This window comes from Parviterribacter multiflagellatus (assembly GCF_056863265.1).
Genome location: NZ_JBXPIZ010000007.1, coordinates 280,176 through 333,269 on the forward strand (window position 1 = coordinate 280,176; position 53,094 = coordinate 333,269).

Consider the following 53,094-nt stretch of genomic DNA (forward strand, 5'->3'; position numbering starts at 1 on the left):
GCAGCGCGTCAAGAGCAACCGCTCCAAGGCCAAGGCCGCCCGGCAGGCCCGCAAGCGCAACCGGTGACCGACGCCGATCTCGCCGAGGGCCCCGACGGGCGTCCGCGCTGCCGCTGGGGCGCGTCGAGCCCCGAGTACGTCGCCTACCACGACACCGAGTGGGGCCGCCCGGTGCGCGAGGAGAACGCGCTGTACGAGCGGCTCGTGCTGGAGGGCTTCCAGTCGGGCCTGAGCTGGATCACGATCCTCCGCAAGCGCGAGAACTTCCGCGCCGCGTTCGCGGGGTTCGAGATCGAGCGGGTGGCGGAGTTCGGCGAGCGGGACGTGGAGCGGCTCCTGCAGGACGCCGGCATCGTCCGCCACCGGGGCAAGATCGAGGCCGCGATCAGCAACGCCAAGGCCGCGCGGGCGCTGCACGAGCAGGGCGAGAGCCTCGTGGACCTCGTCTGGGGCGCGCGGACGGAGGGGGACCGACCGGCTCCGCGGACGATGGCCGAGGTGCCCGCCACGACCCCGGAGAGCACCGCGCTCTCCAAGGCCTTGAAGGCCCGCGGCTTCCGCTTCGTGGGCCCGACGACGCTCTACGCGGCGATGCAGGCGTGCGGCGTGGTGAACGACCATCTGGCCGGCTGCTGGGTCCGTGACGCGCCACATCTGTCCGCCGAAGATGCGTGACGACCGCTCAGTGCGGTAGACCTTCCGTCAATGGCCCGCCCGAGGATGCTCGTCTGCGAGGACGCGATCGGCTACCGCATGCTCATCCGGCGGTGGCTCGAGGACGCCGACGTGGACGTCGTGGGGGAGGCCTCGTCGTGGACCGAGGCGGTGGAGCTCGCGGCTGAGCTCCTGCCCGACGCCGTGGTCGCCGACCTCTGGATGCCCACGTTGGACATGGACGCCCTGCAGGCGCTCCGCACCGCCGCTCCCGAGGCGGCGATCGTCTCGCTCAGCGGCCTCAGCGCCGCCGATGCGGAGAACCTCGTCGGTGGCGCCGGCGTGATCGACCTCTTCCTCTCCAAGCGGCAGCCGCCCGCGGAGATCGTGGAGGCGCTGCGCACGTTCGTGCGCGAGCGCCTGCCGGCCAACGGCTCCTAGCGCGGACGCGCCAGCGCAACGCCCGGTCACAACCGGGTCACACGCGTCCCCGATGTCCGGGCGTACGTTGCCCGCGCTTCGCGGCCGGTAGGGGCCACCGCGGCGCGAAGCGCGATCCCAACGACCGAAGGAGCGGTTCCCATCACCGATCGTCCGCGCCCGGTGCTCACGCGCCGAGGTGCCCGTCTCGCCCTGCTTGCGTCCGTCGCCGCGGCCGCGCTGTCGTTGACGACGAGCGGGGCGCCCGCCGGCCCGGAGCGCGCCGTGGCCGCCGACCAGCAGGTGTCGAGCTTCACGTTCGCCGTCCTGCCGGACACGCAGTTCTACTCGCGCTACGCCCCGGCGAGCGCGGGGGCGATGTTCAGCCGCTACGGCAGCGAGCCGTTCTCGACCCAGACCGCGTGGCTCGCCGCCAACGCCGACGAGCTCGAGATCCCGTTCGTCTCGCACGTCGGCGACGTGGTCGACCGGGTGGGCCGGCCCGACGAGTGGACCGTCGCCGACGCGGCGATGAAGAAGCTCGAGGACGCCGACGTCCCGTACTCGATCCTCGCCGGCAACCACGACGTCCGCGACGAGAGCCAGTTCGACGACCAGGCCGACCTCGCCAGCGAGCCGTACCTGCAGACGTTCACGCCGGCCCGCGCGGCGGCGCAGGGCGCGACGTTCGGCGGCCGCGACAGCACCGGCTTCAACGAGTGGCACACGTTCACCGCCCAGGGCCGCACGTTCCTCGTGCTCGCGCTGCACTGGAAGGCGTCGCAGCAGACGCTGACGTGGGCCAAGCAGGTCATCGCGGACCACCCGACGCTGCCGGTCATCCTCACGACCCACCAGCTGCTCAACATCGCCGACGACGGCGAGTCGCCGCGCGAGACCGACTACGGCCAGTACCTGTGGGACAACCTGATCCAGGACACCGATCAGATCTTCCTCACGTTCAACGGGCACTACCACGGCGCGTCGCGGATCCGCAAGACGAACAGCTTCGGCCACTCGGTCGACCAGGTCGTCATCGACTACCAGATGGCCTACCTGGGCGGCAACGGCTACCTGGGCCTCTACGAGTTCGACTTCACCAACGACCGCATCCGCGCCCGGACGGTGTCGCCGTGGGTCGTGTCCAAGCCCAAGGACACGCTCACCCAGTTCGACCGCGCGGTGCTCACCGGCAAGCACCAGGAGTACGAGCTGCCGATCGACTTCGAGGAGCGCTTCGCGGGCTTCGCTCCGGCGTTCGGCGCGGGCGCGCCGGGGCCCAGCCACACGTCGCGGGCCGACGCCGCACGTGAGCTGATCCTGCGTGACTACACCGAGCCGGAGGAGCTCGAGTCGCGTCTGCCCACCGGCCCTGACGACTACCCGAAGGTCGACGGGACGCTCGTCCACTGGCGCTACGGCGATGCGGCGGACGGCACGGTCGTGAAGGTCGGCGACGCGGTGCGCGACATCACCGGCAACGGGAACACGCTCACGCGCGCGCCGCTGAACGAGGCGCCGGTCGAGAACGCGCAGGAGAGCGACGTCGTGCTGACGACGAGCAAGCCGCCCTACTCGGCGGACGGCAGCGCGATCTGCTTCCGCAACGCCGACCGCAACGCCCCGCGGCGGCTCAGCTACCTGCGGACGGCACCGGACGCGCCGCTCAACGACGAGACGTTCCCCAACGGCTACACGATCGAGACGTTCATGAAGATCGACGCCGGATGGACCGCGGCGAAGAACATGTGGATGACCGGCATCGCCCACGGCGGGCAGCGCCGCGACATCCCGGGCGTGCGGCAGACCGGCGTCGAGATGGGCGCGACGCCGTTCAACATGACGTTCTCCAACCTCAAGGAGATCCAGTGGAGCGTCCTGCCCGCGACGACCGGCGCGGCCGAGACGACGAACTGGTCCGGTGAGATCCCGCTCGACAAGTGGCTGCACGTCGCGGCCGTGCACGACCCTGGGGCGCGGACGACGACGCTGTACGTCGACGGGGCACCGGTGCTGCGCAACGTCGCCAACGGCGACGCGGGCATCGCGACGCTGGCCGACGCGCCGTGGATCGTCGGCGCCGGGCAGTACGACCGGGCGCCCAACGGCGGCTTCAACGGCTGCCTGGGCGAGATCCGGATGGTCGACCGCCCGCTGCCCGCCTCGCAGTGGCTGACGGCGCGCGTGGCGACGCCCGACCAGCCGGGTCCCGAGCAGCCCGGGCCGCAGACCCCGAAGCCGGAGGAGCCCGAGCCCGAGACGCCCAAGGCGGACGCGGGGCCGAGCCCGCAGCCGCCGGCCATCGGGTCGCTCGCGGCGGCGACGCCCCTGGCGGCCGTCACACACCCGCGTCTGACCGGCACCGTCCGCGTGGGGCGCGTGCTGCGTGCGGTCGCCGGCCGGTTCTCGCTGCCCGGCGTCGGCGTCGGGTACCAGTGGATCCGCGACGGACAGCCGATCACGGGCGCCACCGGCGCGACCTACCGCGTGCGGCTGGCCGACATCGGCCACCGCCTGTCGGTCCGCGTCACCGGCCGGTCCGGTGACCAGCACCAGGTGACCGTGACGCCCGCCGTGCGCATCCCGAAGCTGCGGCCGGTGCTGCGGCTGCGGGCGGACGCCGGAGCGCGGGGGCGCACGACGCTGACGCTGACGGTGCGCGCCGAAGGGCTCCGGCGCGTGAGCGGGCGCGCGCGGTTCCGCATCGGTGGCCGCACGGTGACGGCGCCGGTGCGCGCCGGCGTGGCGCGCGTGCGCGTCCGCCTGGCGGGCGGGCGTCACACGGTGACGGCGTCGTTCGGTGCGACCGCGCACGTCGCGGCCGGCGCGCCGGCGCGCCGCACGGTCCGGGTCGGGTAGGCCGGGCGACGTCGGAGCGGGCGGGGGCCGGTGCCCTCGCCCGCGGACCCGGCCGGCGGCGTCAGCCCTAGTCGACCTCGACGGACTCCGCGTCGCGCCGTTCGGACGCGATGAACAGGCCGGGCGTGGCGTGCGAGCTCGCGTCCGGGAGGAGCCGGTCGCCGTCGCGTTCGACGTGGCCGGCGGCGATCAGCGACGCGACCGCGGCGTCGATCGTGCGCACGGGCAGGCCCAGCGCGGCGGCGATGTCGTCCGTCCGCGTCGCCGGGTTGGCGTGCAGGTGCGTGAGGACGTCGTACTCGACTTCGGTCACGCCGCGAGCGTAGCGGCGGATGCCCGCGCCCGATCGGCCAGCGCGCCCTCGAGCGCCGCGACCGCCTCGGCGGTGAACTGCTGCCCGACCAGCGCCTGGCACTCGGTCAGCGCGTCGGCGGGGTCCTTCGGGGTCGAGTACGGCCGCTCGGCGGTCATGACGTCGTACGCGTCGGCGAGCGCGAGCAGCGCGGCGCCCTCGCTCAGCTCCTCCGCGACGAGCCCGTCGGGGTAGCCGCGGCCGTCGGGCCGCTCGTGGTGCCCGCGGATCCACGCGACCTGCTCGGCGGTCAGCACGTCCTCGACGATCTGCGCGCCGAGCGCGGCGTGGCGCTTGACGACCTCGTACTCCTCGCGCGTCAGGCGCGACGGCTTGAGCAGCACGGCGTCCGGGATGCCGATCTTGCCGACGTCGTGCACCAGCGCGGCCTCCTCCAGCGAGGCGACGCGGTCGGCCGGCCATCCGCGCTCGCGAGCCAGGGCGGTCGCCAGCTCGGCCACACGCGTCGAGTGCTCCAGCGTCGTGGTGTCCTTCGCGTCGATCGCGCGCGCCAGCGCGCGGATGCCGAGCAGCGCTTGGTGGTGGGCGAGCTGGTCGGCGCGCTCCTGCGCGGACAGCTCGCGGACGGTGTCGGGGTCGTAGACGCTCGCGCGGTCGCGGCCGTGCGCCTTGGACCAGTACAGCGCGCCGTCGGCCAGGCGGAACAGCGCGTCCGCGTCGCCGGCCTCGGCCAGGTCGCAGATGCCGGCGGAGATCGTGACCGCCGCGCTCCCGCCGATCGGGACCGACGCGACCGCCGCCCGCGCCCGCTCGACCGCCTGCAGCGCCTCGGCGGCGGTGGTGTCGGGGAGCAGCCAGCCGAACTCGTCGCCGCCGATGCGGGCGAGCAGGTCGCCGCCGCGGGCCACGCCGCGCAGCCGCTCGGCGAGGTCGGCCAGCACCTGGTCGCCCGCCTCGTGGCCGGCGCCGTCGTTGACCGCCTTGAACGCGTCCACGTCGAGCAGCACGAGGCTCAGCGCGCGACCGGTGCGCTGCGCGCGCTCCAGCTCGAACCGCAGGCGCTCGTGGAACGCGCGGTGGTTGGCCAGGCCGGTGAGCGGGTCGGAGAACGCCTGGTCGGCCAGCTGCTCGCGGGCGTCGGCGTTCTCCACCGCGGTCGCGATCAGCGCGCCGAAGTCGACGAGCCGCGCACCGACGTCGTCGCCGAGCGCGCCCTCCTCGAGCATCGCGACGGAGATGCCGCCCCAGACCTCGTGCCCGATCACGATCGGCGCGACGATCGTCTCGCGGTAGCCGAGCGTGCTGATGACGGACGTCAGCTCGCCGGTCGACCAGCGCACGCGCACCGGCTGCTCCTCCGTGATCGCGCGGGCCAGCGCGCTCCCCGGGGTGAGCGGGAGCCGGGTGCCCGGCGCATGGTTCGGGGCGCTGGCGCTCCACGAGCCCACGACGAGCCCGCGGCCGTCCGCGACCCGCAGCGTCGCGCTCGCGTCGGCGCCGAACAGCAGCCCGATCTCGGTTGCCACGAGCCGGTGCAGCTCGTCGGCGGGGACGCCGTCCGCGACCGCGGTGGCCACGCGCAGCAGCGCCCGCTGCTCGTCGGCGGCCTCCGAGTGGCGCTGGCGGGCCCGGTCGAGCGCGCGGCGCAGCAGGTGGATGGTGAGCGCGATCGCGCCGAGCCCGAAGACGACGACGACCTGCTCGCGCACGAACGGCGCGAGCGGGACGGCCTCGCCGTAGAAGTACGGCGCGGTGAAGGTGAGCGAGGAGAGCGCCGTGTAGCCGACGATCGCCGGCGGGCGGCAGAAGCACGCGGCCCAGACGACGACGAACGCCACGAGCAGCCGCATCGGCGACGCCTGGCCGCCGGTCCACGCCGCGACGAGCATGACCGTCGGCAGCGCGACGAGCGCGGGCAGGTGCGGCGCGGCCGCGGGCAGGCGCTCCCACGGGATGCGGAGCGAGACGAGCGCGTAGACGAACACGAGCGCGGCGACGGCGAGCGCGCGGCCCTCGTGGATCGCGTCGCCCGGGAAGGTGCCGGGGACCGCGACCATGAGTGCGACGGCGATGGCGCTGGCGACGAGGAGCAGGCTCTGGAGGGCACCGGCGAGCCGGCGGTCGTCGGTGACCGCGGCACGCGCGAGCTGGCGGATGCCCGTCCACATACCCGCGTCGATCGGCACAAGCGCCCCGAGCTTGACCGCGCCGCGAATCCGGGTAGAGGCGCCGGTGTGGACCTCAACGCCGCCGAGTTCAAGCAGATCGTGGAGAGCCTGCGCACCGCCGTCGCGGCGCTGCGCGACACCGACGTCCGCTACTGCCTGAGCGGGAGCGTCGCCTCGTGGGCCCGCGGTGGGCCCGAGACGGTCAACGACGTCGACCTGATCGTCGACCCCGAGGACGTGCCTGAGGCCGTCAAGGCGCTGGAGGGGTGCGGCATGCGCTCCGAGACGCCGCCCGAGGGCTGGCTCGTGAAGCTGTGGGACGGCGACGTGCTCATCGACGTGATCCACACCGTCACCGGCTACGAGAGCGTCCGCGAGATCCTCGAACGCGCCGAGGTCATGCGGGTCGCGTCGCTCGACGTCCCGGTCGCCCAGATGGAGGACGTGCTGACGCCCAAGCTGCTCGCGTTCGACGAGCACTACCTCGACTACACGGGCGCGCTGCGGGTCTCCCGGGCGCTGCGGGAGCAGATCGACTGGGCGCTGCTGCGCGAGAAGACGTGCCACTCGCCGTACGCCCAGGGCTTCTTCGGGCTGCTGGAAGCCCTCGACATCATCCAGGCAACACGAACCGCGTCGTGAGTCCGGTACGCTCGGCCCCGGTGAGCACGGTGTCCTGGTACGACCGCCGAACGTTCCACCACAGCGCGTTCCCGCTGGAGGAGCTGGCGCGCTCGCGGCGCCGCACGGCGTCGGTCCTCCTTCCCGCCCGCAACGAGGCGCCGACCATCGGCCCCATCATCGAGGCGCTGCTCCCGCTGCGGGAGGCGGGCGTCATCGACCAGGTCGCGGTGCTGGACGACTCGACCGACGGCACCGGCGACATCGCCGCGCGCCTGGGCGCCGAGGTGTACGACCAGTCGTCGCTGCGGCCCGAGTTCGGGCCGGTGCGCGGCAAGGGCGACGCGATGTGGCGCGGGCTGCAGATCGCCCGCGGCGACGTCGTCTGCTACCTCGACGCGGACTCCGAGCAGTTCGGCGCGCACTTCGCGCTCGGCCTCCTCGGGCCGGTGCTGATGCGCGACGACATCCAGTTCGTCAAGGCGTTCTACCGCCGGCCGCTGCGGCTCGAGGGCATGCGCCTGCCCGAGGGCGGCGGGCGCGTGACCGAGCTGACGGCGCGGCCGCTGCTGAACCGGTTCTTCCCCGAGCTGGCCGGGTTCCTCCAGCCGCTGGCGGGGGAGATCGCGGCGCGGCGCGACCTGCTGGAGCAGGTGCCCTTCGCGTGCGGCTACGCGGTCGAGATCGCGATGCTGATCGACGTGTGGCGGCGGGTCGGGCGCGATGGGCTCGCGCAGGTCGACCTCGACGTGCGGCAGAACCAGCACCAACCGCTGATGGAGCTCGGCGTGATGGCCGCGTCCGTGATGGGCGGGGTGCTGCGGAAGCTGGAGGAGGACGGGCGGCTCGCGGCGGACGAGGGCTCGGGCGGCTTCTGGGCGCCGCTGCCCGGCGGCGGGTTCGAGCACCGCGAGGTGCCGTTCATCGAGCGGCCGCCGTACGCGACCCTCGCGACGACGCCGGCGTAGCGGGCCGGCGCTTACGCGGCCAGGGCGCGGAGGACGAGCGTGGAGGTCGCGCTCGCGTACTCGTCCTGGCCGAAGAGGACCTTGGCCTTCATGGAGCGGTCGAGCACGTCGCGCAGCACGAACGCGGTCATCTCGGGGTCGAGCGACGCGGCGACCTCCCCGGTGGCCTGGAAGCGCAGGAGCAGCGCCTCGAGCGGCTCGCGCCACGCAACGGTCAGCTGGCGGAACTCGTCCCAGCTGCCGGCCAGCTCGAAGCCGCGGTTGGCGATGAGGAGGACGTCGTGGAACTCGGCCGCGGCCTTCCACGTCTCCTCGACGAGCGCCTCGACCGCCTCCTCCAGCGTGGCGCTGCGGAGCGACGCGCGGTTGGCGGCCTCGCCCAGCGCGACCGCGAGCTGCTCGGCCAGGGCGCCCGGCAGCGCCTCCTTGGAGGGGAAGTACAGGTAGAACGTGCCCTGGGCGACCTGGGCGCGGCCGGCGATGCTGGACACCGTCGTGCGCTCGTAGCCCCGCGCCGCGAGGACCTCGCGTGCAGCAGCCAGCAGCTGGTCCCTCCGCCCCGGACCCGTCGACTGCACGCCTTCACCCGTACCAGTCATGGTTCGGACGGTAGTGCATGTATCGGAGCGATGCCGGTGACAACAGGTCACATGGCCGTCGAGATGCAGGCACGCCTGGACGCGTTGATCGAACGCGCCGAGGAGCAGGGGTGCGTGAACCTGTCCGAACTGAACGACGTCGCGCGCGAGCTGGAGCTCGACGACGACGAGATCGGCGAGATGCACGCGCGGCTCGAGAGCGCGGGCATCGACGTCACCGACGACTGCGCGCGGGAGACCCTTGGGACGATCCGCGTGCAGCCGACCGCCGTCGCCGGGCAGACGACCGACGCGCTGCAGCTGTTCCTCAACGAGCTCGGTCGCTACCCGCTGCTGACCGCGGCGGAGGAGATCGACCTCGCCAAGCGGATCGAGCGCGGCGACCTGGCCGCGAAGGAGCGGATGATCCTCTCCAACCTGCGGCTCGTGGTGTCGATCGCGAAGAAGTACCAGGGCGCCGACCTGCCGCTGCTCGACCTCATCCAGGAGGGCATCTTCGGCCTCGTGCGCGCGGCCGAGAAGTTCGACTGGCGCAAGGGCTACAAGTTCTCCACGTACGCGACGTTCTGGGTCCGCCAGGCGATCCAGCGGGGGATCGAGACGAAGGCGCGCACGATCCGCATCCCGATCCACGTCGGCCAGCGCGAGCGCAAGATCGCCAAGGCCGAGCGGGAGCTGGCGACGCGCCTGGGGCGCGCGCCGACCGACGAGGAGATCGCGGCGCACGCCGAGCTGACGCTGGACCACGTGCGCGACGCGCGCGAGGCCGCCCGGACGATCACGTCGCTGGACCGGCCGGTGGGCGAGGAGGGCGAGACCGCGTTCGGCGACCTCCTGCCGTCCGAGGGTCCGCTCCCCGACGAGGAGGTCACGGTGACCCTCGCCGAGGAGGCCCTGCACCGCGCCCTGGACCGCCTGCCCGCCATCGAGCAGGAGGTCGTGCGCCTGCGCTACGGCATCAACGGCGCCGGCGCCCCGACCCCGCTGCGCGAGACCGCCGAACGCGTCGGCATGACCCCGGCGGAGGTCCGCCGCGTCGAGTCCTCCGCGCTCCAGCGCCTCGCGCTCGAACGCGAGATCGAAGCGCTGCGCGACGCGGCCTGACCGCCGTGAGCGGTCGTAGAATGTGAGGTATGAGACGAGGCCACGGCGAGCTGCTTGCGGGAGACGCGGGTGAGCTGGTCGGGGTCTCGGGGACGACGATCGGGCAGTGGGCCCGGCGCGGGTACATCCGGGCGTCGCAGTCGGCGGAGCTGCCGCACGTCTACGCGGTCGAGGACGTGGGGGAGGCCGCGATCGTCGCGTCGCTGCTGCGGCGCGGAGTGCGGCACGCGGACATCCGCGCGGCGATCGCGCGGCTGGAGACGTACGGCGAGTGGCCGCTGAGCGAGGCCCGGCTGGCCACCACGCCGGACGCGCGGATCGTGCTGCGCGAGAACGGGTCGTCGTTCGTCCTCACCCGGCGCGGCTGGCAGACCGTCGCGGTGCCGGAGGAGACCGAGGACGTCCGGCTCAGGCTGCGGCACCGCGGAGCTCCCAGCACGCCGCGGTGAAGCGCACCGTGTCGCCGTCGACGAACGGCGCCATCGCATCGCGCGCCGCCGTCAGCACGTCCGCCCGCAGCCGCTCGTCGTCGACGCCGGTCAGCGCGCGGCCCACCGGGCCCATGCGCAGCAGGTAGCCGTCGAGCTCGGCGGCGGGGAACGCGCACGCCACGTCGAGCGGGCGGACCTCCACCTCGCTCCAGCTGGAGGTCGTCAGGATGGTCCGGATCCGGTCGGGGTCGGCGAGGCCGAACTGGCCGGGCGCGTCGGGCACGGGGAGCTCGAGCCGGGGGAGAAGCGGCCGCGCGGCCGTGCTGGCCGCCGTCATGAACGGGTTCTCCTCCGGCGCGCGCCAGGTGATCGCGCACAGCCTCCCGCCGGCCCGCGCGGCCGTGCGCAGGTTCGTGAACGCGGCGACCGGGTCCGCGAAGAACATCACCCCGAACCGCGAGGCGATCAGGTCGAAGCTCGCGGGCGCGAAGCGGTGCGCCGCCGCGTCGGCGCAGACGAAGTCGACGGCCAGGCCCGAGCCCGCGGCGCGGGCCCGCGCGGCCGTGACCATCGGCTCCGCGACGTCGATGCCGGTCGCGACCCCCGCGGTGCGCGCGAGGGCCAGCGTCGTCGCGCCCGTGCCGCAACCGACGTCGAGCACGTGCCCGCCGTACGCGTGCTCGCGCGCGGCGTCGACCAGCACGTCCTCGATCGGCCGCAGCGTGCGGTCCAGCAGCTCCTGCGCTTCGACCCAGGCGCGGGCCGCGTCGTTCCAGGTGGTGGCGTCCATGGTGTGCGACCCTTGCACCTCAAGCCGGCTTGAGGTCAACCCCGAGATGAGCGATCTGGACATCGGCGAGGTCATCGCGCGCACGGGCGTGCCGGCCTCGACGCTGCGCTACTACGAGGAGCGTGGGCTCATCGCGCCGACCGGGCGCGTGGGGCTGCGGCGCCAGTTCCCGCCCGACGTCGTCGAGCGGCTCGGGCTGATCGCCGTCGGCCGCACGGCCGGGTTCTCGCTCGACGAGATCGCCGCGATGTTCGGGCCCGACGGCGCCCCGGACATCGACCGAGCGATGCTCACCGCGCGGGCCGACGCGATCGACGCGCAGATCCGGCGGCTGGAGGCGCTGCGCGAGGGCCTGCGTCACGCGGCCGGGTGCCCGGCCCCGCGCCACATGGAGTGCCCGACGTTCCGCCGCATCGTCGCGGACGCCGCCTCGCCTCAGGGGCGCGCGGCCGTGCGAGACTCGGCCGCGTGACCGATCTCGTCTGGGAGTCCGTCGGCGGCACCGACCGCGACCGCACGTTCCTGCTCATCCACTGCGGCCTCGGCGACCGCTCGTTCTGGGACCTCGCGGTTCCCGGGCTGAGCGCGCTGGGGCGCGTCCTGACGTACGACCAGCGCGGCTTCGGGCAGTCGCCGGACCCGGCGGGCTCGTGGGCGCCCGCGGAGGACGCGGTCGGCGTGCTCGACGCCGCCGGAGTGGAGCGGGCCGTGGTGATCGGGTGCTCGTTCGGCTCGCGCAGTGCGCTCGACCTCGCCGTCGGCTGGCCCGAGCGCGTCGAGCGCGTCGTGCTGGTCAGCGGCCCCGGCGAGGACGACGAGGGCCTGGAGCAGGCGTGGGAGCGCGTCGACGACCTCGTCGAGCAGGGCGACTTCGACGCCGCGAACGAGATCGAGATCGACCTGTGGGCCGAGCGCGCGAGCGAGGACGTGCGCACGTGGGCGCGGGAGCAGAACCGCGTGCTGCTGGAGCGCCAGTCGGTGCTGGAGGACGAGCCGGTCTTCCTCGAGCCCGAGGCCACCAAGCGCCTCGACGAGGTCCGCGCGCCGGCGCTCGTCCTGCTCGGCGAGCACGACCAGCCGTCCACCATCCGCGGCGCGCGCAAGGTGGGCGAGGGCGTGGCCGACGGCCGGATCGTGGAGATCGCCGACGCCGGCCACCTGCTCGGCCGCGAGCAGCCCGCCGCGTTCGTGGCCGCGGTCCGGGCGTTCGCCGAGTAGCTAGAGCTGGAGCGACTTCACCTCGGTGAACTCGAGCACGCCGTACGGGCCGAGCTCGCGCCCGTGGCCGGACTGCTTGTAGCCGCCGAACGGCGCGAGCGGGTTGAACACCCCGCCGTTGATCTCGACCTGGCCCGTCCGCAGCCGGCGGGCCACGGCGACCGCGCGCTCCTCCGACGCCGACCACACGCCGCCGGCCAGGCCGTACTGCGTGTCGTTGGCGATCCGGATCGCGTCCTCCTCGGTGTCGTACGGCATGATCGACAGCACCGGGCCGAAGATCTCCTCCTGCGCGATCGTCATGTCGCTCGTGACGTCGGAGAAGATCGTCGGCTGCACGTAGTAGCCGCGCTCCAGTCCCTCGGGCGGCTCCGCGCCGCCGGCCACCAGCCGCGCCCCCTCGGCCTCGCCGCGCCGGATGTACTCGCGCACGCGGTCGCGCTGGACGGCGGAGACCAGCGGCCCGAGCGGCGTCTCGAGCGACATCGGGTCGCCCGGCGCGAAGTGCTCGACGGCCGCCGCCGCGATCGCCTCGACCGTCGCGAGCTGCTCGCGCGGCACGAGCATCCGGGTCAGCGCGCTGCACGTCTGGCCGCTGTTGAGGAAGCACTTCTGCAGGCCGTCCACGACGGCGCGCTCCAGCGGCGCGTCGTCGAGCAGGACGTTCGCGGACTTGCCGCCCAGCTCCAGCGACACGCGCTTGACCGTCGCCGCCGCCAGCTCGCTCACCCGCCTGCCCGCGCGGGTCGACCCGGTGAACGAGACCATGTCGACGTCCGGGTGCGCCGCGATCGCCTCGCCGACGACCGGCCCGACACCCGTCACGAGGTTGAAGACGCCCGGCGGGACGCCGACCGCGTCCATGACGTCCGCGAGCAGGAACGCCGTCAGCGGCGTCACCTCGCTCGGCTTCACCACGACCGTGCAGCCCGCCACGAACGCCGGCGCGACCTTCGCGCACACCTGGTGGAGCGGGTAGTTCCACGGCGTGATCGCGCCGACGACCCCGACCGGCTCGCGGACGACGAGCGAGTTGCCGATCCGCTGCTCCCACGGCAGCTCCTCGACCAGGTGCTCGATCGCGCCGAAGGACATGGCGGGGAGCGCGGCCTGGATCGCCATCCCGAGCTTGAGCGGCGACCCGAGCTCCTGCGCCACGAGCCCGGCGATCTCCTCCGCGCGCTCCTGGAGCCGCAGCGCGATGGCGGAGCAGAGCGCCACGCGCTCCTGCCGCGGCATGGCGGCCCACGGCTCGAACGCGTCGCGCGCGGCCCGCACGGCGCGGTCGACGTCCTCGGGCGTGCCGGCCGGGATGCGGCCCATGACCTCCTCGGTCGCCGCGTTGACGACATCGATCGTCGCGTCGGACGACGGCGCGACCCACGCGCCGCCGATGTAGAGCTGGTCGTGGGCGACGAGCGCCCCTGCGGTCGCGGTCATGCGGTCACAGCCTCCGTCGTCGTCGCGACACCCGCGGCCTGAGCGATGTGCTCGGCCGTGCGGGAGGCGAGGGCGTAGATCGTGATCATCGGGTTGGTGCCCGAGGCGGTCGGGAACGCGGACGCGTCGCCGATCCACACGCCGGGCGTGTCGTGCAGCTCGCCGCGCGGGTCCGCGACGCTCGTGGCCGGGTCGTTGCCCATCCGGCACGAGCCCATCTGGTGCGCGCAGAACATCCGCGCGCCGCCGGCCCGCAGCGGGATGCGCCGGGCCCGCGCGACGAACGCCTCCAGGTCGTCGCCGTGCCGCCAGGTCGGCAGGCCGGTCGCCAGCACCCGCACGGCGCGCGCGCCCGCGGCCGCGTGGAGGCGGATCTGCGTCTCCAGCGCGTCGTACGACGTCGCGAGGTCGCGCGGGTCGCTGAGCGTGTACCAGGGCACCGCCTGGCCGTCGGCGTCGAGCGTGATCTGCCCGTGCCCACGCTCGCGCAGCAGGCCGATGAACGTCCCGCCGTGCTTGAAGTCGAGCAGCGCCTGCTTGTGCTGCGCCCCGCCGGACCACGGCAGCGCCGAGGCGCCGACGCCCGTCGTGTACTGCGCGCTCTCGATCAGGTAGCCGTAGCCGTTCTTCTCCGTCCCCGCCGGCCCCGCGGCGAACTCGTCGATCAGGCCCGCGTGCGGCGCGCCCCACCAGGCCCGCATGTCCTGCCCGTAGTCGCCCATCGTCGCGGTGCACGGGTGCAGGCGCAGGTACCTTCCGACCGCGTCGCCGCCGATGCCGGTGCGCAGCAGCACCGCAGGGGACTCGAGCGCGCCCGCCGCCACCACGACCTGCGGCGCGCGGACCGTGACGTTGACCGACCGCGACGGGTCGTCCTCGGCCGTCCACCGCCCGGTGACACCCGCCGCGCGCCCGTGCTCGACCAGCACGCGGTCGACGAAGCAGCCGGTGACGATCTGCGCGCCGTGGTCGTACGCCTGCTGCAGGTACGTCCGCAGCGCGGACTGCTTGGCGCCGGACTGGTCGCCGAAGCCGAGGTAGCCGGCCATCGCCGGGTCGTGCCTGGCGGGGTCCCAGTTGCGGTCGGTGAGCCTGAACGACCACCCGAGCGCCTCGGCTCCGCGCTGCATCGCCTGGTGCGGCTTGTTGAGCTCCGAGCAGTCGTGGTTGACCTTCAGCTCGCGCCACACGCGGTCCAGGTGCGCGTCGAACGCCTCGCCCGCGACGTCGGTGAGCCCGTGCTCGCTCGCCCACTCCTCCCGCACCCACGGCTTCGTGCGGAGCGAGTTGGTCCAGTTGATGACCGTGCCGCCGCCCAGCGCGCTGCCGGCCTGGATCGACAGGTTGAGGTCCGCGGTCGTCTGCGGCCCGCCGCGCCAGAAGAGGTCCTGGAACGCGGGGAGCTCGAGCTGGAGGAAGTCGGCCTCGTTGCGGTACTTGCCGGCCTCCAGCACGACGACCTTCAGGCCGGCGCTCGCCAGCCGCCCGGCGATGAGCCCGCCACCCGCGCCGCTGCCGACGATCACGACGTCGGCCTCCAGCGTCGTGTCGCCGGTGGGCACGAGCGGCGTGATCGTCTTCGGCGTCGGCGGCGGCGGCGCGATCGGGCCCGGGTAGCCGAACGTCGCCCACGCGGGGTTGCGCCCGGTCGCATCCGGCAGCCCGTAGGTGAAGAAGAGCGTGAGCGCGACCAGTCCGCCTACGCCCGCCGCGGCCTGCGCGGACGCGAGCGACAGGTTCGCGAGGATCTGCTCGCGCGACGCCTGCGAGGCGGTCGCGAACCCCTGCTCGGCGAGCACGTCGAGCAGCTGGCCCATGCCGGCGCGGTTCTCCGCCGGCATCCCGTCGATGGCCATGACGAGCGCCTCGTCGGCTCCGACGTCGGTCGCCTTCCGGGCCCAGAAGCCGTCCGGGTCCGGTGTGTGCGGCAACGACGGGACGACCGTGTCGCACACGGCGCGCAGCGTCGCGAGCTGCACGTCGCTCAGCGGTTCGGGCATGGCAAAGACGCTCCCCTCCAGAAGACCCTTGACAGGGTGTCGAGCCTACTGGAGCGCGAGCCCGTCGGGTGGGGCGTGGCGTGCGCGCGCTGGCGTCCGCGTGTGGTCCCGCGCACGCGGACGCCGACGCTCCGTTTGCCGGAGCGCCGGCCGGGGGATCCTGGCCGCGATGCAGGATGCCGCCACCCAGATCCCGGTCATCGAGCCGGCCGGCGATCTCGACCTCGTGACCTCCCGCGGCCTGGCCTCGCGCCTGGGCGAGCTCGCCGGCTCGGCAGGGAACGCGGTGCTGGACCTCACGCGCGTGGGGTTCATGGACTCGGTCGGCCTGGCCGTGGTGCTCAAGGCCGTCAGCCGCTTCCGCCGCCAGGACAAGCAGCTCGTGCTGGTCGTCCCGCCCGAGCACAACGTCCGCCGTCTGCTGGAGCTGACCGGCACGACCGGCCGCATCCCGGTCGAGGAGACGCGCGACGCGGCGCTCGCCCGCGCCGCCGCCACGCACTGACGGCGGCTGACGCGCCGGCCGCTCCGGCTGCTTCACTGGGGACGGCATGGACCCGTACCGCGTCCTCGGAGTCGCGCCCGGCGCGTCGGCGGCAGAGCTGACGGCCTCCTACCGCGCGCTCGCCAAGCGGTGGCACCCGGACAAGCACGCGTCCTCCGTGGAGGCCGCGCGGAAGATGGCCGAGATCAACGCCGCGTACGAGCTGCTGCGCTCCGAGCGGTGGCTGGCCGAGCAGCGCCGCGGCGGGCAGAGCGCGCCGCCCCAGCAGCAGCCGCCGGTCGTCGTCAAGACGCGCGCGGCCGGCCACTGGCTGCCTGAGCCGACCCGCCGCGCGCTCGGCCCGGAGCTGCTGTCGGCGCTCCAACCCGGCGAGGACGTCAAGCTCGTCACGCCCGCCGCGGCCTGGGCCAGCCCCGAAGCGCTGCTGGCGGTGACCGACCGGCGCCTGCTCTGGCTCCTCGACGACGCCGTGACCGGCCGCGTCCGCACGCTCGCGTTCCCCGTCATCACCGGGGCCGAGGTCAAGCTGAGCTGGCCGCGCCGCAAGACCGCCGTCCTGCGCGTGAGCCGCCGCAACGGCAAGCGCCCGATCACGTTCGGGGAGCTGCGCCCCGAGACCGCCCACGCCATCCGCGGCATCGTCGCCGAGCAGGCCGCCGCCTGATGGCCGCTGAGTTCCGCCACCGCCTCCGCGTGCGCTGGGGCGAATGCGACATGCAGGGGGTCGTCTTCTACCCGCGCTACGCCGAGTACGTGGACATCGCGCTGACCGAGCTGTGGCGCGCCCGCGTGCGGCCCTACGGCGAGATGATGCAGAGCGGGGTGGACCTGATGGTGGGGGAGGTGCAGCTGCGCTTCCGCGCGTCGGCCCGGTTCGACGACGAGATCGACGTCGTGCTCGACGTGGAGCGCCTCGGCGACACCTCGCTGACGACCGCGTGGCGCATCGAGCGCGGCGGCGAGCTGCTGTGCGAGGGCACGATCCGCCACGTCTGCGTCTCGACCGAGAGCTACACCAAGACGCGCATCCCCGACGACATCCGGGCGGCGCTCGCGTGAGGACCGTCCAGGCCACGCGGTACGTCACGCCGCTGCGCGAGGGCGGCTCGCTGCCCGGCATCGTGGAGGCCGACGACGACGGCCTGTATGTCGTCAAGTTCCGCGGCGCGGGGCAGGGCCCGAAGGCGCTGGCGGCGGAGATCGTCGCGGGGGAGCTGGCGCGCGCGCTGGGCCTGCCGGTCCCTGAGCAGGTCTACGTCGACCTCGACGCGGCGTTGGGGAACGCGGAGCCGGACCCGGAGATCCAGGAGCTCATCCAGGCGTCGGGCGGGCTCAACGTCGGGCTCGACTTCCTCCCCGGCGCGCTGGCGTTCGACGAGGCGGCGGCCGAGCGGTTGTCGCCGGAGCTGGCCGCGGAGATCGTGTGGCTGGACGCGCTCGTGATGAACGTCGACCGCACCCCGCGCAACCCGAACATGCTCGTCTGGCACCGCGACCTGTGGCTGATCGACCACGGCGCGTCGCTGTACCTCCAGCACGGGACGGACGACCTGGGCGCGGAGGCGGAGCGGCGGTTCCCGATGATCTCCCAGCACGTGCTCCTGCGGCACGCGGGGTCGATCCTGGAGGCCGACGAGCGGCTCACCGCGCGGCTGCCGGACCTCGCCGCGCTCGTCGCGCTCGTGCCCGAGGAGTGGATCGGCGGCGATCGCCGCCCGTACGTCGAGTTCCTGCGCCGGCGCCTGGACGGCGCGCCGCGCGCGTTCGCGGAGGAGGCGGAGCGTGCCCGCGCAGCCGTCGGCCAGTAACCGCGCGCCGTTCCAGTACGCGCTGCTGCGCGTGATCCCGCACGTCGAGCGCGGCGAGGCGCTCAACGCCGGCATCGTCGTCTACTGCCGGCCGCGGAAGTACCTCGAGGCGCGCGTGTCGCTCGACGAGGGGCGGCTCGCCGCGCTGGCGCCCGGCGCGGACGCGGAGGCGATCCGCGAGCGGCTCGACGTCCTCGCACGCGTGGCCTCGGGCGATCCCAGTGCCGGGCCGACCGCGCGGATGGAGCAGTCCGAGCGCTTCCACTGGCTCGCCGCGCCGTCCTCGACGGTGATCCAGCCCGGGCCCGTCCACACCGGCCTGTGTGACGAGCCCGAGGGCGTCATCGACCGGCTGTTCGCCTCGCTCGTCGCGCCGCCCGACCTCGGCGAGATGCGCCAGTCCTACGAGCGCAGCGCCCTGGGCGAGGCGACGCTCGCGCCGACGTGGCTGGAGCAGTTCGAGCGGTGGTTCGGCGAGGTCCAGCGCGGCGAGCTGGGTTGGGAGCCGAACGCGATGGTGCTCTCGACCGCCGGCGCGGCCGGCCGCCCGGCGTCGCGGACCGTGCTGCTCAAGCACCTCGACCAGCACGGGTTCGTCTTCTTCACGAACCTCGAGTCGGCCAAGGGCCGCCAGCTCGCGGAGAACGCGGCCGCGTCGCTGCTCTTCCCGTGGCTGCGCCAGGAGCGCCAGGTCATCGTCGCGGGCCGCACCGAGCTGCTGACCGCCACCGAGAACGACGCGTACTTCGCGTCCCGCCCGCGCGGCTCGCAGGTGTCGGCGGCGGTGTCGCCGCAGTCGCAGGTCGTCGGCTCGCGCGAGGAGCTGGAGGAGCGCGTGGCGGCGCTGGAGGCGTCGCTGGCGGGTGGGCCGGTGCCGCGGCCGCCGCACTGGGGCGGCGTGCGCGTGGTGCCGGACACCGTGGAGTTCTGGCAGGGGCGCCCCGACCGCCTGCACGACCGGCTCCGGTTCCGCCGCGACGGGGAGTCGTGGCGCGTGGAGCGGCTGGCGCCCTAGGCGGGGCCGCCGCCGTCGGGCGCCGCCTGCGCCCGCGCGCGCTCGCCGTCCAGGTCGCGGCCCGCGGACGCCAGCGCGTCGGCGTCGAACGGCGCGGCCGGCGCGGTTCCCGCCTCCTCGTGCGCGAGCACGTCCGCGACGTGCACGGCGAGCACGGCGTCGCGCGCGACGTCGTCGGCGCGCCCCGGCGAGTGGTGGTGCGCGACCGCCTCCAGCACCGGCTGGGGGATGCCCCAGAGCGCGAGCAGATGCGCGCCGACCTCCGCGTGCGGCGACGGGTCGCCGTCCCGCAGCACGAGCTTGCCGATGTCGTGCAGCAGCCCGGCGGTGAACGCGTCGTGCTGGCCGGCCGGGTCGGTCGCCAGTGCCCGCGCGATCCCCGCGACCTGGAGGCTGTGGGCCGCGAACTCGTCGAGCGACACGCCCTGCGGCGCGAGCGCCTCGCCGGCGCCGGTCGAGAGCGCGAGCGCCTTGAGCGTCTCGGAGCCGAGGTCGGTGACCGCCTGCTCGATGCTCGTCACCCGCCGGCCGCTGGCGAAGAACGCGGAGTTGGCCAGCTGGAGCACCTTGGCGGAGAGCGCCACGTCGCGCTGGATCACCGCCGCGACGCTCGCCGACGTCGCGTCCGGCGCGGCGAGGGCGGCGATCAGCTCCTGGTAGCCGTCCGGGGTGGCCGGGAGCGAGCTGAAGCCCACCGCGACGTCGCGGATCTCGCTGCGGATCAGCTCCCGCAGCGACGAGCACCGGTCGATCGCCGCGCGCAGCTCGTCGGTCGGGCACGGCTTGCCGAGCACGACGTGCGCGACGGACGCGGCCTTGACCGCGGCCTTCGCCTCGGCGTAGCCCGACAGGACGATCCGGACGGTGTCCGGCCACCGGTCCTGCACGTGCGCGAGGAACGTCGCGCCGTCCATCCCGGGCATCCGGAGGTCGGACACGACGACGTCGGCCGCGGTGTCCTCCAGCGCCGCGAGCGCCTCGTCGCCGCTGGACAGGAACCGCATGCGCCACTCGCGGCGCTGCGGGCGCAGCGCGTCGCGCAGGCTGTCGAGGACCTGCGGCTCGTCGTCGAGGAAGAGGACCTGCCGCACGGCGTCAGGCGGCCTCCGGCACGGGCGCGGGCTGCGCCTCGCCGCCGGCGTTGACGCCGCCGATCGGCAGGCGGACGTGGAACGTCGTCCCGGCGTCCGGCTCGGTCTCGTACGTCAGGTTGCCGGCGTGCCGGTCGACGATCGTGCGCGTGATCGCCAGGCCCTGCCCGGTGCCGCGGCCGACCTCCTTCGTCGTGAAGAACGGGTCGAACACGCGGTCGGCGACGTCGGCGGGGATGCCGCAGCCGGTGTCCGCGACGCTCACGACCACGTCGTCGCCGTCGGTGCGGCTCGTGATGCGGATCGTGCCCGGCGTGCGGCCCGAGTCCTGGATCGCGTGGGCGGCGTTCACGATGAGGTTCAGGAACACCTGGCCGAGATCGCCGAGGTTGGCGACGACGGGCGGCAGCTCGGCCTCGAGCTCCTCCTCGACGACGGCGACGTACTTGTACTCGTTGCGCGACACGGTGAGCGTGTTGCGGATCGCCGCGTTGAGGTCGCAGGGCGCCTGCTCGCTCGACGGCGGATGGGCGAACTCGCGCATCGCGCGCACGATCGTCGCGACGCGCTGGACGCCGTCGAACGCGCGCTCGAAGGCGGCCGGCACGCGGTCGCGCAGGTACTCGAGGTCGGCGATGTCCTCGGCCTCGGCGAGCCGCTCGAGCAGCTCCGGCGGCGCGGTGTCGGCGGTCGCGGCGCGCAGCTCGTCGTGGATGGCGAGCAGGCTCCACAGGTCGGTGCACGCCTCGTCGAGGAAGCGGACGGTGTCGCCGACGAACTGGATCGGCGTGTTGATCTCGTGCGCCACGCCGGCCGCGAGCTGGCCGACCGCGTCGAGCCGCTGCGACAGGCGCAGCTCGCCCTCCATCTGGTCGCGCTCGGCCTCGACCGACTTGTGGTCGCTGATGTCGAGGAAGTAGCCCTGGATGACGTAGCTGCCGTCGGCCTCGGCGATCATCTTCGCGTCCTGGCGCACCCAGACCACGTGGCCGTCGGCGTGCAGCATCCGGACCTCGCCCGCGGCCGGCAGCTCGCCGGTGGCCTGGATCCTGGCCTGCGTCTCCATCACGTGCGCACGGTCGTCGGGGTGGATCTGGCGGTTGTAGATGTCGGGCGTGGCGAGCCACTCCTCGGGCGTGAACCCGAGCAGCTCCTTGATCTGCGGGCTGATGTACGTCGGCCGGGCGCCCTCCGGACCCACCTCGGCGCGGAACGTCACAGCAGGGATGCCCTCGATGAGGTTCCCGTAACGCTCCTGCGAGGCCATCAGGCTGCGGTCGCTGCGCACGAGCGCCTCGGCGAGCGCGAGCTGGAGCGCGCGCGTCTTGCTGAGCAGGAGGACGATCCGCCAGCTGCCGAGCGCGACGATCGCCAGCGTCCCGGCTCCGACGACCTCGACCACGCCGGGGTGGTCGAGCGAGCCGATCAGGCCGGTCGTGTGGAGGACGAGCAGCGTCGGGCCGACGAGGCACGTGCCGATGAGCATCCACACGCCGCCGAGGTGCAGCTCGAAGTCGCGCTGGGCGGAGAGCGTGGTCTTCACGGACGGGTGCAGCGCGGCGGCGGCGAGCAGCAGCGGCATGACGTTCCAGCCGACGTCGATCGCGGAGTTGAGCTGGTACGAGCCGGCGAGCGCGAGCACGTTCCACACCGCGTCGGAGAGCAGGAACGCGCCGATCGCGAGGAGCACGAAGACGAGCGCCCGCGGGAACGGGCGCGGGGAGAGCAGCATCCGCACCCAGACGGCCAGCACGAGCACGTCGCCGGCGGCGTAGACCACCTGGGTGATCGCCGCGTCGGTCGGCAGCTCGGTCGAGCTGAGGTACGGGCCGGCGAGCAGGCCGCCGACGAGCGTGAGCCCGGCGATCGTGAGCGCCGACAGGTCGAGCGCCAGGAGCGTGCGGTCCTCACGCGGGCTGAGCATGAGGAACAGGCCGGCGACGAGCAGGACGTCGCCGGCGAGCCACAGGCCGTCCGCGAACGACGGCGCGGGCGGGATCTCGCCCCCGAACAGCGTCGGGCCCCACCACAGCGTGCGGGAGAGGCCGTCGATCGTGAGCGCGGCGAGGAGGACCGGCCAGGCGAGGCCGGCCGGCCGGTTGCGCCACAGCCCGTACGCGACGAGCGCGGGGCCGGCCCAGGCGGTGACGAGGACGGTGAGCGTGCCCGGCAGCTCGGCCGGCTGCAGGGTGACCGCGACGGTGAGCGCGAGCGCGGCCAGGAGCCACGTGGGCATCCCGAGCCGGATCGCGGTGAGGTGCGTCATGCCGCCACCCGCGCCGCGCCGCCGTGGTCCATCAGCGACTCGCGCAGCTTGTCGAGCAGCGGCCCGTCGATCGAGGTGCCGCTCGGGACGAGCACGCCGCCGGACGCGGTGCGCAGGTCCTCGACGAGCGTCATGCCGGGCTCCAGCTCGGACGCGCGGATCGTGCGGACGCGGCGCCGGTCGGCACGCTCGGCGGCCTCGTCGAGGTCGGTGAGGAGGCGGCCGCCGTAGCGGTCGGCGTCCGCGTGGAGCTGCTCCAGCGCGCCCTCGCGGCTGGCGCCGGCGGCGCGCAGGCGGTCGAGCTCGAGCACGGCGGCGACGGCCGCGGCCGGCGGCGGGAGCGGCCCGTCGGGGCGGTCCTCGCCGATGGCCTGCGAGAGCAGCGCGGCGGCCGACTCCAGGCGCGGGATGCGGGTGAGGACGCGGCGCCCGTCCTGCTCGCCGAGCACGCCGAGGAGCGCTGCGGCGGAGACGTCCCCGAGGCGCTCGTCGTCCTCGGGGAGCAGGCTGGTGGCCAGCTCCTGGGCGAGCATGCCGCGGTCGTGGAGCCGCGGCGCGGTGACCTGGAGCAGCGTGGCGAGGCTCCCGACGCAGCGGACGGTCAGCTCGTCGAGGAGACCGTCGCGCGTGGTGACGAGCTTGTGCTGCGAGAGCGCGCCGGCGCAGGCGCGGAGCAGCTCGTCGCGGCCGCAGGGCTTGCTCAGGAAGCGGAAGATCTGGCCGTCGTTGACCGCCTTGACCGCGGCGCCCAGGTCGGTCTGCCCGGTGAGGAGCATGCGGACGGCCTTCGGGGCGATGCGGCGGACCTCGGCCAGGAACGCGGCGCCGGACATCACCGGCATCCGCATGTCGGAGATGACGATCTTGAACCGCTCGGGGTCCCGCTTGAGCAGCTCGAGGGCCTCGGGCCCGCTGGTCGCGGTGTGGACGTCGAAAGTGCGCCGGAGGAGATCCTGGAGGCCTTCGAGGACCGCGGGCTCGTCGTCGACGCACAGGATGGGTGCGCGCTCTCTCATGCCGCGAGTGGTCGACACATAACGCGCGCCCTGAAGACCTGGGATCACGCAGCTGGACGCCCGGCCGAGGGGCACGGGCGTCCAGCTTCCGCCTTCGCAGGCGCCGTGCGGCTAGCGCCGGCCCTTCGCCCGCTGAGCCTCCTTCGCCCAGCGCGCGTACTGCTTGCCGCGCGCGTCACGCTCGCGGGCCGCGGCCTTGCGGTCGTCGACCCATGCCTGCTCGCGCGCCAGCTTGCGCCACGCGTCCAGCCGCTCCTGGGGGACGGCGTCGCGGACGGCGCAGCCCGGCTCGCCGTCGTGCGTGCAGTCGGCGAAGCGGCACCGCGCCGCCAGCTCGTCGACGTCCGCGAACGTCGTGCCCGCGCCGTCCCAGACGCCCGCCTCGCGGACGCCGGGGGTGTCGATCAGCAGCGCGCCTCCGGGCAGCGCCAGCAGCTCCCGCGCGACCGTCGTGTGGCGGCCGCGGCCGTCGCTCGCGCGGATCGCGCCGGTCGCCTGGCGCTCCTCGCCGAGCAGCGCGTTGGCCAGCGTCGACTTGCCGGCCCCGGAGGGGCCGAGGAGCACCGCGGTCGTGCCGGCCGGGAGCAGCGGGCGGAGCACGCCGACGTCGCCGTCGGTGGCGCTCACCGCGACGGCGTCCGCCAGGCCGAGCCTGCGGGCCAGGCGCGCGGCCTCGGTGAAGCCGCCGTCGCTCGCGAGGTCGGCCTTCGTCAGCACGAGCGCGGCGGGCACGTCGCCGGCCGAGGCCAGCGCCGCGAGCCGCTCGGCGCGCCGCTCGTTGGGGTCGGGCAGCGGCTCGGCGACGAGCGCCAGGTCGACGTTCGCCGCCAGCACCTGCGCACGGGTCTGCTCGCCGGGCGCGCGGCGGACGATCGTGCCGCGGCGCTCCAGCACCGCGGCGATCGCGCCGCCCCCGTCGAGCGCGACCCAGTCGCCGGTCACAGGCGGGCCGCAGTCGTCGTCGCGCAGCCGGCCGCGAGCGGGGACGAGCCGCGGCTCCGCCTCCGGGTCGTCGGGTGCGCAGGGGCGGACCACCCACGCGCCGCGGTGCTGGGCGAGCACGCGGGCCGCGGTGAGCGAGGGGTCGCCGAGCTGGGTCAGCTCGACGTCGAGATCGGGTCGCCGGCCGAGGCCGGCGGAGAGGGAATGCACTTCGGGGTCCTCCGAAAGGGGTCATCACGTTCAACGGTTCGCCGGAGCGGGCCCCGGGCGCTTCGGCCCCGGGCCCGTCGCTAGGACGTGGCCGTGGTGATGACGTGGAGGTGCTGCATCCGCCGTGCAGCGTAGCCGGGGCCGTGCGTCCGCCGCAAGGGCGGCCGCACGGCGCAGGTTCGAACCGGCTAGAGGACCGCCTTGACGCGGTACGTGAACGTGTGGCCGTCGAGCGTCACGCGGAAGCTCGTGGTCTCCTGCGGGATCACGGCCGTGCCCCGCGCGCGGGTGCCGCCGATCGTCAGCCGCATCGCGCCCAGCGCCCGGTCCTTCAGCGTGGCGCTCGCGCTCACCCGGACGCCCGGGACGACCTCGTAGTCGAGCAGTCGCAGGCGGGCGCGGTCGATCAGCAGCCGTCCGCCGCGCAGGCCGCCGATGCGGAGCTTGCGCGACGTGACCGACGCGTTCGTCGAGCCGCCCGAGATCAGCGCGATGAGCTGCCGCGAGAGGTCGCGCATCGTGATGTCGATCGCGACCGCGGTGCGCTCGACGGTCGGCGGCAGGTCGCCGGAGAGCGTCGGGACGTCGCTGAAGCGCGAGTACGCCGGTGGCGCGAGCGTCAGCAGCTGCTCGTTCTCGCAGGCCGGCTTCGGGCCGCCGGCCAGGAACGCGGCGAGCGCCTCGGCCGCGCAGCCGGTCATGTCGGAGCCGAGCACCGAGTGGCCCGTGTTCGGCACCGCCACGACCTGCGCGTTCGGGTACTGCGCGGCGGTGCGGCGCTGATCCTCCAGCGGCGTGCGCAGGTCATCGCGACCGGCGAGCACGAGCACCGGGACGTTCGGCCCCTGCCCCGGGTTCGGGACCCACGACGGGCGCGGCGTGGCCGGCCAGCCGGCGCACAGCGTCGCGGACGAGCCCTCGATCGCCTCGGGCCCGAACGGCGCCCACGCCTCGGGCGTCGCGGCGTACGCCTGCTCGAGCAGCGCCATGCGGGTCGCCGGGTCCGAGTCCGGCGCCCACGGCAGCCGGCCCTCGACGCACTCGGTGGCGAGGAACCGGATGTCGTTCACGTCGCTGGGCGCGCTGCTTCCGCTCGACGCGCCGAGCAGGAGCCGCAGCAGCGGCGCGGCGTCGCCGTCCACGCCCGCAGCGATCGCGGCCGGGAGCCCCGTGCGCAGCGCCGGGTCGGCGTCGGACGCGCGGACGAGGTCGTAGACGTCGGTCGCGGTGATCGTGCCGGAGCGCTTGCGGCCGGTCGGCAGAACCGCGCTGCCGCGCAGCGGGGTCTCGCGCACCCGCTCGACCAGGCGGCCGAGCAGCTCGGTCGGATCGCCGAAGATCTCCCGGCAGCCGGGCGGGAAGCACGTCTCGCGCAGCACGCGGGGGAGGGCGAGCGTCGGGAGCTTGGCGAGCGCGTCCGAGGCCTCGACCGGCGAGGGCGAGTCGAGCACGACGGCCTGCACGCGGTCGGGGTAGCGGCGCGCGTAGTCGCCCGCGACCTGGCCGCCGTACGAGACGCCGAGCGGGATGATCTTGTCGACGCCGAGCGCGGCGCGGACCGCCTCCAGGTCGCGCACGCTCGCGAACGTCGTGAAGTGCGCACGACGGGCGCCCAGCTCGTTGCCGCACGCGGTGATGCGCTGGCGCAGCTCGGCGGGATCGTCGACGTCGGCGGGGAAGCGGCCCTGCGGCAGCGCGGCGCAGCGCAGCGGGGCGGAGCCGCCGGTCCCGCGGGGGTCGGCGAAGACGACGTCGTAGCCCTCCAGCGCCGGGCCGAGCAGCTCGACGAACGACGCGGCGGACGGGATGGCCGCCTGGCCCGGGCCGCCCGGCACGAACACGATCGTGCCCTTCCGCGTGCCCTTGGCCGGGTACGTCGCGACGCGCAGGCTCAGCTGCTCGCCCGCCGGGTGGTCGTGGTCCAGCGGGACCGCGACGGTGCGGCACTGCGCACCCTCCAGCTCGTCCGCGGTGCACGGCGCGGCAGGTGTCGGCGCCTGCGCGTGTGCGACCCCCGCGGGCGCGCACGCGCCCACCACGATCAGCGCGGCGAGCGATCGCCGCAGATGCCCCCTCATAGGTAGCCCTTTCCTGGGTACTTACCGGTCGAGACCTACTGCGCGGAGGAGGTTCCCGGAGTTCGCACGTGCCAAACCGACTTCTTGCGCGATGCACCGGATTGCAGGCGCAAGCTCGTCGGGTAGCGGGCGTTTCGAGCCGACATGCCGCCCCACCACGACGTTCCGCTCCCTGTCGATCTGCACCGCTGCGCGGCCTGCGGACGCGACTTCATCGTCCCCGTCAGCGTCATCGACGTCCTCGAGGGCGACCGCTGCGTCATCGAGCTGCGCTGCGCGAACTGCCACGCGCGGACGCTGCGCGTCCACGACGACGCGGAGCTGATGGCGATGGACCGCCGCCTCGACGCGACGCAGGACGAGCTCCGCGAGGCGCTCGAGATCTTCGTCCTCGCCGAGGAGCTCGAGCGCATCGACCGCTTCGCCGCGGCGCTGCGGGACGATCACGTCCTGCCCGAGGACTTCTAGCCCGCCCGCTCCGCGCCGCCCCGAGGCGCGTCTCGTCGCGCCGCGCCCGCCGTAGCATTGGGCGCGTGGCGCCGCCGTTCGGGATCTACCTCCACGTGCCGTTCTGCGCGGCCATCTGCGACTACTGCGACTTCACGAAGTACATCGCCGGCGACCGCGGCGCGTGGGCGCCCGCCGCGGTGGCGGAGCTGGCGATCGCGCCGCGCGTGATGGGGGAGGCGGCGCGGCCGGTCGACACGGTCTTCTTCGGGGGCGGAACGCCGACGCTGCTCCCGCCGCGCGATCTCGCCGCGGTGCTGTGCGCGATTCGTGACAGGTTCGGGTTGACGCGTGACGCGGAGGTCACCGTCGAGGCGAACCCGGAGAACCTCGACGCCGCGACGCTCGACGGGCTGCTGGAGGCCGGCGTCACGCGGCTGTCGATCGGCATGCAGAGCGCGGCGCCGCACGTCCTGCGGTTCCTCGGCCGCACGCACGGCCCGGACGTGCCGGTCGGCGCCGCGCGGCGCGCGCGGGCGGCGGGGTTCGCGCACGTGTCGCTCGACCTCATCTACGGGGCGCCGGTCGAGACCGACGCCGACTGGCGGCTGTCGCTCGAGCGCGCCCTGGAGGGCGAGCCCGACCACGTCAGCGCGTACGGCCTGACCGTCGCGCCCGGCACGCGGCTGCACGCGGCGGTGCGGCACGGCAAGGTCCCGGCGCCGGTCGAGGACGCGCTGGCCGACCGCTACCTGCTCGCCGAGAAGCTGCTGAGCGCGGCGGGGCTGCACTGGTACGAGGTCTCCAACTGGGCGGCGTCGGAGGCCGACCGCTGCCGCCACAACATCGGCTACTGGCGGGGCGGCGAGTGGTGGGGCGCGGGCCCGGGCGCGCACAGCGCCGTCGGCGGCCGGCGCTGGTGGAACCTCCGCCACCCCGCGGCGTGGGCGCGCGCGGTCGCGGAGGGGCGCGTGCCTGAGGACGGCGGCGAGGAGCTCGGCGCCGAGCAGCGCGCGCTGGAGCGGCTGATGCTCCAGGTCCGCACCCGCGAGGGCGTCGCCGCGTCGCCCGCCGCGCAGGAGCTCGCCGCCGACGGCCTGCTCGATCTCGACGCCGGCCGCGCCGTGCTGACCCTCCGCGGCCGGCTCCTCGCGGACCTCGTGACGCGCCGGCTGGCCGCATGACCTCCCCGCTCGCCGTCTCGCTCGCCGAGCGGCTGCGCGCGATCCGCGCGGACGGCGCGGAGCCTTCGCCCGCGCTGCTGAACGCGCGGACCGAGCGCGTGCGCATGCCGGGCGACGCGCCGCCGATCTTCCTCGTCCGGCCCGACGACTGGCCGGCGCTGCGGGAGGCCGAGCAGGCGGCGGGCCGGCCGGTGCCGTACTGGGCGGTGCCGTGGCCCAGCGGGCAGGCGCTCGCGCGGCAGCTGATCCGCGAGCCGCCGCCGGCCGGCACGCGCGTGCTGGAGCTGGGCTGCGGCCTCGGGCTGCCGAGCGTCGCGGCGGCGCGGGCCGGCGCGGACGTGCTCGCGACGGACGGGTCGCCCGACGCGGCGGTCTACGCCGCGCACACGCTCGCGCTCAACGAGGTCGAGGGCGAGGTGCTGCCGGCCGACTGGCGGACGGCGGCGGACGACCTCGCGCGCCGCCCGTTCGACCTCGTGCTCGCCGCCGACGTCCTGTACCTGCGCGAGAACGTCGACAGCCTGCTGCGGGTGCTGCCGCGGTTCGTCGCGCCCGGCGGCGAGATCCTGCTCGCCGACCCCGGCCGCGCAGGCACCGCCGAGTTCCTTCCCGCCGCGAAGCGCATCTGGCACGTCACCAGCGAGCCGGCGCCCGACGACGACCGCGTCACGTTCCACCACCTCCGCCCGCGCGACTCGCCCCGCTAGGCTGCCCCGCCGTGCAGCGCACGACGCTCCTCTGGACGCTGGTCGCCTTCTTCGGCGCGAGCATCGCGTTCCGCGCCGTCATCCGCGCCACCGAGGACTCGCCGGTCATCGTCACGATCGCGCTCGAGCTCGTCGTCCTCGCGGCGCTCGTGGGGCTGATCGTCGTCCTCGTGCGCCGCGCAGACCGCTAATCCGCGAGGAGCACCCGCACGATCAGCCGGGCCAGCTCGGCGAGGTCGTCGACGCTCACCCGCTCGTCGACCGCGTGCGCCAGCTCCAGCCCGGGCGGGCCGATCATCACCGTCGGGATGCCGCGGGCGGTGAAGAGGCGCAGGTCGCTGCCGTACGGCACCCCGATCACGGGGGAGCGCTCCCCGCGCTCGGCCTCGGACGCCGCGGCGACGCGCTCGACCCACGGGTGCGCCGGGTCGGTCGCGCCGGGCGCGAACTGGCCGCCCGTCCACGTGATCGAAACCTCCGGGCAGCCGCCCCGCGCGGCCGCCTCGAACGCCGCGCGCGCCTGCTCGACCGTCTCGTCCACGCGCACGCCGACGCGGCCCTCGAACGTCAGCAGGTCCGGCACCTGCGACGACCAGCGCCCCGCGTTCACGCGCCCGACGAGCAGCGGGTACGGCAGCTCCAGCGCGTCGAGCAGCGGGTGGCTCGGCGCGGCGTTGACCTGCCGCTCGTGCTCGGCCAGCGCGGCGTGCACGGCGACGTAGCGGTCGATCGCGCTGATGCCCTCCAGCCGGACCGCGGCGTGCGCCGGCACGCCGGGGATCGTGCCGGTGAAGGTGAGCGCGCCGGCCTGCGCGGCGGCGATGCCGAACGCGGTCGGCTCGGGGATGAGCGCCGCGTCGAAGCGGTCGTCGCGCTCGAGCGCCGCGAACGTGCCGAGCCCGCCGTCCTCCTCGGACGCGACCGCCTGCACGACGATCTCGCACCGCGGCGCGACGCCCGCCTCGGCGCACGTCCGGGCCACCGCGCCCGCCGCGTGCAGCGCGGCGACCAGGCCGCCCTTCATGTCGACCGAGCCGCGGCCCCACACGTGGCCGTCGGCGATCGCGCCGTCGTACGGCTCGCGCCGCCACGGCTGCTCGCCCGGCCCGACGACGTCGAGGTGGCCGTTCAGCGCGATCCGCTCCGCCCCGGCCGCCGCGCCGCGCACGACGGCCTCGGCGCCGAAGAGCGCGGTGCGCGGCGCCTCCTCGCCGGGGTGGTCCGGATGCGCGCGCAGCGCGGAGAGGTCGTGCTCGAGCACCTCGGCGTCGAGCCCCTGCGCGGCGGCGAGCGCGGCGAACCGCTCCATCACGACCCGTTCGTCGCCGGTGAGCGACGGGACCTGGACGAGCGCGGCGACGTCGCGGGCGAGCGCGTCGGGATCGATGGCGGCGAGTGCGGCGTCGAGCATTCGGTGAAGAATGGCGACATGAGCGACGATGACGACGACTGGGTCGGCACCCCGCCCGAGGGACGCCACTCGCGTGACCGGGCGCGGCCCGACGTCTGGGCCCAGAACCGCCCGCTCGTGGTGGGCCTCTTCTGGACCGGCCTCTTGCTTCTCGCCGTGGTGGTCGTGATCCTGGCGCTGTGACGCTCCCCGACTCCTGGCCGCTGTCCGCGACCGCGACGCAGCTGCTCCGCGCGCCGAAGACCGACAAGCGGGAGCTGCTCAAGCTGGCCTTCAAGGAGCTCGTGCTGCGGCGCGTGTGGCGGCTGGAGCGGCAGGAGCGGCGGCTCGGCCGGGACAAGCTGCACCTGCACCCCGGCGACCGCCCCGCTCCGGATCTCCCGCCGCTGCGCCTCCTCGACGCCAAGCTCCGCTTCGAGATCAACCCGGGCGAGGAGCTGGCCAAGGCCGTGCGCAAGGTGGGCGGCGACATCGCGGACGTGGTGCGCGCCGACGCGCGCGAGGAGCTGGCGCGCCGCGGCCTCGTCGACCTGCATCGCCGCAAGGTCCTCGGGCTGATCCCGCACACGAAGGTGACGCTCACCGCGTCGGGCGAGTCGTGGCGCGCGGGCTCGTACGAGCGGGAGGAGCTGCTGGAGGACACGCTGCGCGGGGACCGGTCACCCGCGTCGCTCGTGCCCCAGGCGGCCGCGCTCGGCGGGCTCGTGCTGCTGCTCGACCCCGCGCCGCTCGCGGAGCTGGACGACGCGCTGGGCCGGCTGCGCGAGGACGAGGCGGCCTGGTACGGCGGCGCGTCGGCCGACGGCGGCGCGGGAGCAGGCGCCGGCGCGGAGGACCTCGACCTCTCCGCGCTCGACGGCCTCGACCTCGGCCTGCTCGACGCCATCGGCGACCTCGGCTCGACGTTCGACGGCGCCTTCGACTCCGCCGTCGACGCCGGGAGCGGCGGCGACGGCGGAGGGGGAGGGGGAGACGGCGGAGGCGGCGGCTCCTAGGCCGCGGCCGCGGCGCCGATCGTCTCGGGACGCCGGGCGAGCGCGGACGCGGCGTCGATCCAGAGCGTCGAGTCGCCGAGCGGCTCGGCGAGGATGTCGCCGCGGTCGAGGAGCTCCAGGAGCTGGTCCTCGGCGGCCGCGTCGTCGGGCGCGGCGAAGGAGTCCATCGCGAGCGTCACCGCGATCTCGCGGGTGGTCAGGCCCGCGGGGAAGGCGCGGACCAGCTCGGCGACGTCCGCCGGCGCGGGGCGGCGCTCCAGCGTCGTGTCGAGGTTCGCGATCACGACGTCGTAGGCCTCCAGCGGCTGGAAGCCGCCGGCCTCGAGCTTGCGGCCCTCGGGCGTCTCGAAGATCAGCGACGGCGCGGTGTAGCGGACCGGCCCGTCGGTCTGCGCGGCCTTGCCCTGGAACTCGGTCGGCGAGCCGCCGGCGGTGCGGGCCTCGGCGCGGTCGGCCTCGTACGCGGCGGTGACCGCGTCGCTGTCGAGCTGGGCCAGGATCGCGTCGGCGTCCACGCCCGGCACGCGCGCGAGCGCATCGCGCAGCGCCGCGTCGTCGTCGAGCGGCAGCGTGGTGGTGAACTGGGTGAACTGAAGCGCGCGGAAGACCGGCACCTCCAGCTCGGGCTGCGTCAGCCGCGTCGCGACGACGGTGCGGCAGGCCCGGGCGGTGGCGGCCATGCGCGGCTTGGGCTCGCGCGCGAACGGCTGGCCGAAGCGGCGGAACATGCGCTGGCCCTGGGCCATCTTGAGCGGCGTGTAGCCGCGGTCCTCGTACTGCGTGCGGTCCTCGGTGAGGCCGATCATGACGTGGCGCCAGGTGAGCTGGTCGCCGTACCGCCACTGCAGGGCGGTGAGGAACGGCATCGCGGAGTACGCGAACGGACAGCCGGGGTCGGTGATGTGGGTGACGGAGAGAGAGGCCATCGAGATAGATGATTGCACAAGCAACGAGCTGTCTCGCGCCTGCCTTCTCTAGGGATCTCCGCTTAGGAGACGATCCACTCGTTCAGGTCGAGCTGCTCCGGCGGCTGCTTGGCGTCGTCCTTCGGCCGGCCGGCGTGGCGCCAGTGGTCGGCGATCTCCCGCGCGGTGGCCTCGCGGTAGGAGATGTTGCGCTCGATCGGGTCGACGCGCAGGGTCCCGGCGGAGTGGTCGATCGACCGGACGCGCGCGTGGAACAGGCGGCCGCGCTTGTTCACGAGCACGAGGTCGCCGGGATCGATGTTGCGCGTCCGCATGGTGCGTGCGGGAAGGTTATGACGCCTCGGCGTCAGCGCCGGGTCGCCGACAGCTCGAGCCCGACGTCGCTCGCCAGCCGCCGCTCGGCGCCGGACGCGAGGTCGACCGCGGTGAGCGCCGTCCCGCGCAGCACGTACAGCGTCCCACCGTCGGTGGAGAACCCGGCGCTGTCGCCGAGGATCGACCCGTCCTGCGGCGTCAGCGTCCGCACGAGCGCGCCGCCGCCCTCGACGACGTCGATCCGCGTGAGGTCTCGCCCGCCCTCGTCGTGCAGGAGCGTCAGGCGCGTCGTCCCGAACGCCGGCCCGAGCCCGTTCGCGCCGGCGACGGCGATCGGCAGGTCGCGCGCGGCGCTGGTCGCGGGGGTGAACGCGGTGACCTTGCGCGCGTTCGCCGCGCCGTGGAGCACCGCCAGATCGTTGCCCAGCCAGGCGACGCCGAGCGCCTCGTCGCCGGCCAGTCGCGTCGTCGCGCCCCTGCCGTCGGTGCGCCGGGCGTACGCGCCGCCGGTCAGCCCGGCCCACGCGACCCACATGCCGTCGGCGGAGAACCGCGGGCGGACCGACTCGTCGTCGGTCACCGTGCGCGCCGCGCGCGTGCGCAGGTCGATCAGCCGCCAGCGATACCGGTCGCGCGCGAGCAGCTTCGTGCCGTCCGGCGACAGCTCGACGGTCTCCATGTGCCGCGGCGTGGCGGTCTTGCCCTTCTCCCGCGCCCGCACGGTGCGCCCGCGCGAGCCGGTGACGACCCGGATCGTCCCGTTCGACGCGCGCACGTACGCGAGCGTCTTGCCGTCCGCCGACAGCGAGGGGAACGCGCCGTCCTTGGCGACGACGCGCGCGCTGCCGCCGTCCGGCGCGAAGAGCACCTGGTCGCGGTGGGGGCGGTCGAACGCGACGTCGGCGGACGCGGCGGGCGCGGCGACGAGGGCGGCCGACGCGGCGGCGAGGGCGAGCAGAGACGTGCGGGTCAGCGGCATGGCTTCCGACATCCTCTCTCAGCGACCGGCGGAGCGCCTCACCGCTCGCCCTCGGCCCGCGCGGTGGCCTCGCGCTCCTCCCGCTTCTCGCGGCGCTCGCGCTCCCGCCGCGCCTTGCGCCGCGCCGCCGCCCGCCGCCGGGCCTCGAAGCGCCGCTGCTCGGCCGCCGTCCGCTGCTTGACCTTCACGCGCGTCCGCGCCGTGTCCCGGCGGCCGTTGACCGCCGTGCCGGTGAACGTGACGCGATAGCGGCCGCGGACGCGCGGCACGACGCGCACGGTCTGCGTCCGGCGCGATGCGGTCATCGTCTCGCGCAGCACGACGCCGCGCGGACCGGTGACGGTCAGCGTCCCGGTCGCGTTCTTGCTCGACCGCACGCGGACGCGCAGCGTGCGGCCCGCCTTGGCCACCGCCGCCGCGCGCACCGACACCCGCGGCGGCTCGACGGTGTACCGCGCGTACCGCCGCGCCGCCGGGCAGAAGCCCTTCGCGACCTCGCGCACGCACACGCGCCGCGCGAACGTCGCCGCGAGCTCGTGGTAGTGGAGCGTCGCCTCGCGCCCGCCCGCGGAGTACAGCGTCCACGCGCCGGTGTCCCATGCCGGGAGCGCGACGCGCATCCGCTTCGACGTGCGCCGCAGGACCCGCCGGGCGGCCTTCGACCCGCTCAGCCGCGCGTAGTCGCCGAGCCCGACGAGCGTCTGCAGCTCGCCGTTGAGCACCCGCATCGACGGCTGGAACGAGTACATCGCGAAGCGCACGACCTGCCCGCCGCGGCGGACCGACGTCGCGTCTGAGACGAGCGCGCGGTAGGCGCCGGTCGCCGCGGCGCGGTAGTCGGAGCGGTCGAGCGCCACGCCGGCCCGCACCAGCGCCTGCGCGCTCGTCGCCTGCGCCATCGACGACGACCAGGGCGCCTCGCCGCGGGCGAACGGGAAGACGTACTCGAGCCGCAGTTGGTCGCCGCTGCGCACGCCCAGCTCGGCCAGCGCGGCCGCGGCGCGGTCGAGCGCCACGGGGCGGCAGCGCGGCGGCTCGGCGTGCAGGCAGGCGCCGGCGAGCGCGTTCAGGCGGCCCGCCGTGGCGAGCGGATGCGGCTGCACGCCCGCGCCGGGCCGGTACTCGTAGACCAGCCCGTCGCCCGGGTACGTGATGCGCTGGGCCGGCGTGGGGAACGGGTCGAACCGGAACGTCCGCGTGGTCGCGCTCACCGCCTTCATCACCGGCGTGAGCCGCTCGGCCTGGAGCTCGCCGCGCGTTGCGAGCCGCTTGGCGATCGTCAGCACGCCGCGGATCTCGCGGGCACGCGCGTCGGGCAGCCGGCGCGCGGCGGCCTTGGCGACCTTCAGCTCCTCCTCCCACGCGCGCCGCTGCTCCCAGCCGATGGCGCCGGCCAGGTGCGCACGGCGGATCGCGGCGCCGACGGTCCGCGCCGGCCCCTCCGACGGCGCCGGCTTGGCAGGCGGGCTCGGCGGCGCGGGGGCGGCTGCGGCCGCGGAGAGCGACGCCATCGTCGCGAGGACCGCCGTTGCGTCCATGCCGAGCACGCGACCGCGCAGGGTAGGGCAGCGCGGCGCGTGCGCGTGCCGGCTCGTGGTGCGGCGCGGCTAGTTCGAGCGGCCGTCGGCGATCGCCACGCACGCCTCGCACAGCGGCCAGGGCGGGTTCCACGGGTAGCCCGTGACGTCCTGCCCGCAGAGCGCGGTGTCGGGGTCGACGTCCTCGACCAGGTGGCACAGCTCGTCGAACCCCTCGTCGCTGCGACCGGGGACGTTGAAGCAGTCCGGTGCGACGTTCGGCGGGAGCGTGCGCGTGCTCACTTCACGAACGGTACCGCCCGGCCGATCATGAGGGGGACATGCCCGCCGACCTGCTCATCGGGATCGCCGCCGTCGCCCTCGGGGCGCTGCTCGCGGCGTACAGCCGGCCGCTCGCCGACCACCTCCAGGAGGGCGACGAGCGCTACCGCGAGCGGTTCCCGTGGGTCCAGGGGTTCGAGCCGCAGCGCGGCCGCCTCGCCACGGCGGACGGCCGCTGGATGATGCTGCGCGGCGGCCTGCTGACCGCCGCGCTGGCCTACGCCGCGGTCGGGATCGCGCTCGCGGCGCGGGCGCTGCTCGGCTGACCGGGCCGCGTCGCCAGGATCACCCGCGCCCCGCCCTTGGGGCTGATCGTGATCGAGCGGCGCCGCGCGATCTCCATCCGCGCGCCGTCCGCCGCGGGCAGGATCGTCGCCTCGCGCAGGACCGCCTTCATCACCACGCGCATCTCGAGCTGCGCGAACGCCGCGCCGATGCACCGCCGCCGGCCGCCGCCGAACGGGATGAACGTGTAGGTCCCCGGCGTCGTGTCGAGGAAGCGCTCGGGCCGGAACGCGTACGGGTCGGGGTAGAGCGCGGGGTCGTGGTGGACGAGGTACGCGTTCGCCGACAGCACGACGCCCTCCGGGTACTCCCAGCCGCCGACGGTGTACGGCTCCTTCGTCAGGCGCGGCTCGGCGTTGGGCAGCACCGGCCGGCGGCGCATCGACTCGTTGATGGTGGCGTTGAGGTAGGTCTCGCCGTCGCCGGCGTCCAGCTCGCGGACGAGCTCCCGCACGACGCCGGGCTCCCGGGCGAGCCACGCGAACGTCCAGGCGAGCTGCGAGGCGGTCGTCTCGTGGCCGGCGACGAGCGCGGTGAGCAGCTCGTCGCGGATCTCCTCGAACGACATCGGCGAGCCGTCGTCGTGCTCGGCCTCGAGGAGCATCGCGAGGATGTCGTTGCGCTCGGTCCCGGCCGGCTCCCGGCGGCGCTCGGCGATCAGCTCGCGCAGCTCCTCCTCGATCGCCGCCCGCGTGCGCACGAAGCGGCGGCCAGGCGTGCCCGGCCCGGTGTCGCGCTGCAGCGGCGGGAAGAGCGCGATCGGCGAGGTGCCGAACGCGATCAGGTCGGTGAGCAGGCCGCGCAGCTTCTCCAGCCGCGGCCCCTCGTCGACCCCGAACACCGCGCGGAGGATGATCTCCAGCGTCACCTGCTGGAACGGCACGTGCATCGCCACCGGCGTGTCGCGCGGCCACGACGCGACCGCCCGGTCGGTCACCTCCTCGACCAGCCCGGTCAGCGCCTGCATCCGCTCCCCGTGGAACGCGGGGAGGAGGAGCTTGCGCTGGGCCAGGTGGGGTCGTTCGTCGAGGAGGATGACCGAGTTCGGGCCGACGATCGGCTCGAGGATGGCCGCCCCTTCGCCGGGGTGCAGCTTGTCCGGCGGCGCGGTGAAGACCTCCTTGATCTCCTCCGGGTCGCTCAGCTGGATGAACGGCGGCGTCCCCAGGACGCTCGTCGTGAAGCGCTTGCCGTACTTCGCGCGTGCCCGCTCGAAGTACGGGATCGGCCGCGTCCACCACGCGAACGTCTGGACGCTCTTCGGCCACTTCGGGCCGGGAGGCGTGGACGGCATGTGCGGATCGTCACGGGTTGGGCGAGTGACGAGTGTGACGGTGATCACGCCAAACACGCGTCGCGGCCGGTGAGGTGGGTAGCAACCTCGTGGGGGCGCCACGATTCCACGACTCGTTCGGAGGAAGCAGAACCTGATGCCACCGCAGGACCGCGCCGCTCATGACCACGACCTGGGTCGCTGAGCTGGTGGAGCGCCGCACCGACGGCGCCACGCTCGCACTCCACGGCGAGCTCGACATCGCGACCGCGCCGCGCCTCCGCGCGACGGTCGGGGACCTGATGGGCCAGGGCGTCCGCCACCTCGAGATCGACCTCGACGGCGTGACGTTCATCGACTCGACCGGGATGGGGGCGCTGCTCTGGGTGTCCAACCGGCTCGGGGCCGTCGGCGGCGAGCTGGCCGCCGTCCACGTGCACGGACCGCCCGCGAAGACGCTCCACCTCGCGGGCATCGACACGCAGATCGCCGTGTCCGCGTAGCGCCGCGCGACCCGTCCGTCCGTCACCATGGTCGGCCGTGCCGACCGACCCGCCGGACCTCGTCCGCCGCCTGCCCGAGCAGTACTTCACGCGGCTGCTCGCCGCGGTCACCGCTGCGCGCGCAGCGCCCGGCCCGCGCTTCCTCGACCTCGGGCGCGGCAACCCGGACATCGCGCCGCCGGCCCACGCGCTCGACGCGCTCCACGCGGCGGTCGACTCCACCGAGCCGCCCTGGGTGCACGGCTACCCGCCGTTCCAGGGGCTGCCGTCGCTGAAGGAGGCGATCGTGGAGCGCTACCGCGCCGACCACGACGTCGAGCTCGACCCCGAGCGCGAGGTCGCTGTCGTCCCCGGGACCAAGACCGGGATCATGCTCGTCGCGCTGGCGTGCGCGGGACCCGGGACGCAGGTCGTGCTGCCCGACCCGGGCTACCCCGACTACCCGAGCGGCGTCGCGCTGGCCGGCGCGGAGGCGGCGACCGTCCGGCTCGACCCGTCCGCCGACTTCCAGCCGGACCTGGCGTCGATCGCCGCACCGCGTCCGTCGCTGCTCGTCCTCAACTACCCGGCCAACCCGAGCGCCGTGGCGGCGCGGCCCGGGACGTTCGCGGCGGCGTGCGCGTGGGCGCGCGAGCGCGGCGCGTGGGTGCTCCACGACCTGGCCTACGACCGCCTGACGTTCGACGGCCACCAGGCGCGCAGCGTGCTGTCCGAGGAGGGCACGCGGGACGTCGCGGTGGAGCTGTGGTCGCCGTCGAAGGTCTACGGCATGGCGGGCTGGCGGATCGGCTTCCTCGTCGGCGCGGCGGAGGTCGTCGCGCGGGTCCGCGCGCTGGTGGACCACCTGACCGCCGGCGTCTTCACGCCGGTCCAGCGCGGGCTGGAGGCGGCGCTGCGTGGGCCGCAGGACGGTGTGGCGGAGCGCCGCGAGGTCTACCGCGCGCGGCGGGACGTGCTCGTCTCGACGCTGCGCGCCGCGGGCGGCGAGATCCGCGCGCCGGAGGGCACGTTCTACGCGTGGTGGCGGCTGCCGGAGGGCCTGTCGGCGGAGCGGCTGATCGCGGAGCAGCGCGTCGGCGTCGCGCCCGGCATCGGGTTCGGCGCGACGGGGGAGGGCTGGGCGCGGCTCTCGCTCGCGACGGCCGACGAGGACGTGGCGGAGGCGGCCGCGCGGCTGGCGGCGGCGGTGGGGCGAGCCTGAGCTCGCCCCCCATGCCACCGGTCACGGATCACCACTGAACTACGTGTCCCAGGACGGTGTGTCTTGCCTGGGCAATGGACACTCCAGGCCCCCGGAGCTGGCCGCCGGCCTTGCGGTCGGCGCGGGATCACGGGTGAGGCTCGAAGACCTCCAGGCCAGGTGGGCGATCGGCCGGATGTCCGAGCTTACCGCGCGGCGTCGCGGGCTTCGACCGCCGTGTCGGGGTTGTCACTGAACAGACCGTCGATGCCGGTCGCGAAGGCGCGCCGGTACTCCTCGAACGCGTTGCCGTACTGCGCGGGATCGGTACCGATCCGCAGGTCCGCGCCCTGGTCGGCGCTGCTCAGGAGCTGGACGAGCGGGATGCGGCGCTGCGCGAACTCGGCGTGGTCGGCGACGTTCGTCGTCCCGGAGATCTCGTTCTCGTGCCGTGCGACGAGCACGCCGTCCTTCGTCGCGACGAGGTCGGGCTCGATGTGGTCGGCGCCCATGCGCGCGCCGAGCGCGTACGACGCGAGCGTGTGCTCCGGGCGGTAGCCCGACGCGCCGCGGTGCGCGAAGACGAGCGGCTGCTGCCGCTGGTCCTGCCGTGCGTCCTTGCCCTGCTGCGTGGCCCGCTCATCCTGGCGTCACGGCGAGGAGGATCGTGGCGTCTGAGCGGCTCTCCCGGCGCCTGACGCGCCAGGACGACGCCTACCGGCCGTTCGGCCTACCCGGCGCTCGTCCTGCCGCGCCAGTCATCCGGGATGGCTCGCTCAGTGGTCCTTGTCTTCCGGGTTGAGGGCCGCGAAGACGAACGCGCCGATGGCCAGGATCGAGCAGCCGGCGACGGCGAAGATGAAGAACTCCATGCGCGAGAGTCTCGCACACGGGGCGGGCGTTCAGCCCACCGGGTGCTCGGCGTCGTAGGCGGCGACGGCGCGCTTGGTCGCGGTCATCCGCCACGCCTCGACGAGGAGCTCGCTCAGCTCCTGCTCGTCGACCTCGGCGAGCGTGACCCCGACCCAGCCGTGGACGCCGACGTACTTGGGCACGAAGAACGTGTCGGGCGCGGCCTGCGTCAGCGCCTCCTGCTCCTCCTTCGTGGCCTTGATCGACGCGGTCGTCCCGTCGGCGGCCATCGCGGCGAACATCTTGTTGCGCACGCGGAACGTGGGATGGCCCCACGTCTCGATCTCCTCCGCGCCGGGCAGCGTCTGGACGATCGCGCGGACGTCGGTGGGGGAGGGCATCGGGAGCGAACCGTACCCTCTGGGGCGGACCATGTGCGGGCGCTACACGAGCACCAACTCGTCGCAGCAGTCGATGGCCGACCGGTTCGGCCCGTTCGACATGCGCAGCGTGCCGCTGGAGACGATCGGGCGCGCGAACGTGTGCCCGACCGAGCCCGTGCTGAGCGTCGTGCGCGGCGCCGACGGAGCCCGCGAGGCCCGCGCGCTGCGGTGGGGTCTGGCGCCGGGCTGGGCGACGCTGAAGGGGATGAAGCCGCTCATCAACGCGCGCGACGACAAGCTGCGCTCCAGCGGCGCGTGGACGAAGCTCGCGTCCGACGCCGGGCACCGCTGCCTCGTCGTCGCGGACGGCTGGATCGAGTGGCAGAAGCCGGAGAACCCGAAGGCCGCGCGCCAGCCGTTCTGGCACCGGCTGCCGGGCGGCGAGACGTTCGCGTTCGCGGGGCTGTGGACGGTCGCACGGCCCAAGGACGCGACGGAGAAGATCGCGTCGTGCACGATCGTCACCGTCGCGTCCAACCGCGAGGCGGCGATCCTCCACGACCGGATGCCCGCGGTGCTCGCGGGGCCGGAGGCGGAGGCCGCCTGGCTGTCGCCCGACGTCGACCTCGACGGCGCGCTGGAGCTGGTCAAGCCGCTGCCTGACAACTCGCTCGACGTCCTGCCGATCTCCGCGCGCATCAACGCGGCGGGCGTCGAGGGGCTCGACCTCCTGCAGGCCGACCCGCCGGCCGCCGCCGCCGACGCCGGCTCGGCGGACGCCGAGCCGGACGGCCAGATCTCGCTCCTCTAGCTCCCGCCGCGCGGCAGGCGGGCGAGCGCGACCTCGCCGTCGCGCTGCGGCACCTGCCACAGCGCGGCAGGCCGGCCGTCGAGCTCCAGCGGCAGGAGGGTGCGGATCCCTTGGCCGCGCGTCACGGTGCTCACCGGGCCGGCGCCGCGTCGCGGGGTGAACGCGACGCTGCGGAACACGGTGTGCCGGCGGAAGTGCACCCGCACCCCTCCGTCGCCCTCCGGCGCGGCGACGACCGTCGCGGCGACCGGGCCGGCGTCGGGGAGCGCGTGCGCGGCGACGGTCCGGCCGGCGGCGTCGAGGAAGAGCGCCCGGAGCGTCGCGGCGGTCCGGTCGCCGCTCCCGGGCGCCTCCTCCTTGAAGGCGACGGCGACGCCCCCGCCGGCCGGGACCGCGGCGGGCTGGCCGGGCAACGCGGTCCGGCTCAGCACCCGCGCGGCGGCGGGCGTCGCCGCGTCGCGGGCCCAGGGGACGGCGACCACCGTGCGCGGCGCGCCCATCATCGGGTTGCGGCTCGCGCTGGTGCGCAGGACGATCACCACGCCGTCACCGCTGGCGACGACGCGCTGGTGGTCGGTCGCGCGGACGCCCGCCGGCAGCGCGAGCGCCTGCGCCTCGCCGAACGGCGTGGCCGCCGACGGCGCACGCACGGCCGCCCGCCCGCCCAGCAGGACCACGGCGCCGCCACCGGGCAGCGCGGCCGGCAGCGCGGCGAGGCTGCTCCCGCGCGGGCCGATCGGCTCCGGCGCGCCGAAGCGCGCGGCCCCGGGCGCGCGCCGCGCGGCCCAGCCGCCGTCCGCTCCCGACCACGCGACGACCGCGCTCCCGTCCGGCGCGACGTCGAGCGCGGCGAGCGCCGGCGGCTGCCCGTCGGGCGTCGCCACCAGCTCCGCGCCCGCGCGGCTCCAGATGCCGACGCCGCGCCGTCCGTCCGGGCTCCTCGGCGGGACGAACACCACGGTCGGGGCGCCGCGGGCGTCGTGGTCGAGCGCGCCGGCCGGCTGGTGGCGGTCGCGCGCGATGACGGTGCGCTCGTCGCCGACGCGCAGCTCGAGCGTGTGCTCGGTCGCCAGCCGCCGCGTCACGAGGAGCGCCGGCGGGCCGTGGCCCAGCGCCGCGGCATCCAGCGGGACGCCGTCGGGGACGGCCAGCGTGGTGGTCGGCCACGCGTGGGCGGCCGGGGCGGTGAGCGCGAGCGCACCGGGCGCGAGCGCGGCGAGCAGCGCGAGGCGGAGGAGCACGCCCCTCCTAACGAGGCGGCTCGCCCGAGGTTGCGCGCCGCTCGCCGTCGACGACGTGCGCGATCGCGACCTCGCGGAACTGCACCTCGAACCTGCACCCGTGCTCGGTCGACAGCGCGCACGCGGCGTCGATCAGCGCGGCCGCGTGCGGCGCGTCCGGGTCGTCGGTGCGCACGTAGCCGCCGGTGGTGCGCTCGGCCGGCGTGGCGGCGCCCGGGTCGTCGAACCAGCCGGCGTCGACCCCGAGCTCCCGCACCCGCCCGAGGATCGCGTCGGCCAGCGCGTCGTCGACCGGGTCGCGGGCGAAGACGACCAGGTAGCTCGTGTCGCTCATCGCCCGCTCCGCACGAGGCGCGAGTCGCGGTCGCGCAGGTCGCCGAGCAGCGCGGCCGCCGTGCGCGCGTCGGGCACGGTGACGATCAGCTCCCGCCCGTCGGCGAGCACGACGCGCAGCCCTTCGCCGCGGCGCAGCACGATCGCGGTCGCGCCCCGCCGCCGCGGCACCTTGCGGTAGCCCCAGCCGCCGTAGCGCCACGGATCGACGTCGATGCGCTCGGCGCTCACGATCTGCGACAGCGGCACCGACCGGCGCGGCCACCCGAACGGCCCGAGCGCGATCGTCAGGCCCCGCTCGCTCACGGTCGCCTCCAGCTCCGACAGCGTCGCGATCGCGGCCATCGCGACCAGCGCCGCGGACGCCAGCACCCAGCCGCCGGGCCCGCCGGTGACGAACGCGCCCGCGCCGAGCGCGACGCCCACGACGACGGCGCCGATCGTGTTCACGCGGCTGCGCAGGTGCGCGGACCACACCGCGCGCTCGTTCGCGCCCAGCCCGACGCTCGGGACGTCGCGGTGGAAGCGGTCGGCGCGGTCGGCCTGCTCGATCTCGTCGACCGCGCGGCCGCGCTCCAGCAGCGCGGCGGCCAGCGCGCCAAGCCCGCCGGCAAGGACGGGGACGAGGGCGAGCGGCAGCGTCAGCTCACGCGCCTCCCACCACCGCGCCGCGCCGTCGTTCGCGGCGACCACGACCGTGCCGAGCGCGGCGGCGAACCACATCAGGCCCCAGGCGTACGGCGCGACCGTCAGCCGCAGCCCCTCGCGGGCGCGCAGCTGCGCGGCGAGCGCGATCCACCCGAGCGACCACAGCGCGATGACGCCGAAGACGAACCCGGCGACCGACGTGCTGCCGTCCGGCGTCCCGTCGAGGCCCCAGTGCGTCGCGATGCGGCTCGGGAGCGAGCCGCTGATGAGGGCCGCGGGCAGGAGGAACGCCGACACCGCGGCGAGCGGACCGAGCCCGAGAAGCACCAAGCGCCTCATGCCCTCGAGGGTAGGGTGGCGCGCCGTGCAGACCTTCGCCGACCTCAGCGGCCAGACCGCGCTCGTCACCGGCGCCGGCAGTCCCGGCGGGATCGGGTTCGCGACCGCCCACGCGCTGCAGCGACAGGGCGCGCGCGTCGTCGTCACCGCCACGACCGACCGCATCCACGCCCGCGCGGGCGAGCTCGGGCCCGACGCGCGCGGCGCGATCGCCGACCTCACCGACGCCGCGCAGGCGGAACGCCTCGTCGCCGAGGCCGGCCCGTTCGACATCCTGGTCAACAACGCGGGGATGAGCCAGACCGGCACCCCGGACGAGGCCACGGCGTTCGTCGACTACGACCCCGCCACGTGGCAGCGCGCGATCGACCGCAACCTCACCACCGCCGTGAACGCCACGCGCGCCGCGCTCCCGCACATGCTCGCCCGCGGGCACGGCCGGGTGATCACGGTCAGCTCCGTCACCGGGCCGATCGTGTCGATGCCCGGCGACGCCGCCTACAGCGCGGCGAAGGCGGGCCTCGACGGCCTCACGCGCGCGCTCGCGCTGGAGGCGGGCCCGCGCGGCGTCACGGTCAACTCGGTCGCGCCGGGCTGGATCGACACGCCCAGCGCGACCGACCGCGAGCGCGAGGCGGGCCGGCACACCCCGGTCGGCCGCCCCGGCCGGGCCGACGAGGTCGCCGCGGCCGTGGTCTTCCTGGCCGCGCCCGAGAGCACGTACGTCACCGGGCACGTGCTCGTCGTGGACGGCGGCAACACGATCCAGGAGGAGAAGCGCGGCGTCAGCTGACCACGTCGGCGCGCGGCTCCACGGTGCCGCCGCGGAGCCCGAACGCCTCCGCGATCAGCTCGTAGGAGCGCCGGCGGGCCTGGTGATCATGCGTGATCGTCACGACGATCACCTCGCCCGCGCCGTACTCGCGCGCGACCTGCTCGATCTGCTCACGGACCACGTCGGGCGTCCCGACGATCTCGCGCCGCGCACGGCCGGTCCGCGTGCCCTCGGCGCCGCTCCGCTCGGCCAGGAAGCGCATCGCCTTGTCCGGCGGCGGGACCTCGATCAGCCGGCCCTGGCGCAGCAGCGTGAACGTCATCCGCGCGGAGGACGCCAGCCGCTCGGCCTCCTCCTCCGTCTCGGCGGCGAGCGCCCAGACGGCCACCGCGGTCTGCGGTGAGAAGAGCCGCTCGGAGTCGATGAAGCGCCCCTGGTAGTCGCGGGCGATCCCGGCCCCGCCGGGGTTGATGAAGTCGGCGAACGCGTAGGGGAGGCCGAGCTCGGCCGCCCACAGCGCCGACTGCGGTGACGAGCCGAGCAGCCACGGCTCCGGCTTCTCCGGCCGGCCCGGGAGGTCGCGCGCGTACCGCGACAGCGGGTTGTCGGGCGGGATGCGCCCGTCGAGGTGGCCGAGCAGCTCGGTCAGCTGCTCGAGGAAGTCGTCGGGGGCGTGGTGGCGGCGGTCGCGCTGGAGGGCGATCGTCGTCATCGGGTCGGTCCCGCTCGCCCGGCCCAGGCCGAGGTCGATCCGCTCCGGGAACAGGCCGGCCAGCACGCTGAACTGCTCGGCGACCTTGAGCGGCGAGTAGTGCGGGAGCATCACGCCGCCGCTGCCGACCCGGATGCGCTCCGTCGCCGCGGCGATCGGCCCGATCAGCACCTCCGGCGCGGGGCCGGCGAGCGACGGGCCGCCGTGGTGCTCGGCGACCCAGTAGCGGCGGTAGCCCAGCGCGTCGGCCAGGCGCGCGAGGTCGATCGTGTTCCGCAGCGCCTGCGCGCCCGTGGAGCCCTCCGGCACCGGGGACTGGTCGAGCACGCTGAGCGCTAGGTTCGACATGAGTCGAACCTAGCGCAGCAGGGTCAGGCCACGAGGTGGAACAGCGCCGCGTCGTCCGACAGCGCCTTCCGCAGCTTCTTCTTCGTCTGCCCGTGGATCTGGCAGATGCGGCTCTCCGAGACGCCCATGATGTCGCCGATCTCGTTGAGCGTGAGGTTCTTGACGTACAGCAGGACCGCGATCTCGCGCTCTCGCTGGGGGAGGTCGGCGAACGCGGTGCGAAACCGCTCCTTCGCGGCCGTCTGGCCGGCGGCGTGCTCGGGGTCGAGCGTCGTGTCGGACGACGCCAGCGTGTCCAGCCGCTCCACGTCGGTCTCGTCGTCGGAGAGCACGACCGCGTTGAGCGACGTGACGTCCGAGCGGGCGATCTCGTCGCGGCGCCGCTGCAGCTCCTTGGGCTCGATGCCCAGCGCGTCCGCGAGCTCCTGCCGGTCCGGCCGGCGGCCGTGCACGCCGTTGAAGTCCTCGACGGCCTTCTCGATGTCGCGCTCCCACCGGCGGACCGAGCGCGGCGCCCAGTCCTGGCGGCGCATCTCGTCGAGCACCGCGCCGTGGATGCGCGTCCACGCGTACTGCTCGAGCGTCGCGCCCTTCTCGGGGTCGTAGCGGTCGATCGACTGGATCATGGCCTCGAGGCCGACCGAGATGAAGTCCTCGGCCTCCACCCGCGCGGGCATCTCCCGGATCTTGCGGTACACGATGAACTTGACGAGCGGGGCGAGGGTGAGCACGAGGCGATCGCGCAAGCGCTTGTCGCCAGAGGCCTTGTACTGCCGCCAGAGAGCGTGGAGCTCCTCTGTACGGGCCTTGCGTGCGGTCTGGGTCCGGGCTGCCACGAGCTGCGATTACCCGGCGAGTGGAGTGGTGACACGAAGTCGTGACATGCGGGGCGAGGTTAGGGTCTTGCGGATGAGCATGCGCCACCTCGTCGCCGTCGTGACCGGAGCCTCCAGCGGCATCGGTGAGGCCACCGCCCGTCGCCTCGCGAAGGAGCCTGAAGCCCGACTGGTGCTGGTCGCACGGAGGGAGGACAGGCTCCGCGCGCTCGCGGCGGAGCTGGGGCCGCGCGCCAGCTACGTCGCGGTCGACCTCACCGAAGATGGCGCGCCGGAGCGCGTGAAGGCGCACCTGGAGGAGCACCACGACGGGCGCTGCACGCTGCTGGTCAACAACGCGGGCGCGTCGTGGCGCGGGACGTTCGCCGACGGCGGGGCGGAGAAGGTGCGCCGGCACATGGCGCTCAACTTCGACGCGCAGGTCGCGCTGACCGAGGCGCTGCTGCCGCTGCTGCGGGCGAGCGCGCCGGCGGCGATCGTCAACGTGTCGTCGGTCGCGGGCCGCATCGCGCGCGGCGGCGCGGGCGGCTACAGCGCGTCGAAGTTCGCGCTCGCGGGGTGGACGGACGCGCTGCACCTGGAGGAGCGGCCGCACGGCGTGCACGTCGGGCTCGTGCTGCCCGGCTTCATCGCGACGGAGGGCTTCCCGGCGAGCGAGCTGAAGGCCAAGGCGGCGACGCGGTGGCTCGTGTCGAAGCCCGAGGCGGTCGCGGAGGCGATCGTCGACGCCGGCCTGAAGGGCAAGGCCGAGCGGTACGTCCCGCGCGGCTACGCGGCGTTCGCGGTCGCGCGGATCGTCGCGCCGTCGCTCGTGCGGCGGCTGGCGGGCGGCTCGGTCGGCGCGGTGACGCTCACGAGCACCGGGGCGGACGCGGCCGACAAGGCCGCGGCACCCTCCGCGCCGCCGCACGACAAGACGCCGGCGTAGCTACGCGGCGCGGCGGAAGCGACGCGCGCGGGGTGCGACCAGCTCGTGCCACGCGCCGTCGTCCAGCCGCGCCGGCTGCGTGCTCTGCAGGAAGTCGAGCAGCACCGCGGCGAGCCCGTTCGGGTCCTCCAGGTGCGGGAAGTGGGCGGCGTGCGGGAGCGTCTGGAACGTGCTGTGCGGGATCGCCTCGTGCGCGGCGCGGCCGTGGGCGAGGGGGATGGTGTGGTCCTTCTCGCCCCACGCGATCAGCGTCGGGACGTCCTTGAGCAGGTAGAGCCGGTCGGTCGCGCTGACGCGCTGGCCGCGCACGTCGATGACGCTGCGCAGCGTCTGGAGGAACGCGCGGCGCGAGCCGGGCTCGGACAGCGGCTTGAGCGCGCGCCCGACCTGCCGCGGGCCCGGGCCGAGGCGGTGCAGCAGCGCGACGAGCCGGCGGTGCGCGGCGATCGACAGCGCGAAGTCGATGCCGGGCAGCGCCATCGTGCGCAGGAGCGGGCTGACCTCCCGGCCGAGGCCGCCGCTGCTCACCAGCGCGAGGCGCTCGACGCGGTGCGGCGCCTGCCAGAAGAACTGCATCGCGACGCCGCCGCCGAGCGAGTGCCCGACGACGCTCGCGCGGTCCACGCCGATCGCGCTCAGCAGGTCGCGGATCGAGGCCGCGTGCGCGCCGAGCGAGTAGTCGCCGCGCGGGGTCGCGGAGTCGCCGTGCCCGAGCAGGTCGGGCGCGATCACCGTGTAGCGGTCGGCCAGCTGCAGCGCCACGCGCTCCCAGTGCCGGGAGGAGTTGAGCATCCCGTGGATGAGCACGACGGGCGGGCCGCTGCCGGCGATCCGGTAGATCGCGCGGTGGCCGTGGAGGTCGATCTGCCACTCGTCGAACGCGGTCATGCGGCGTCGAACCTATCGGCTGCCGCGGCTACCGTCACGCGCAATGGATCTCGGACTGCGTGGATCGCGGGCGCTCGTCACGGGCAGCTCGCGCGGGCTGGGGCGCGCCATCGCGGCGCGCCTGATCGAGGAGGGCGCGTCGGTGGCGCTGTGCGCGCGGGACGCCGACGGCGTGGCCTCGGCGGCGGAGGAGCTGGGCGCGACGTTCGCGGCGCCCTGCGACGTGACGGACGCCGAGGCGCTGACCGCCTGGGTGCGCGACGCGGCGAGCGCGCTCGGCGGGGTCGACCTCGTGGTCGCCAACGCCGGCGGCGCGGACGGCGGTGCACGGCTGGAGCAGACCGAGGCGGAGGACTGGGCCTCGACCTTCGCGCTCAACGTCGAGCACTCGACGACGCTGACGCGCGCCGCGCTGCCGCACCTGCGCGAGTCCGACCACGCGTCGGTCGTCTTCGTCTCGTCGATCTCCGGCTTCCGCCCGCAGCCCAAGTCGCAGTACGCGGCGGCGAAGGCGGCGCTGATCCATCTCGCCGCGTCGCTGGCGCGCGAGCTCGGCCCGGACGGCGTGCGGGTGAACGCGCTCTCGCCCGGCTCGATCCTCTTCCCGGGCGGGTCGTGGGACCGGCGCTCGCGCGAGCAGGCGCAGGAGTTCCGCGCGTTCGTCGAGGCGGAGTTCCCGTTCGGCCGGCTGGGGCACGCGGAGGAGGTCGCGGACGCCGCGGCGTACCTGCTCTCCCGCCGCGCGTCGTGGGTCAGCGGGACGAACTTCGTCGTCGACGGCGCCCAGAATCAACCATCGATGGGCGGCTTCTAGGCGGGAGGCGTAGGGTCGGACGAACGGGCCCGGCCGCACGGGCCGGACCGTGGCACGAAGGAGGTCGGACGATGGCCGACCGGATCTTGATGGTCTCCTGGGGCGAGGTCGTCCGCGGCCGCGAGGAGCGGGCGCTGGAGGTGTTCGACCAGACGGTCGGGATGTACGGCCGGCTCCAGCAGCAGGGCCGCATCGAGCGGTTCGACGTGACGCTGTTCGAGCCGAACGGCGGGATGGACGGGTGCTTCCAGATCTACGGCTCCCGCGCCCAGATCGACGACGTGCGGGCGGACCTGGAGTTCCGGCGCTCGATCGCCGCCGCGACGCTGATCGTGGATGACCTGCGGCTCGTCGACGGCGTCTGCAACGAGGGCGTCGCGGAGTCGATGGGGCTGTTCCGCGAGGCGATCGCGCAGATGCCGCAGATGGCCGGCTGAACGGCCGCTTCCCGGCGCGCTGTTCGCCCGCCGGTTGGTGCGTGACGCACCGCACAACCCGGGCGGTTCGCGGGGCGACCGCCCGGGTACCCTGCGGCCAGGACGCCCCGCGAGAACGCCGGTTCCAGGCGGCTCCGGGGTGCTGTCGCTGCACCCTCTCGATGGATGGAAACCTGCCATGCCCGACCGGGCCATGGTCCTCGCGCTGATCGACGGCGCGGTGACCGACATGACCGCCGACCGCACGATGCTGATGACCCTGAGCGCCCGCTGCTGGCCGGGCCGTGACGACCGCACCGTCCCGGCCGGCCGCCACTGGATCCGCGCCTGGGGCCCGCGCCCGATGACCGCCGTCCCGCACGCGTGCGAGGACGGGGCCCGCTGCGGCTACTGCAACTGAGCCAGCCTCAGTCGTAGTCGCGGATCACCTTCACGTTCGCGGCGAGCATCAGGACGAACGCCACGGCGACGACCGCGTAGCCCAGCCCGATCTGGCCCCAGTCGAGGTCCTCCAGGATCAGCGACCGCAGGGCCTCCATCACGTAGGTGACCGGGTTGAGCGACGCCGCGACCTCCATCCCGCGCGTCAGCATGTCCCGCGGGACGAAGTTCGGCGTCAGGAAGAGCAGCGGGAAGAAGATCAGGCTGCCGGAGTTCGTCGCCGCCGCGCTGCGCGTCTTCAGCGCGATGAGCTGCATGACGCCGACGAACACGACGCTCCACCACGCGGTGAGCACGATCAGCAGGACGAACCCGAGCGGCCCGCTCGCGATGCTGATGCCGAACGGCAGCGCGATGAGCACGAGCAGCGACGCGATCAGCACGCCCTTGACCGCCTCCGCGATCAGCCGCCCGAGGACGAGCGCGCTGCGGGAGATCGGCGCCGCCCGCAGCTTGTCGAAGTAGCCGCCCTCGATGTCCTCGACGAGGAACAGCGCGGCGGTGCCGAAGCTCGCGGCGAGCAGCAGGGACGACGGGAGCTGGAACGCGCCGTAGCCCTGGCCGTTGAGGAAGTCGGTCGTCGACGACGGGAAGATCTTGCCGGCCTGGCCGACGTTGACGACCAGGAAGAAGATCGGGATGAACAGCGTGGGGAGGAGCGCCTCGGGCGTGCGCCAGCCCTCGCGCAGCGCGCGCTGGCCGAGGACCCACGCCTGGCTCGCGGTGCCCGCGGGGCGGACGGCGGTGGCAGCGACGGGTGCGGCGGCGGCGCTCATGCCGAGACCTCCTGGACGTCGCCGGCGACCTTGCTGCGGGAGCGGCCGGTCGCGTCGAGGAACACGTCGTCGAGCGTGGGCTCGTCGGCGAGGCCGAGCCGCTCGCGCAGGTGGTCCTTGAGCTGCTGCGGCGTGCCCTCGCGGATGATGCGCCCGCCGTCGATGATCGCGAGGCGGTCGCAGAGCTGGTCGGCCTCCTCGAGGTACTGCGTGGTGAGGAAGACCGTGGTGCCGCGCTGGTTGATGCGGCGCACCTCGTCCCAGACGGTGATGCGGCTGGCCGGGTCCAGGCCGGTCGTCGGCTCGTCGAGGAAGAGGACCTCCGGTTCGTGGACGAGCGCCGAGGCGAGGTCGAGGCGGCGCTTCATGCCGCCGCTGTAGCCCTTGATCTGGCGGTCGGCGGCGTCGGTCAGCTCGACGAGCTCGAGCAGCTCGTTCGCGCGCGCGGCGGCCGCCCTGGTCGTCATCCCGTACAGCCGGCCCTGGAGCGTGAGGAGCTCGCGGCCGGTCTGGCGCGGATCGAGCCCGGCCTCCTGGAGGGCGACGCCCATCCGGCGGCGCGCCTCGTCGGGCTGCGTCGCGACGTCGACGCCCGCGACGCGGGCCGCGCCGGACGTGATCGTCAGCAGCGTCGTCAGCATGCGGACGGTGGTCGACTTGCCCGCGCCGTTCGGCCCGAGGAACCCGAACACCTCGCCGCGCTCGATGCGCAGGTCGACGCCCTTGACGGCCTCCACGGTGCCGCCGCGCCCGTCGTAGGTCTTCACCAACGCCGCCGCCTCGACGGCGGCGCTGGCGATCATGGTTGCGCTCATCGTCTTCGTAGACCTCCGCCGGCGCGGGAACTCATCGCCGCACCCTCGCAGACCGCTTCCGCGCGGTCCACCGCACGGGACGGCTACTCGTCGAGGTGCGCGAAGACGTCGGCGACGGTGAAGCGGACGTCGGTGCCGGGCGGGGTCAGGACGTCGGCGCCGGTCAACGTCCGCGTGCGCCCGTACGCGCGACCGCTCGGCTGGTCGTGCACGTGCACCTGCCGCGCCGGGATGTCGACCAGCCAGCACTCGCCGACGCCCGCGTCCGCGTAGACGGGGAGCTTGCGCACCGCCTCATGCCACGGGCTCCAGATGACCTCGATGACGAGCCGCGCCGTCCTGGGGTGCCGGAACCCGTCCCGGTCGGCGAGGGCGAGGTCCGGCTCCGGCTCGGACGTCGGGCCGAGTGCGAGCGGCATCTGCACGTGCAGCACGTCGATCTCCGACACCAGCAGCTTCATCAGGGCGTGGATCGTCGACGCGTGCTCGTCCCCGTGCGGGGTCACCGAGTAGATCCGTCCGTCGACCAGCTCCACGCGAGCCTCGTCGAGCACCCCGCGCCGGACGAGCGCCTCGTACTCGTCTCGCGACATGGGCTGCTCGGCCGGCGGTGCGATGGCCATGTGAGGAACCTTACCCTTTCTCGCTGCTTCGTCATACCCCGGAGAGGGCGGCGCGGTGGAGGTGCGCCCCGCCGCCGTCCCGGCCGCCGGTTGACGCCGCGGGCGGCTAACTGGTACAACCAGTTGCGATGACTGGTTGGACCAGTGAGGCCGGGACGGTGTCCGAGCGCGTGCACGCGGTGCTGCGGGCCGGGATCCTCGACGGCACCTACGCCGCCGGGGAGGCGCTGCCGTCCGAGCGACGGCTGTCCGAGGACCTCGGCGCGAGCCGCCACGCCGTGCGCGAGGCGCTCAAGCGGCTCCAGCAGGCGAACCTCGTCGCGATCAGCCACGGCGGCGCGACGCGGGTCAAGGACTGGCGGCGGCACGGCGGGCTGGAGCTGCTGCTCGCGGTCGCCGCGGACGGGGACGCGCCGCCGGCGCTGCACGCCGTCCGCGCCGCGATGGAGATGCGCGCGTGCATCGGCGCCGACGCCGCCCGCCTCGCCGCCACCCGCGCCGACGCCGCCGCGCGCGCCGCGATCGCCGCCCGGGCCGAGGCGTTCGCCGCGCTCGAGGTGCTCGACGCGCGCAACGCGCAGTACGAGGTCCTGTGGGACCTCATCGTCGACGCGTCGGAGAACGTCGCCTACCGGCTCGCGCTCACCACGCTGGTCGGCGGGCAGAAGGTCGCGTCGGTCGACGCGGCGGCGGTGGCCGCGGAGCTCCGCGACGCGCGCGCCGTGCAGGCGCTGGCCGAGGCGATCGCCGACGCCGACCCTCGCCGCGCGCACGACCGCGCGCGCGACCTCCTCGACCGCTCGATCCCGCCGAGCTGACGATGTCCGAGGTCCTGTACTACGCGATCCCGTTCTTCGTCCTGCTGCTGGTGGTCGAGTTCCTCAGCTACCGCCACCTGGACGACGACGACCACGACCTCGTCGGCTACGATCTGGTCGACAGCCGCACGAGCCTCACGATGGGCCTGGGCAACGTGGTCATCAACGTCGGCTGGAAACTCGTCGTCGTCACGGTCTACGCCGCGCTGTACGAGCTCACGCCGCTGCGGCTCGACCCGGGCGACTGGTGGGTGTGGCCGCTGCTCTTCTTCGCCGACGACCTCGCGTACTACTGGTTCCACCGCGTCAGCCACGAGAGCCGCGTCTTCTGGGCGAGCCACGTGGTCCACCACAGCTCCCAGCACTACAACCTGAGCACCGCGCTGCGCCAGACGTGGGTGCCGATGACGTACTTCCCGTTCTGGCTGCCGCTGCCGCTGCTCGGCTTCCCGGTCTGGATGGTCCTGCTCGCCCAGTCCTGGTCGCTGATCTACCAGTTCTGGATCCACACCGAGCGCATCCAGCGCCTCCCGCGGTGGTCGAGCGGACGTTCAACACGCCGTCGCACCACCGCGTGCACCACGGCTCCAACCACCAGTACCTGGACAAGAACTACGGCGGCATCCTCATCGTGTGGGATCGGCTCTTCGGCACGTGGGAGCCCGAGGACGAGCGCGTCCGCTACGGCCTGACGAA

The 53,094-nt window shown here is 74.6% G+C and carries 59 protein-coding genes and 2 pseudogenes (2 of these 61 running past the window's edge); 32 read left to right on the top strand and 29 right to left on the bottom strand.

All coding sequences use genetic code 11. From position 1 onward, the window contains the following. From AC1UE5_RS16890 to AC1UE5_RS16905, 4 genes are all read left to right on the top strand, one after another. Positions 1–67, top strand: partial view of a hypothetical protein gene (locus AC1UE5_RS16890; protein WP_482925597.1) — the final stretch only. Its footprint begins 341 nt before the window's first position; only the last 67 of its 408 coding nucleotides appear in the window; the start codon falls outside the window, past its left edge; its stop codon occupies positions 65–67. Next, positions 64–675: a DNA-3-methyladenine glycosylase I gene (locus AC1UE5_RS16895; RefSeq protein WP_482925599.1), complete on the top strand. Its 612-nt coding sequence runs from the start codon at positions 64–66 to the stop codon at positions 673–675. The genes AC1UE5_RS16890 and AC1UE5_RS16895 overlap by 4 nt, the downstream gene beginning before the upstream one ends. Positions 676–705: 30 nt before the next feature. Continuing rightward, positions 706–1,095 carry a response regulator gene (locus AC1UE5_RS16900; protein WP_482925601.1) on the top strand — a complete coding sequence of 130 codons (390 nt, stop codon included), beginning with the start codon at positions 706–708 and terminating at the stop codon, positions 1,093–1,095. Between the two features lie 162 nt (positions 1,096–1,257). Further along, complete coding sequence (locus AC1UE5_RS16905) at positions 1,258–3,933, top strand: LamG-like jellyroll fold domain-containing protein (protein ID WP_482925603.1); 2,676 nt, start codon at positions 1,258–1,260, stop codon at positions 3,931–3,933. A gap of 67 nt (positions 3,934–4,000) precedes the next feature. On the opposite strand, the gene AC1UE5_RS16910 is transcribed toward AC1UE5_RS16905, so the two are convergent. Further along, positions 4,001–4,246: a winged helix DNA-binding protein gene (locus tag AC1UE5_RS16910; RefSeq protein WP_482925605.1), complete on the bottom strand. Its 246-nt coding sequence runs from the start codon at positions 4,244–4,246 to the stop codon at positions 4,001–4,003. After that, entirely contained in the window at positions 4,243–6,432 is a 2,190-nt protein-coding gene (locus AC1UE5_RS16915; RefSeq protein ID WP_482925607.1) for a bifunctional diguanylate cyclase/phosphohydrolase, read from the bottom strand. The genes AC1UE5_RS16910 and AC1UE5_RS16915 overlap by 4 nt, the downstream gene beginning before the upstream one ends. A gap of 48 nt (positions 6,433–6,480) precedes the next feature. Between AC1UE5_RS16915 and AC1UE5_RS16920 the strand changes: the two genes are divergently transcribed. After that, positions 6,481–7,056, top strand: a complete 576-nt coding sequence (locus tag AC1UE5_RS16920) for a nucleotidyltransferase family protein (RefSeq protein ID WP_482925609.1) — start codon at positions 6,481–6,483, stop codon at positions 7,054–7,056. A 20-nt stretch (positions 7,057–7,076) separates the two neighbouring features. Beyond that, positions 7,077–8,003, top strand: a complete 927-nt coding sequence (locus tag AC1UE5_RS16925; RefSeq protein ID WP_482925611.1) for a glucosyl-3-phosphoglycerate synthase — start codon at positions 7,077–7,079, stop codon at positions 8,001–8,003. Positions 8,004–8,014: 11 nt separating this feature from the next. Here the strand turns inward: AC1UE5_RS16925 and AC1UE5_RS16930 are convergent, their stop codons facing one another. Further along, positions 8,015–8,581 (bottom strand): TetR/AcrR family transcriptional regulator, encoded by a 567-nt coding sequence (locus AC1UE5_RS16930; RefSeq protein WP_482925613.1) that lies wholly within the window; start codon positions 8,579–8,581, stop codon positions 8,015–8,017. Positions 8,582–8,653: 72 nt separating this feature from the next. Between AC1UE5_RS16930 and AC1UE5_RS16935 the strand changes: the two genes are divergently transcribed. Together AC1UE5_RS16935 and AC1UE5_RS16940 are read left to right on the top strand one after the other, a co-directional pair. Then, positions 8,654–9,706 (top strand): sigma-70 family RNA polymerase sigma factor, encoded by a 1,053-nt coding sequence (locus tag AC1UE5_RS16935; RefSeq protein ID WP_482925615.1) that lies wholly within the window; start codon positions 8,654–8,656, stop codon positions 9,704–9,706. 29 nt (positions 9,707–9,735) lie between these two features. Continuing rightward, positions 9,736–10,155, top strand: a complete 420-nt coding sequence (locus AC1UE5_RS16940; protein ID WP_482925617.1) for a MerR family transcriptional regulator — start codon at positions 9,736–9,738, stop codon at positions 10,153–10,155. Here the strand turns inward: AC1UE5_RS16940 and AC1UE5_RS16945 are convergent. After that, positions 10,115–10,927, bottom strand: a complete 813-nt coding sequence (locus AC1UE5_RS16945; protein ID WP_482925619.1) for a class I SAM-dependent methyltransferase — start codon at positions 10,925–10,927, stop codon at positions 10,115–10,117. The genes AC1UE5_RS16940 and AC1UE5_RS16945 overlap by 41 nt on opposite strands. Positions 10,928–10,973: 46 nt before the next feature. On the opposite strand from AC1UE5_RS16945, the gene AC1UE5_RS16950 reads away from it, so the two are divergent. Together AC1UE5_RS16950 and AC1UE5_RS16955 are read left to right on the top strand one after the other, a co-directional pair. Continuing rightward, a complete protein-coding gene (locus AC1UE5_RS16950; RefSeq protein WP_482925621.1) occupies positions 10,974–11,399 on the top strand; it encodes a helix-turn-helix domain-containing protein in 426 nt (141 codons plus the stop codon). Then, positions 11,396–12,145: an alpha/beta fold hydrolase gene (locus tag AC1UE5_RS16955; protein WP_482925623.1), complete on the top strand. Its 750-nt coding sequence runs from the start codon at positions 11,396–11,398 to the stop codon at positions 12,143–12,145. The genes AC1UE5_RS16950 and AC1UE5_RS16955 overlap by 4 nt, the downstream gene beginning before the upstream one ends. Here the strand turns inward: AC1UE5_RS16955 and AC1UE5_RS16960 are convergent, their stop codons facing one another. Together AC1UE5_RS16960 and AC1UE5_RS16965 are read right to left on the bottom strand one after the other, a co-directional pair. After that, positions 12,146–13,585 (bottom strand): aldehyde dehydrogenase family protein, encoded by a 1,440-nt coding sequence (locus AC1UE5_RS16960; RefSeq protein ID WP_482925625.1) that lies wholly within the window; start codon positions 13,583–13,585, stop codon positions 12,146–12,148. After that, positions 13,582–15,585, bottom strand: a complete 2,004-nt coding sequence (locus AC1UE5_RS16965; protein WP_482925627.1) for a GMC family oxidoreductase N-terminal domain-containing protein — start codon at positions 15,583–15,585, stop codon at positions 13,582–13,584. Before AC1UE5_RS16965 ends, AC1UE5_RS16960 begins: the two co-directional genes overlap by 4 nt. A 169-nt stretch (positions 15,586–15,754) precedes the next feature. Here AC1UE5_RS16965 and AC1UE5_RS16970 point away from each other — a divergent pair, with 169 nt between their 5' ends. From AC1UE5_RS16970 to pdxH, 5 genes are read left to right on the top strand one after another with little or no spacing between them, the layout of a single operon-like run. Then, positions 15,755–16,090 (top strand): STAS domain-containing protein, encoded by a 336-nt coding sequence (locus AC1UE5_RS16970; protein WP_482925629.1) that lies wholly within the window; start codon positions 15,755–15,757, stop codon positions 16,088–16,090. Positions 16,091–16,136: 46 nt separating this feature from the next. Continuing rightward, entirely contained in the window at positions 16,137–16,754 is a 618-nt protein-coding gene (locus tag AC1UE5_RS16975) for a J domain-containing protein (protein WP_482925631.1), read from the top strand. Further along, positions 16,754–17,149 carry an acyl-CoA thioesterase gene (locus AC1UE5_RS16980; protein ID WP_482925633.1) on the top strand — a complete coding sequence of 132 codons (396 nt, stop codon included), beginning with the start codon at positions 16,754–16,756 and terminating at the stop codon, positions 17,147–17,149. Before AC1UE5_RS16975 ends, AC1UE5_RS16980 begins: the two co-directional genes overlap by 1 nt. Further along, positions 17,146–17,898 carry a HipA family kinase gene (locus AC1UE5_RS16985; RefSeq protein WP_482925635.1) on the top strand — a complete coding sequence of 251 codons (753 nt, stop codon included), beginning with the start codon at positions 17,146–17,148 and terminating at the stop codon, positions 17,896–17,898. Before AC1UE5_RS16980 ends, AC1UE5_RS16985 begins: the two co-directional genes overlap by 4 nt. After that, complete coding sequence (gene pdxH / locus AC1UE5_RS16990; RefSeq protein ID WP_482925637.1) at positions 17,873–18,913, top strand: pyridoxamine 5'-phosphate oxidase; 1,041 nt, start codon at positions 17,873–17,875, stop codon at positions 18,911–18,913. The genes AC1UE5_RS16985 and pdxH overlap by 26 nt, the downstream gene beginning before the upstream one ends. On the opposite strand, the gene AC1UE5_RS16995 is transcribed toward pdxH, so the two are convergent. From AC1UE5_RS16995 to AC1UE5_RS17015, 5 genes are all read right to left on the bottom strand, one after another. Continuing rightward, entirely contained in the window at positions 18,910–20,004 is a 1,095-nt protein-coding gene (locus AC1UE5_RS16995) for an HDOD domain-containing protein (RefSeq protein ID WP_482925639.1), read from the bottom strand. The genes pdxH and AC1UE5_RS16995 overlap by 4 nt on opposite strands. 4 nt (positions 20,005–20,008) lie before the next feature. Further along, on the bottom strand, positions 20,009–22,270 hold the full coding sequence (locus tag AC1UE5_RS17000) for an ATP-binding protein (RefSeq protein WP_482925641.1): 2,262 nt from the start codon (positions 22,268–22,270) through the stop codon (positions 20,009–20,011). Then, positions 22,267–23,286, bottom strand: a complete 1,020-nt coding sequence (locus AC1UE5_RS17005) for a response regulator (protein WP_482925643.1) — start codon at positions 23,284–23,286, stop codon at positions 22,267–22,269. The genes AC1UE5_RS17000 and AC1UE5_RS17005 overlap by 4 nt, the downstream gene beginning before the upstream one ends. A gap of 111 nt (positions 23,287–23,397) precedes the next feature. Next, the gene (gene rsgA, locus AC1UE5_RS17010) at positions 23,398–24,438 is read right to left on the bottom strand and encodes a ribosome small subunit-dependent GTPase A (protein WP_482925645.1); all 1,041 of its coding nucleotides are present in this window, start codon (positions 24,436–24,438) and stop codon (positions 23,398–23,400) included. Positions 24,439–24,626: 188 nt separating this feature from the next. After that, the gene (locus tag AC1UE5_RS17015) at positions 24,627–26,516 is read right to left on the bottom strand and encodes an alpha/beta fold hydrolase (RefSeq protein ID WP_482925647.1); all 1,890 of its coding nucleotides are present in this window, start codon (positions 26,514–26,516) and stop codon (positions 24,627–24,629) included. A gap of 144 nt (positions 26,517–26,660) precedes the next feature. On the opposite strand from AC1UE5_RS17015, the gene AC1UE5_RS17020 reads away from it, so the two are divergent. The 4 genes from AC1UE5_RS17020 (at position 26,661) to AC1UE5_RS17035 (ending at position 29,045) form a co-directional block, all read left to right on the top strand. Beyond that, entirely contained in the window at positions 26,661–26,984 is a 324-nt protein-coding gene (locus AC1UE5_RS17020; protein WP_482925649.1) for a hypothetical protein, read from the top strand. Positions 26,985–27,049: 65 nt separating this feature from the next. After that, positions 27,050–28,147, top strand: coding sequence for a radical SAM family heme chaperone HemW (gene hemW / locus AC1UE5_RS17025; protein ID WP_482925651.1), 1,098 nt, complete (start codon positions 27,050–27,052; stop codon positions 28,145–28,147). Continuing rightward, a complete protein-coding gene (locus tag AC1UE5_RS17030) occupies positions 28,144–28,854 on the top strand; it encodes a class I SAM-dependent methyltransferase (protein WP_482925653.1) in 711 nt (236 codons plus the stop codon). Before hemW ends, AC1UE5_RS17030 begins: the two co-directional genes overlap by 4 nt. Before the next feature lie 11 nt (positions 28,855–28,865). After that, on the top strand, positions 28,866–29,045 hold the full coding sequence (locus tag AC1UE5_RS17035) for a hypothetical protein (protein WP_482925655.1): 180 nt from the start codon (positions 28,866–28,868) through the stop codon (positions 29,043–29,045). Here AC1UE5_RS17035 and AC1UE5_RS17040 read toward each other — a convergent pair. After that, on the bottom strand, positions 29,042–30,265 hold the full coding sequence (locus tag AC1UE5_RS17040; protein ID WP_482925657.1) for a M20/M25/M40 family metallo-hydrolase: 1,224 nt from the start codon (positions 30,263–30,265) through the stop codon (positions 29,042–29,044). The two genes, AC1UE5_RS17035 and AC1UE5_RS17040, sit on opposite strands and share 4 nt — an antisense overlap. A gap of 18 nt (positions 30,266–30,283) precedes the next feature. Between AC1UE5_RS17040 and AC1UE5_RS17045 the strand changes: the two genes are divergently transcribed. After that, a complete protein-coding gene (locus tag AC1UE5_RS17045) occupies positions 30,284–30,448 on the top strand; it encodes a hypothetical protein (RefSeq protein WP_482925659.1) in 165 nt (54 codons plus the stop codon). Further along, a complete protein-coding gene (locus AC1UE5_RS17050; RefSeq protein ID WP_482925661.1) occupies positions 30,445–31,260 on the top strand; it encodes a hypothetical protein in 816 nt (271 codons plus the stop codon). Before AC1UE5_RS17045 ends, AC1UE5_RS17050 begins: the two co-directional genes overlap by 4 nt. Here AC1UE5_RS17050 and AC1UE5_RS17055 read toward each other — a convergent pair. The 5 genes from AC1UE5_RS17055 to AC1UE5_RS17075 form a co-directional block, all read right to left on the bottom strand. After that, positions 31,257–32,186, bottom strand: coding sequence for a DsbA family protein (locus AC1UE5_RS17055; protein WP_482925663.1), 930 nt, complete (start codon positions 32,184–32,186; stop codon positions 31,257–31,259). The genes AC1UE5_RS17050 and AC1UE5_RS17055 overlap by 4 nt on opposite strands. 62 nt (positions 32,187–32,248) lie before the next feature. Beyond that, a complete protein-coding gene (locus AC1UE5_RS17060) occupies positions 32,249–32,500 on the bottom strand; it encodes a hypothetical protein (protein WP_482925665.1) in 252 nt (83 codons plus the stop codon). Positions 32,501–32,532: 32 nt separating this feature from the next. Beyond that, positions 32,533–33,480, bottom strand: a complete 948-nt coding sequence (locus AC1UE5_RS17065; protein WP_482925667.1) for a TolB family protein — start codon at positions 33,478–33,480, stop codon at positions 32,533–32,535. A gap of 38 nt (positions 33,481–33,518) precedes the next feature. Then, a complete protein-coding gene (locus tag AC1UE5_RS17070) occupies positions 33,519–35,018 on the bottom strand; it encodes a D-glucuronyl C5-epimerase family protein (protein ID WP_482925669.1) in 1,500 nt (499 codons plus the stop codon). Positions 35,019–35,087: 69 nt separating this feature from the next. Next, positions 35,088–35,300 (bottom strand): hypothetical protein, encoded by a 213-nt coding sequence (locus AC1UE5_RS17075; protein WP_482925671.1) that lies wholly within the window; start codon positions 35,298–35,300, stop codon positions 35,088–35,090. Positions 35,301–35,338: 38 nt separating this feature from the next. On the opposite strand from AC1UE5_RS17075, the gene AC1UE5_RS17080 reads away from it, so the two are divergent. After that, entirely contained in the window at positions 35,339–35,605 is a 267-nt protein-coding gene (locus tag AC1UE5_RS17080; RefSeq protein ID WP_482925673.1) for a hypothetical protein, read from the top strand. Here AC1UE5_RS17080 and AC1UE5_RS17085 read toward each other — a convergent pair. Next, a complete protein-coding gene (locus tag AC1UE5_RS17085) occupies positions 35,557–36,918 on the bottom strand; it encodes a cytochrome P450 (protein WP_482925675.1) in 1,362 nt (453 codons plus the stop codon). The genes AC1UE5_RS17080 and AC1UE5_RS17085 overlap by 49 nt on opposite strands. Before the next feature lie 161 nt (positions 36,919–37,079). Between AC1UE5_RS17085 and AC1UE5_RS17090 the strand changes: the two genes are divergently transcribed. Next, positions 37,080–37,400, top strand: coding sequence for an STAS domain-containing protein (locus AC1UE5_RS17090; protein WP_482925677.1), 321 nt, complete (start codon positions 37,080–37,082; stop codon positions 37,398–37,400). Between the two features lie 37 nt (positions 37,401–37,437). Further along, positions 37,438–38,601, top strand: a complete 1,164-nt coding sequence (locus AC1UE5_RS17095; RefSeq protein ID WP_482925679.1) for a pyridoxal phosphate-dependent aminotransferase — start codon at positions 37,438–37,440, stop codon at positions 38,599–38,601. 365 nt (positions 38,602–38,966) lie between these two features. On the opposite strand, the pseudogene AC1UE5_RS17100 reads toward AC1UE5_RS17095, so the two are convergent. Both AC1UE5_RS17100 and AC1UE5_RS17105 read right to left on the bottom strand, forming a co-directional pair. After that, positions 38,967–39,167, bottom strand: a pseudogene (locus tag AC1UE5_RS17100) (glycerophosphodiester phosphodiesterase family protein); the annotation flags it as partial. A 315-nt stretch (positions 39,168–39,482) separates the two neighbouring features. Beyond that, positions 39,483–39,833 carry an MmcQ/YjbR family DNA-binding protein gene (locus tag AC1UE5_RS17105; RefSeq protein ID WP_482925680.1) on the bottom strand — a complete coding sequence of 117 codons (351 nt, stop codon included), beginning with the start codon at positions 39,831–39,833 and terminating at the stop codon, positions 39,483–39,485. A gap of 31 nt (positions 39,834–39,864) precedes the next feature. Here AC1UE5_RS17105 and AC1UE5_RS17110 point away from each other — a divergent pair, with 31 nt between their 5' ends. After that, positions 39,865–40,626, top strand: coding sequence for an SOS response-associated peptidase (locus AC1UE5_RS17110; RefSeq protein ID WP_482925682.1), 762 nt, complete (start codon positions 39,865–39,867; stop codon positions 40,624–40,626). On the opposite strand, the gene AC1UE5_RS17115 is transcribed toward AC1UE5_RS17110, so the two are convergent. From AC1UE5_RS17115 to AC1UE5_RS17125, 3 genes are read right to left on the bottom strand one after another with little or no spacing between them, the layout of a single operon-like run. Further along, a complete protein-coding gene (locus AC1UE5_RS17115) occupies positions 40,623–41,867 on the bottom strand; it encodes a hypothetical protein (protein ID WP_482925684.1) in 1,245 nt (414 codons plus the stop codon). The genes AC1UE5_RS17110 and AC1UE5_RS17115 overlap by 4 nt on opposite strands. A 7-nt stretch (positions 41,868–41,874) precedes the next feature. Further along, positions 41,875–42,201, bottom strand: coding sequence for a hypothetical protein (locus AC1UE5_RS17120; RefSeq protein WP_482925686.1), 327 nt, complete (start codon positions 42,199–42,201; stop codon positions 41,875–41,877). After that, on the bottom strand, positions 42,198–43,187 hold the full coding sequence (locus tag AC1UE5_RS17125) for a DUF1648 domain-containing protein (RefSeq protein ID WP_482925688.1): 990 nt from the start codon (positions 43,185–43,187) through the stop codon (positions 42,198–42,200). Before AC1UE5_RS17125 ends, AC1UE5_RS17120 begins: the two co-directional genes overlap by 4 nt. 25 nt (positions 43,188–43,212) lie before the next feature. Here AC1UE5_RS17125 and AC1UE5_RS17130 point away from each other — a divergent pair, with 25 nt between their 5' ends. Beyond that, positions 43,213–43,980, top strand: a complete 768-nt coding sequence (locus AC1UE5_RS17130) for an SDR family NAD(P)-dependent oxidoreductase (RefSeq protein WP_482925690.1) — start codon at positions 43,213–43,215, stop codon at positions 43,978–43,980. Here AC1UE5_RS17130 and AC1UE5_RS17135 read toward each other — a convergent pair. Both AC1UE5_RS17135 and AC1UE5_RS17140 read right to left on the bottom strand, forming a co-directional pair. Then, positions 43,973–45,022, bottom strand: coding sequence for an LLM class flavin-dependent oxidoreductase (locus AC1UE5_RS17135; protein WP_482925692.1), 1,050 nt, complete (start codon positions 45,020–45,022; stop codon positions 43,973–43,975). The two genes, AC1UE5_RS17130 and AC1UE5_RS17135, sit on opposite strands and share 8 nt — an antisense overlap. 23 nt (positions 45,023–45,045) lie before the next feature. Further along, positions 45,046–45,858, bottom strand: coding sequence for a sigma-70 family RNA polymerase sigma factor (locus AC1UE5_RS17140; RefSeq protein WP_482925694.1), 813 nt, complete (start codon positions 45,856–45,858; stop codon positions 45,046–45,048). Between the two features lie 73 nt (positions 45,859–45,931). On the opposite strand from AC1UE5_RS17140, the gene AC1UE5_RS17145 reads away from it, so the two are divergent. Beyond that, positions 45,932–46,786 (top strand): SDR family NAD(P)-dependent oxidoreductase, encoded by an 855-nt coding sequence (locus AC1UE5_RS17145; RefSeq protein ID WP_482925696.1) that lies wholly within the window; start codon positions 45,932–45,934, stop codon positions 46,784–46,786. Here AC1UE5_RS17145 and AC1UE5_RS17150 read toward each other — a convergent pair whose 3' ends face one another. Next, entirely contained in the window at positions 46,787–47,674 is an 888-nt protein-coding gene (locus AC1UE5_RS17150) for an alpha/beta fold hydrolase (RefSeq protein ID WP_482925698.1), read from the bottom strand. 43 nt (positions 47,675–47,717) lie between these two features. Between AC1UE5_RS17150 and AC1UE5_RS17155 the strand changes: the two genes are divergently transcribed. The 3 genes from AC1UE5_RS17155 (at position 47,718) to AC1UE5_RS17165 (ending at position 49,325) form a co-directional block, all read left to right on the top strand. Next, the gene (locus AC1UE5_RS17155; protein ID WP_482925700.1) at positions 47,718–48,488 is read left to right on the top strand and encodes an SDR family NAD(P)-dependent oxidoreductase; all 771 of its coding nucleotides are present in this window, start codon (positions 47,718–47,720) and stop codon (positions 48,486–48,488) included. A 71-nt stretch (positions 48,489–48,559) separates the two neighbouring features. Further along, the gene (locus AC1UE5_RS17160) at positions 48,560–48,925 is read left to right on the top strand and encodes a hypothetical protein (protein ID WP_482925702.1); all 366 of its coding nucleotides are present in this window, start codon (positions 48,560–48,562) and stop codon (positions 48,923–48,925) included. 178 nt (positions 48,926–49,103) lie between these two features. Beyond that, positions 49,104–49,325, top strand: a complete 222-nt coding sequence (locus tag AC1UE5_RS17165) for a hypothetical protein (RefSeq protein WP_482925704.1) — start codon at positions 49,104–49,106, stop codon at positions 49,323–49,325. A 7-nt stretch (positions 49,326–49,332) separates the two neighbouring features. On the opposite strand, the gene AC1UE5_RS17170 is transcribed toward AC1UE5_RS17165, so the two are convergent. The 3 genes from AC1UE5_RS17170 to AC1UE5_RS17180 all read right to left on the bottom strand — a co-directional run bounded on the left by AC1UE5_RS17170 (position 49,333) and on the right by AC1UE5_RS17180 (position 51,580). Continuing rightward, positions 49,333–50,142 (bottom strand): ABC transporter permease, encoded by an 810-nt coding sequence (locus AC1UE5_RS17170; protein ID WP_482925706.1) that lies wholly within the window; start codon positions 50,140–50,142, stop codon positions 49,333–49,335. Next, positions 50,139–50,945, bottom strand: coding sequence for an ABC transporter ATP-binding protein (locus AC1UE5_RS17175; protein ID WP_482925708.1), 807 nt, complete (start codon positions 50,943–50,945; stop codon positions 50,139–50,141). The genes AC1UE5_RS17170 and AC1UE5_RS17175 overlap by 4 nt, the downstream gene beginning before the upstream one ends. 95 nt (positions 50,946–51,040) lie before the next feature. Continuing rightward, positions 51,041–51,580 (bottom strand): Uma2 family endonuclease, encoded by a 540-nt coding sequence (locus AC1UE5_RS17180; RefSeq protein ID WP_482925710.1) that lies wholly within the window; start codon positions 51,578–51,580, stop codon positions 51,041–51,043. Between the two features lie 128 nt (positions 51,581–51,708). On the opposite strand from AC1UE5_RS17180, the gene AC1UE5_RS17185 reads away from it, so the two are divergent. Then, positions 51,709–52,398, top strand: coding sequence for a GntR family transcriptional regulator (locus AC1UE5_RS17185; RefSeq protein ID WP_482925712.1), 690 nt, complete (start codon positions 51,709–51,711; stop codon positions 52,396–52,398). Between the two features lie 2 nt (positions 52,399–52,400). After that, positions 52,401–53,094, top strand: a pseudogene (locus AC1UE5_RS17190) (sterol desaturase family protein); it runs 265 nt beyond the window's last position.

Excerpts from the sequence above, each read along its gene's own strand:
- AC1UE5_RS16900 (WP_482925601.1), top strand. The coding sequence starts at position 706 with ATGGCCCGCCCGAGGATGCTCGTCTGCGAGGACGCGATCGGCTACCGC.
- AC1UE5_RS16935 (WP_482925615.1), top strand. The coding sequence starts at position 8,654 with ATGGCCGTCGAGATGCAGGCACGCCTGGACGCGTTGATCGAACGCGCC.
- AC1UE5_RS16940 (WP_482925617.1), top strand. The coding sequence starts at position 9,736 with ATGAGACGAGGCCACGGCGAGCTGCTTGCGGGAGACGCGGGTGAGCTG.
- AC1UE5_RS16945 (WP_482925619.1), bottom strand. The coding sequence starts at position 10,927 with ATGGACGCCACCACCTGGAACGACGCGGCCCGCGCCTGGGTCGAAGCG.
- AC1UE5_RS16950 (WP_482925621.1), top strand. The coding sequence starts at position 10,974 with ATGAGCGATCTGGACATCGGCGAGGTCATCGCGCGCACGGGCGTGCCG.
- AC1UE5_RS16960 (WP_482925625.1), bottom strand. The coding sequence starts at position 13,585 with ATGACCGCGACCGCAGGGGCGCTCGTCGCCCACGACCAGCTCTACATC.
- AC1UE5_RS16965 (WP_482925627.1), bottom strand. The coding sequence starts at position 15,585 with ATGCCCGAACCGCTGAGCGACGTGCAGCTCGCGACGCTGCGCGCCGTG.
- AC1UE5_RS16970 (WP_482925629.1), top strand. The coding sequence starts at position 15,755 with ATGCAGGATGCCGCCACCCAGATCCCGGTCATCGAGCCGGCCGGCGAT.
- AC1UE5_RS16975 (WP_482925631.1), top strand. The coding sequence starts at position 16,137 with ATGGACCCGTACCGCGTCCTCGGAGTCGCGCCCGGCGCGTCGGCGGCA.
- AC1UE5_RS16980 (WP_482925633.1), top strand. The coding sequence starts at position 16,754 with ATGGCCGCTGAGTTCCGCCACCGCCTCCGCGTGCGCTGGGGCGAATGC.
- AC1UE5_RS17000 (WP_482925641.1), bottom strand. The coding sequence starts at position 22,270 with ATGACGCACCTCACCGCGATCCGGCTCGGGATGCCCACGTGGCTCCTG.
- AC1UE5_RS17005 (WP_482925643.1), bottom strand. The coding sequence starts at position 23,286 with ATGAGAGAGCGCGCACCCATCCTGTGCGTCGACGACGAGCCCGCGGTC.
- AC1UE5_RS17015 (WP_482925647.1), bottom strand. The coding sequence starts at position 26,516 with ATGAGGGGGCATCTGCGGCGATCGCTCGCCGCGCTGATCGTGGTGGGC.
- AC1UE5_RS17020 (WP_482925649.1), top strand. The coding sequence starts at position 26,661 with ATGCCGCCCCACCACGACGTTCCGCTCCCTGTCGATCTGCACCGCTGC.
- AC1UE5_RS17030 (WP_482925653.1), top strand. The coding sequence starts at position 28,144 with ATGACCTCCCCGCTCGCCGTCTCGCTCGCCGAGCGGCTGCGCGCGATC.
- AC1UE5_RS17040 (WP_482925657.1), bottom strand. The coding sequence starts at position 30,265 with ATGCTCGACGCCGCACTCGCCGCCATCGATCCCGACGCGCTCGCCCGC.
- AC1UE5_RS17045 (WP_482925659.1), top strand. The coding sequence starts at position 30,284 with ATGAGCGACGATGACGACGACTGGGTCGGCACCCCGCCCGAGGGACGC.
- AC1UE5_RS17055 (WP_482925663.1), bottom strand. The coding sequence starts at position 32,186 with ATGGCCTCTCTCTCCGTCACCCACATCACCGACCCCGGCTGTCCGTTC.
- AC1UE5_RS17060 (WP_482925665.1), bottom strand. The coding sequence starts at position 32,500 with ATGCGGACGCGCAACATCGATCCCGGCGACCTCGTGCTCGTGAACAAG.
- AC1UE5_RS17065 (WP_482925667.1), bottom strand. The coding sequence starts at position 33,480 with ATGCCGCTGACCCGCACGTCTCTGCTCGCCCTCGCCGCCGCGTCGGCC.
- AC1UE5_RS17070 (WP_482925669.1), bottom strand. The coding sequence starts at position 35,018 with ATGGACGCAACGGCGGTCCTCGCGACGATGGCGTCGCTCTCCGCGGCC.
- AC1UE5_RS17080 (WP_482925673.1), top strand. The coding sequence starts at position 35,339 with ATGCCCGCCGACCTGCTCATCGGGATCGCCGCCGTCGCCCTCGGGGCG.
- AC1UE5_RS17085 (WP_482925675.1), bottom strand. The coding sequence starts at position 36,918 with ATGCCGTCCACGCCTCCCGGCCCGAAGTGGCCGAAGAGCGTCCAGACG.
- AC1UE5_RS17090 (WP_482925677.1), top strand. The coding sequence starts at position 37,080 with ATGACCACGACCTGGGTCGCTGAGCTGGTGGAGCGCCGCACCGACGGC.
- AC1UE5_RS17105 (WP_482925680.1), bottom strand. The coding sequence starts at position 39,833 with ATGCCCTCCCCCACCGACGTCCGCGCGATCGTCCAGACGCTGCCCGGC.
- AC1UE5_RS17110 (WP_482925682.1), top strand. The coding sequence starts at position 39,865 with ATGTGCGGGCGCTACACGAGCACCAACTCGTCGCAGCAGTCGATGGCC.
- AC1UE5_RS17120 (WP_482925686.1), bottom strand. The coding sequence starts at position 42,201 with ATGAGCGACACGAGCTACCTGGTCGTCTTCGCCCGCGACCCGGTCGAC.
- AC1UE5_RS17125 (WP_482925688.1), bottom strand. The coding sequence starts at position 43,187 with ATGAGGCGCTTGGTGCTTCTCGGGCTCGGTCCGCTCGCCGCGGTGTCG.
- AC1UE5_RS17135 (WP_482925692.1), bottom strand. The coding sequence starts at position 45,022 with ATGTCGAACCTAGCGCTCAGCGTGCTCGACCAGTCCCCGGTGCCGGAG.
- AC1UE5_RS17145 (WP_482925696.1), top strand. The coding sequence starts at position 45,932 with ATGAGCATGCGCCACCTCGTCGCCGTCGTGACCGGAGCCTCCAGCGGC.
- AC1UE5_RS17150 (WP_482925698.1), bottom strand. The coding sequence starts at position 47,674 with ATGACCGCGTTCGACGAGTGGCAGATCGACCTCCACGGCCACCGCGCG.
- AC1UE5_RS17155 (WP_482925700.1), top strand. The coding sequence starts at position 47,718 with ATGGATCTCGGACTGCGTGGATCGCGGGCGCTCGTCACGGGCAGCTCG.
- AC1UE5_RS17160 (WP_482925702.1), top strand. The coding sequence starts at position 48,560 with ATGGCCGACCGGATCTTGATGGTCTCCTGGGGCGAGGTCGTCCGCGGC.
- AC1UE5_RS17165 (WP_482925704.1), top strand. The coding sequence starts at position 49,104 with ATGCCCGACCGGGCCATGGTCCTCGCGCTGATCGACGGCGCGGTGACC.
- AC1UE5_RS17170 (WP_482925706.1), bottom strand. The coding sequence starts at position 50,142 with ATGAGCGCCGCCGCCGCACCCGTCGCTGCCACCGCCGTCCGCCCCGCG.
- AC1UE5_RS17175 (WP_482925708.1), bottom strand. The coding sequence starts at position 50,945 with ATGATCGCCAGCGCCGCCGTCGAGGCGGCGGCGTTGGTGAAGACCTAC.
- AC1UE5_RS17180 (WP_482925710.1), bottom strand. The coding sequence starts at position 51,580 with ATGGCCATCGCACCGCCGGCCGAGCAGCCCATGTCGCGAGACGAGTAC.
- AC1UE5_RS17185 (WP_482925712.1), top strand. The coding sequence starts at position 51,709 with ATGACTGGTTGGACCAGTGAGGCCGGGACGGTGTCCGAGCGCGTGCAC.